This is a genomic window from Nonomuraea bangladeshensis (assembly GCF_039529455.1).
Classification (GTDB): Bacteria; Actinomycetota; Actinomycetes; order Streptosporangiales; family Streptosporangiaceae; genus Nonomuraea; species Nonomuraea bangladeshensis.
In genome coordinates this window covers 382,451-440,121 of record NZ_BAAAMV010000006.1, presented here as the reverse complement: position 1 = coordinate 440,121, position 57,671 = coordinate 382,451, and the positions used below count along the sequence as shown (strand labels likewise).

The following is a 57,671-nucleotide window of genomic DNA, read 5'->3' as shown; positions in this document are numbered from 1 at the left end:
CGGCCCGCGAACGGCCGGCGACCCGCTCCAGGTGCTCCGGCTCGGTACGGAAGGCCCGTACGGTGGACGCCCCCGCGATCGTGTCGAGCAGTTGCTGCTGCTGCTCGCCGGTCGCCACCCGCTGGGCCGCGTAGAGCGGCACCGCGTTGCGCACGTACCAGCGGGCGGTGTGCGCCTGCACCGGCACGGCGAGCAGCGCCGCCACCAGGAACCGCCAGTCGAGCAGCGCGAGGGCGGCCAGCGTCAGGACGATCGACAGCAGCGACTGGGCCAGCGCGGGCAGCGCCGAGCGCACGGCCTCGGCGACCCGCGCCACGTCGCCCGTGACGCGGGCGGTGAGGTCGCCGGAGCCGGCCCGTTCCACGCGGTCGAGCGGCAGGGCGAGGGCCCGCTCGACGAAACGTTCGCGCAGGTCGGCGAGGGCGGTCTCGCCCAGCCTGGCCACCAGCGTCAGGCCCCAGGCGGTCAGCGCCCCCTGGACCAGGCCGACCAGCACCAGCAGCGCGGCGGGCACGGCCAGCGCCGCCGCCCGCTCGCGGCCGGCCACCAGGTCCACGATGTGGCCGAGCAGCGGCTGGATGAGCAGGCCCACGGAGGTGGCCACGATCAGCAGGCCGAACCCGGCCACGGCGGTCCGCCGGTGCGGGCGCACGATCCGCAGGACGGCCGCCCGGGTACGGGCCGGCGTCGCGGTCGGCAGCAGCTCCCTGGTCATGCGAGCGGTCATGCGAGCACCGCCGCCCGGTAGCCGGGGTTGCGGCGCAGCAGGTCGGCGTGGGGCGCCTCGTCGGCGACGCGGCCCTCGTGCAGCAGCAGCACCCGGTCGGCCACCGCGAGCAGGGCGGGGCTGGTGGTCACCAGCACGGTCGTGCGGTCGCGGCGCAGGCGGCTGATGCCGTCGGCGATCCTGGTCTCGGTGACGGCGTCCACGGCGGTGGTGGGGTCGTGCAGGACGAGCACCGGGCGGGCCGCGGCGAGCGCCCGCGCCAGCGCAACCCGCTGGCGCTGGCCGCCGGAGAGCGAGCCGCCGCGTTCGCTGACCGGGGTGCCGGGCGGGATGTCCCCCGCGCCCGCGGCCTCCAGGGCCTCGGCGACGGCGGCCTCCGGGGCCTGGCCGACGTTGGTGGCGACGGTGCCCTCGAAGAGGACCGCGTCGTGCTCGGCCACCAGCACCGACTCCCGCAGCCGTCCGGGGTCGAGGTCGCGCAGCGGCACGCCGTCGAGCTCCACCGTCCCGGCCTCGGGGTCGGCCTGCCGCGCCAGGCAGCGCACCAGGGACGTGGCCGCCGCGGGATCGGTGGCGGCCACCCCCACCAGCTCGCCGGTTGCGATGTCCAGGTCGAGGTCCCGCAGCGGCCCGTAGCTGACCGAGCGCAGCCGGAGCGCGCCCGCCACGTCCTCGGGCGGCTCGCGGTCGCCGGCGGGCACGGCGGGCGGCGCGGACAGCAGCGCGGCGACCCGCGCGGCCGACGCCCTGGCCTGCGCGAAGTCGGCGTTCACCCAGGCGAAGAGCTGCAGCGGACCCTGGAGGAAGAGTGCCAGCCCGACCGCGGAGACGAGCTGCCCGAGCGTGATGTCGCCGGCGGTGGCGAAGTAGCCGCCGGCCAGCGCGATCAGCGCGATGAAGGCCCCGGTGAGCGCGAGCACCACGCCGTTCTGCAGGGCCTCGGCGCGGGAGGCGCGCAGCGTGGCGGCGAGGGATTCGCGGCTGGTCCGCCGGTAGCGTTCGATCCCGGCCCGTTCGGCGCCGATCCCCTTGAGCACCCGCAGCCCGGTCACCAGGTCGGCGGCCATGCCCGAGGCGCGCGCGGCGTGCTCCTGCTCGACGGCGCTGCGGCGTTCCAGGGGCTTGCCGAGCAGGTGCCCGAGCCACAGCAGCGCCGGCGTGCCGGCCAGCACGATCAGCCCGAGCTGGACCGAGGTGTTGAGCAGCAGCACCCCGGCCACGACCAGGCCGGTGAGCCCGGCGACGCCGGCCAGCACCGCCATCAGGACCGCGCCGACCCGCCGTACGTCCTCGGTGGCGATGCCGGTCAGCGCGCCGGGCAGGCGGTCCTCGGCGCCGCCGCCGGGGTGCAGCACCCGGGCGACGACGGCGATGCGCAGCTCGTGCGCGGCCTCCTCGGCGGCGCGCTCGCCGACGAGGGCGCCGAAGCGGTAGCTGAACGACAGGCCGACGTAGACGGCGGCGAGCACCGCCAGCCACAGGAGCAGCCGTCCCCAGTCGCCGCCCGCGACGGCCTGGTCGATGGCGACCCCGATGAGGACGGGCACCAGGGCCTCGCCCGCCTGGTGACCGGCGCCGAGCAGCGAGCCCCCGGCCAGCCTGCGCCATTGGCTCGCGACCGTGCGCAGCAGTACGTCCCGCCCGGTGTGCAAGCGGCGCTCCCCGAAGATCGACAGTAAGGCGAGCCTAACCTAACATGTCCGACTCGTGGCCTGAAGAGGGGAGATGTCGGCTCTGGCCGGGAAGCGACACGGAATCCACCTTCGCCGCGTCTTGACGGTCGCACTTCATCCGTGATGTGTTGTGCGTGGCCGTGAGCTTAGGTAAGGCAAACCTAACTTGGAGGGTGTGTGGACGTGCATGTGGAGGAGGAGGTCGGCGCCCCGCCGATCCCCTCGCTGACCGGCGGATGGCGGGTGGCCCCGATCGAGCCCGGCGCCGACGGCGTCGCCGTGGTCCACGACTGGATGAACCGGCCGCACGTGGCCGGCCCCTGGGACCAGGCCTGGCCGTACGAGCGATGGGCCGACGAGATCGCCCGCCAGGCGGCGGGGCGGCACTCCCGGCCGTGCCTGGCCTACCGGGACCGCGAACCGGTCGCCTACCTGGAGCTGTACCGGGTGCTGCGGGACCGGCTGGCGCCGCTGTACCCGTACCGGCCGCACGACCTCGGCGTGCACGTCGCGATCGGCGACGAGCGCGACCTCGGCCACGGCGTCGGCCGCCGGCTGCTGCGCGCGGTCGCCGAGGGCCTGCTGGCGGCCGACGAGCGCTGCACCCGCGTCGTCGCCGAGCCGAACGTCCGCAACGAGCCCTCCGTCCGGGCCTTCACCGCGGCCGGGTTCGTCCGCGTGGGAGAGGTGACGATGCCGCACAAGACGGCGGCGCTGATGGTGTACCCGCGTGCTCAGGAGGACCTTCCTCAGTGGTGACCCCGGCCTACGACCTCGTCGGAATCGGCTTCGGCCCCTCCAACCTCGCCCTGGCCGTCGCGCTCGCCGAGTCGCGCACGCCCGCGCCGTCCGCCGTCTTCCTGGAGCGGCAGCCGTCGTTCGGCTGGCACCGCGGCATGCTGATCGACGGCGCGACCATGCAGGTGTCCTTCCTCAAGGACCTGGTCACGATGCGGAACCCGGCGAGCCCTCACAGCTTCGTCAGCTACCTGCACGCCAAGGGCCGGCTGGCCGACTTCATCAACCAGAAGACGATGTACCCGACCCGCCTGGAGTTCCACGACTACCTCGAATGGGTCGCGGCCCGCTTCGAGCACCAGGTCGTCTACGGGGCCGAGGCCGTCACCATCCGGCCCGTCACGGACGGCGGCACGGTCACCCACCTCGACATCGTGGCCCAGCATGGCGAGCTGACCACCTACCGGGCGCGCAACGTCGTGCTCGCCGCCGGCCTCCAGCCCGTGCTGCCGCCCGGCGTCGTCGCCGGCGAGCGGGTGTGGCACAGCCAGGAGCTGATGCACCGGCTGGCGGAGCTGCCGGACGACCGGCCGCGCAGGTTCGTGGTCGTCGGGGCCGGCCAGAGCGCCGCCGAGGTGACCGAGCACCTGCACAGCCGCTTCCCCTCCGCCCAGATCTGCGCGGTCTTCTCCCGGTACGGCTACAGCCCCGCCGACGACAGCCCCTTCGCCAACAGCGTCTTCGACCCCGCCGCCGTGGACCACTTCTACGACGCGCCGCACGAGGTCAAGCGCATGATCCTGGACTACCACGCCAACACCAACTACTCCGTCGTGGACCTCGACCTGCTGAAGGAGCTGTTCGGGCGGACGTACCGGGAGAAGGTCGCCGGCGTCGAGCGGCTGCGGATCATGAACCTGTCGCGCGCCGTCGGCCTGGAGACCCGCCCCGGCGAGGTGAGCGTGCACGTCAGGTCGCTGGTCAGCGGCGAGGTCGAGGCGCTGCGCGCCGACGTGGTCGTCTACGCCACCGGCTACCGGCCCGTGGACCCGCTCGACCTGCTCGGCGCCGCCGGGCCCTACTGCCTGCGCGACGACGACGGCGCGCTGCTGGTCGGCCGCGACCACCGGGTACGCACCACGCCCGAGCTGACCTGCGGCATCTACCTCCAGGGCGCGACCGAGCACACCCACGGGCTGACCGCCACGCTGCTGTCCACGACGGCCGTACGGGCCGGCGAGATCGCCGACTCGCTCGCCTCGCCGGTCCTGGAGCCCGCTCGATGACCCGCCCGCTCACTCTGGCCGGGCTCATCGACGAGCAGGCCGCCGCCACCCCCGGGCGGCCCGCGCTGCGCTTCCGCGACCGCATGCTCACCTACGCCGAACTGGACGCGGCCGCCTCCGCGCTGGCCGCCCGGCTCCGGGAGCGGGGCGCGGGACCCGAGCGCGTGGTCGCGGTCGCGCTGCCGCGTTCGGCCGAGCTGGTCGTGGCGCTGGTCGCGGTGCTGAAGACCGGGGCCGCGTACCTGCCGGTGGACCCCGAGCAGCCGACCGGGCGGACCGCGTCCATGCTGGCCGACGCCGCGCCCGTGGTCACGCTGCGCGAGGTGGAGCTCGAACCGGGCGGGCGGCGCGAGCCGGCCACGCCCGTCGATCCGCGCAACCCCGCGTACGTGATCTACACCTCCGGCTCCACCGGCCGGCCCAAGGGGGTCGTGATCGCCCACGAGGCCATCGTCAACCGGCTGCGCTGGATGCAGGCCGAGTACGGACTCACCGCCGAGGACCGGGTGCTCCAGAAGACGCCGGCCGGGTTCGACGTGTCGGTGTGGGAGTTCTTCTGGCCGCTGATCGCCGGGGCCACGCTCGTGGTGGCCGAGCCGGGCGGGCACCGCGACGCGGCGTACCTGGCCGGGCTGATCCGGCGGGAACGGGTCACGACCGTGCACTTCGTGCCGTCGATGCTGCGCGCGTTCCTGGCCGACCCGGACGCGGCGCGCTGCACCGGGCTGCGGCGGGTGATCTGCAGCGGCGAGGAGCTGCCCGCCGGGCTGGCCGCCGAGTTCCACGCGGCGCTGCCGGGGTGCGGGCTGCACAACCTGTACGGACCGACCGAGGCGGCCGTGGACGTCACGTACTGGGCGTGCCGGCCGGGGGAGGACGGGCCGGTGCCGATCGGCCGCCCGGTCTGGAACACCGCCGTCCACGTGCTGGACCGCGACCTGCGGCCGGCGGCGGCCGGTGAGCTCTATCTCGCCGGCGTGCAACTGGCCCGCGGCTACCTGGGGCGGCCGGGGCTGACCGCCGGGAGGTTCGTGCCCGATCCGTACGGGCCGCCCGGCAGCCGGATGTACCGGACCGGCGACCTCGCCCGCCGCCGCCCTGACGGGGTCGTCGAGTACGCGGGCCGCGCCGACGACCAGATCAAGATCCGCGGCTTCCGGGTCGAGCCCGGCGAGGTCGAGGCCGTCCTGAACGCCCATCCCGACGTGCGGCAGGCCGTGGTGACCGCCCATGAGGTGCGTCCGGGCGTCACCCTGCTGACCGGGCACGTGGTGCCGGCCGAGGGGGCGGCCGTGGACCCGGACGCGCTGCGCGCCCACGCCGCCGCCCGTCTGCCCGGCCCCATGGTGCCCGCCGTCTTCGTCCCCCTGGCGTCGGTCCCACTGACGGCCAACGGCAAGCTCGACCGCCGCGCCCTCCCGTCTCCGGCGGGGGACGTGGTGGCGAGAGCGGGCGCAGAGAGGGAAAGCTCCGCAGGAGAGGGCGCCGGGGAAGAGGGGGCCGCGAGGCAACGCGCCGCTGGGGAGAGCGGCGCGGGAGCGGGCGCTGCGGGGGAGAGCGCCGAGGGGCTGCTGGCCGCGCTTGTCGCGGAGGTGTTGCGGTTGCCCGATGTGCGGCCCACGGATGACTTCTTCGCGCTCGGCGGCGACAGCATTCTCGCGCTGCACCTCGTCGGCCGGGCCCGTCGCGCCGGGCTGGCCATCACCGCCCGCCAGGTGCTCGAACTCGGCACCGCCCGCGCCCTGGCCGCCGCCGTGCCGGAGGGCGCGGCCGAGCCTCCGGAGGCGGCGCTCGGCGACGTGCCCGCCACCCCGATCATGAACTGGCTGCGCGAACGCGGCGACGGCGCGACCGCCGAGCACTTCGCCCAGTCGATCACCCTGCGCCTGCCCCGCGACGTGGACCGTGACCGCCTGATCCGGGCCCTGCGCGACCTGCTGGACCACCACGACCTGCTCCGCGCCCGCCTCACCGGCACCGGCCTGCACGTGCCGCCGCCCGGCGCCGCGCCCGCTGATGGCCTGCTGCGCGAGGTCACGGACGACGCCCTCCTGCCGCAGGCGCTCGCGGCGGCCCGCGCCGCCCTGGCACCGCGCGACGGCGTGATGCTGCGCGCCGTACGGCACCGCGCCCCCGAAGAAGACCGGCTGCACCTGGTCGCGCACCACCTCGTCGTGGACGGCGTCTCCTGGCGGATCCTGGCCGAGGACCTGGCGCAGGCGTACGCCGCCACGACGCCCCTCACCCGCTCCACCTCCTTCAGGACGTGGGCCCGCGCCCTGCCCGCCCTGGACCGCCGCGCCGAGCTGCCGTACTGGACGGACACCCTCACCGCCGAGGAGCCCTGGCGGCTCGACCCGGCGCGGGACACCGCCGCGACCGCCGCCCGGCTCAGCGTGAGCGCCCCGCTGGACGTCACGCTCGACCGGGCGCTCGCCGCGCTCGCGCTGGCCGTCGCCGGGCACCGTCAAAGCCACGGCCTGCCGGGCGGCCGCGAGGTCCTGTTCGACGTCGAGGCGCACGGCCGCGAGGACCTGGTGCCCGGCGCGGACCTGTCGCGCACCGTGGGCTGGTTCACCGCCATCTGGCCGGTCCGCCTGGACCCCGGACCGGCAGGCGGGGCCGACGCGCTCGCCCGGGTCTCCGCCCGGCTGCGCGAGGTGCCCGGCAAGGGCGTCGGTTACGGCCTGCTCCGCCACCTCGACCAGGACGCCGGCCCGCGCCTGGCCCGCCTGACCAGACCGGCGGTCTGCGTCAACTTCCTGGGCCGCTTCCCCGAGGAGCCGGGCGACTGGGGGATGGTCCTGGAGCCGGAGAGCTTCCTGGACCTGGCCGACCCCGGCCTGCCGCTCGCGCACGTCCTGACCGTGGACGCGTTCGTGGCCGAGGGCCCGGACGGCGCGCGGCTGGAGTCCACCTGGACGTGGGCGTCCCGCGTGCTGGCCGAGCCCGCCGTCCGTGAGCTGTCCGGGCGGTGGCTCGACGAGCTGCGCGCCACCGCGCCGGCCGGCGCCTTCCTGGTCGCGCTCGACCAGGCCGAGCTTGACGAGTTCGAGGAGACACTGGCGTGACCGGCCCCGAGGCCAAGAAGATCAAGGACGTCTGGCCGCTCACCCCTCTCCAGGAGGGCCTGTTCTTCCACGCCCTGCACGGCGAGGACGACCCGTACACCGTCCACACCACCGTAGAACTGCGCGGCCCGCTCGACGCGGCGGCCCTGCGGGGCGCGGCCGAGCGCCTGCTGGCCCGCCACGACCCGCTGCGCGCGGCCTTCCGCAGCCGGCGGAACGGCCGGCCGGTGCAGGTCGTCGCGGCCCGCGCCGCGCTCCGCTGGCAGGAGGCGGACCTGACCGGCGGCGGCTCGGCGGCCGAGGTCGTGGAGCGGGACCGGCGGACGCCGTTCGACCTGCAGTCGCCGCCGCTGCTGCGGTTCACGCTGGTCAAGCAGGCCCCGGACCGGCACCTGCTGCTCGTCGCCAACCACCACCTGGTGCTGGACGGCTGGTCGCTGAACCTGGCGCTGCGCGAGCTGTTCGAGCTGTACGCGGGGGCCGAGCCGCCGCCCGCGCCGCCGTACCAGGACTACCTGGCCTGGCTGGGCGGACGGGACGTCGCGGCGGCGCGTGACGCCTGGCGGGAGCACCTGGCGGGGCTCGGGGAGCCCACCCTGGTGGCCCCCGGGGTGGGCGACATCGGCGCGGCCCGCGAGGTCGTGACCGAGCTGAGCGCCGATCTGACCGGGCGGCTCGCCGCGCTGGCCCGCGGATCCGGCGTCACCATGAGCATGGTCGTGCAGACCGCGTGGGCGCTCGTGCTGGGCGTGCTCACCGGCCGGGACGACGTGGTGTTCGGCACCACGGTCTCCGGCCGGCCGCCCGAGCTGCCCGCCGCCGACCGCATGATCGGCCTGTTCATCAACACCCTGCCGGTACGGGTCCGGCTGCGCGCACAGGAGCCGGTCACCGCCTGCCTCGCCCGGCTCCGCGACGCCCACGCCCGGCTCGCCGACCACCAGCATCTCGGGCTGGCCGAGATCCAGACGCTTGCGGGGAGAGGCGAGCTGTTCGACACGCTGGTGCTGTTCGAGAACCATCCGGCGGGCCCCGTCGGCCCGCTGGTCGAAAGCGTCGAGGAGCGCGACGCCACCCACTACCCGATCACGCTCTGCGCCCGCCCGGGCGAGCGGCTGCGGCTGGAGCTGGCGTACCGGGAAGGCCGGGTGAGCGCCGCCGAGGCCCGGCGAACGCTGGACCGGACGGTCCGCGCGCTGGAACGGCTGGCCGCCGCACCCGAGCGCCCGATCGGCCTGATCGACCTGCTGGACGAGACCGAACGCGCCCAGGTGCTCGGCGCGCAGACGGGCACGGCCGGCCCGTACCCCGCCCGTACCCCGGCCGACGCCTTCGCCGAGCGCTGCGCGGCCACGCCGGACGCGACCGCCGTGGTGGACGCCGCAGGGAACGCCCTCACCTACGCCGAGCTGGCCGCGCGGGCCGACCGGCTGGCCGGGGCGCTCTGCGTGGGCCCCGAGGACGTCGTCGCCCTGGCGTTGCCGCGTGGCCTCGACCTGGTCGCGGCCATCCTGGCGGTCTGGCGGTCCGGCGCGGCGTACCTGCCGGTCGATCCCGGCTATCCGGCGGACCGGATCGCGCTCATGCTCGGCGACGCGCGGGCCGCCGTCGTGGTCACCGACTCCGCGACCGCGCCCGGCCTGCCCCTCGCTGGGGACGCCAGGATCGTCCTGGCCGACGACCCGGCACCGGGAACCGCTCGCCGCGAAGCCGCCCGGCCGGAAAATCCCGCGTACGTGATCTACACCTCCGGCTCCACCGGCCGCCCCAAGGGCGTCGTGGTGCCGCACGGAGCCGTCGCCAACCTGCTGGCCGCGCACGAGGCCGACACCGTCGCGGCGGCGGTCGCCGCCACCGGCAGGCGGCGGCTGCGGGTCGCGCACAGCGCGTCGTTCTCGTTCGACGCCTCGGTGGACCCGCTGCTGTGGATGCTCGCCGGGCACGAGCTGCACGTGCTGGACGACGCCACGTACCAGGATCCCGAGCTGCTCGCCGGCTACCTGGCCGAGCACCGGATCGACTACGTGGACGTGACGCCGTCGTACCTGGCCTCGCTCGTCACCGCGCTGGAGGACGGCCCGCACCGGCCCGCCGTGGTCGCGGTCGGCGGCGAGGCGGTGCCCGGCCCGCTCTGGCGGCGGCTCGGCGCGCTGCCGGGGGTGATCGCCAGGGACCTGTACGGCCCGACCGAGTGCACGGTGGACGCCTACGTGCGCAGGCAGGACGGCACCGCGGGCCCCGTGCCCGGCGTCCGCGCGCTGGTGCTCGACCCGATGCTGCGCCCGGCGCCGCCCGGCGTGACCGGCGAGCTGTACCTGGCGGGGGCCGGGCTGGCCCGCGGCTACCTGGGGCGGCCCGGGCTGACCGCCGAACGCTTCGTGCCCTGCCCGTACGGGCCGCCAGGCGCGCGCATGTACCGCACCGGCGACCTCGCGCGGTGGCGGGAGGGCCGGCTGGAGTTCGCCGGGCGGGCCGACGACCAGGTGAAGATCCGCGGGTTCCGGATCGAGCCCGGCGAGGTGGAGGCCGCGCTGGCCGGCTGCCCCGGCGTCGAGGAGGCCGCCGTCGCGGTGCGCGCGGACGGCGCGGGCGGGCCGCGGCTCGTCGCCTACGTACGCGGCCGGGCGAGCGAGGACGAGGTGCGCGCGTACCTGCGGGGCGTGCTGCCCCGGCCGCTGGTGCCCTCGGCGGTCGTCCGGCTCGCCGAGCTGCCGCTGCTGCCCAACGGCAAGGTGGACCGGCGCGCCCTCCCCGATCCCGCCGGGACGCGGGCGGCGGGACGTGCGCCGCGCGGCCCGCTGGAGGAGCGGCTGTGCGCGCTGTTCGCCGAGGTGCTGGGCGTGGACCGGGTCGGCGCCGACGACGACTTCTTCGAGCTGGGCGGCCACTCGCTGCTCGCCGCCCGGCTGGTGAGCCGGCTCCGGAGCGAGCTCGGCGCGGCGGCCGGCGTCCGCACGCTGTTCGACGCGCCGACCGTCGCCGAGCTGAGCGGCCGGCTCGGCGTGGCCGCCGCGCGCCCGCCGCTGGTAGCGCGCCCGCGCCCGGAACGGGTGCCGGCCTCGCACGCCCAGCGCGGCCTGTGGCTCCAGCACCGGCTGGAGGGCGGCTCGGCCACCTACAACATGCCCTTCGCGCTGCGGCTGGACGGCCCGCCCGACGTGCCGATCGACGTCGCCGCGCTGGAGCTCGCGCTGGCGGACGTGGTGGAGCGGCACGAGGTGCTGCGGACGGTGTTCGGGGAGGAGGACGGCGAGCCGTACCAGATCGTGCTGGAGCGGGCGGACGTCCGCGTCGAGACCGGGCCCGCCGACCTCGGGCACGTCTTCGACCTGGCCGCCGAGCCGCCGCTGCGGGCGTGGCTGGACGGCGACCGGCTGACCGTGCTGCTGCACCACATCGCCGGGGACGAGCTGTCGCTGCGCCCGCTGGTCGCCGACCTGACCGCCGCCTACCGGGCCCGCGCCGAGGGCCGCGCGCCGGACTGGGCGCCGCTGCCCGTCCAGTACGCCGACTACGCCCTGTGGCAGCGCGAGCTGCTGGGCGATCGGGACGATTCGGCGGGGCGGCCGGCGAAGGAGCTGGCGTACTGGCGGGGCGCGCTCGACGGCCTGCCGCCCGAGCTGCCGCTGCCCGTGGACCGGCCCTTTCCCGACGAGCCCGGCAGACGCGGCGCGACGATCGCCTTCGACCTGCCGCTCGACGCGATCGACGAGCTGGCGGGGCGGCACGGGTGCACGCCGTTCATGGTGCTGCACGCGGCGGTGGCGGCGCTGCTGACCCGGCTCGGCGCCGGCACCGACATCGTGCTCGGCACGCCGGTCGCGGGGCGGGCGGACGAGGCGCTGAACGACCTGGTGGGGCTCTTCGTCAACACCGTCGTGCTGCGGGTGGACACCGGCGGCGAGGTCACGTTCGCCGGGCTGCTCGATCGGGTGCGGTCCGTCGACCTGGCCGCGTTCGACCACGCGGAGACGCCCTTCGACCTGCTGGTGGAGGAGCTGCGGCCGGTGCGCGTGCCCGGCAGGCATCCGCTGTTCCAGGTGATGATCGCGTACGAGCGCGACCCGGGGCTGCCGGTCGAGGAGGTCGGCGGGCCTGGCGTGTCCAAGTTCGACCTGACGTTCGTGCTCGGGCCGGGCGGGGGGCAGGTGGAGTACCGCACGGACCTGTTCGACGCCGCCACCGCCGAAGGGCTCGGGGCGCGGCTGGCGGAGATCGTCCGGCAGGCGGCGCTCCGGCCCGAGCGGCCGGTCGCCGAGCTTTCCGTCGCCCCCATGCGGGCGCCCGCCGTGCGCGGCCTGCCCGGCACGCCCGGCGCGGCTGAGCCGCGTACGGAGGCCGAGCGCGTGCTGTGCCGGCTGTTCGGCGAGGTGCTCGGGGTCCGCGAGGTGGGCGCGGGCGACGACTTCTTCCTGCTGGGCGGGCACTCGCTGCTCGCCGGGCGGCTGGCCGCGCGGATCAGGGCCGTCACGGGTGCGGAGGCGGCGCTCGCCGACGTCTTCGCCGCCCCGACCCCGGCCGGCCTGGCTGCTCGCCTCGCCCTCCCGACCGCCCGCTCCGCCGCCTTCTCGGACGGGCGCGCCCGGCCCTCGCCGGCAGGCGGGACGCCGCCGTTGGTGGTGCGGGAGCGGCCCGAGCGGGTGCCGTTGGCGGCGGCGCAGCGGCGGTTGTGGTTCCTGGACCGGCTGCACGGACCGTCCGACGCCTACACCGTGCCGCTCGTCCTGCGCCTGTGCGAGCCGCTGGACCCGGCGGTGCTCCGCCGGGCGGTCGGCGACCTGATGGAGCGGCACGAGGCGCTGCGGACCGTGTTCGGGGAGGAGGACGGCGAGCCGTACCAGATCGTGCTGGACCGGGTGGACCCGCCCGTCACGGACGGGCCCGCCGACCTCGGGCACGTCTTCGACCTGACGGCCGAGCCGCCGCTGCGGGTGTGGCTGGACGGCGACCGGCTCACGGTGCTGCTCCACCACCTCGCCGCCGACGAGTGGTCGGTCGGCCCGCTCTGGGACGACCTCGCCACCGCCTACCGGGCCCGCGCCGAGGGCCGTGCGCCGGACTGGACGCCGCTGCCCGTCCAGTACGCCGACTACGCCCTGTGGCAGCGTGACCTGCTCGCCGGCGGCCTCGCCGACCGGCAGCTCGCCCACTGGACCGGCGCGCTCGCCGACCTGCCCGGACGCCTGGAGCTGCCCGCGTGGACCGGCGGGGACGTCACCGCCACCGCCTCGCGCCCCGCCGCGCCCCTGCGGGAGCTGGCCCGTCGTACCGGGACGACCATGTTCATGGCGGCCCACGCGGTCGTGGCGGCCCTGCTGACCAGGCTCGGCGCGGGCACCGACGTCCCGGTGGGCGCGGCCGTCGCGGGCCGCACGGACGAGGCGCTGACCGGCCTCATCGGCTTCTTCGTCAACACCGTCGTGCTGCGGGTGGACACCGGCGGCGATCCCACGTTCGCCGAGCTGCTGGCGCGGGTGCGGGCCGCCGACCTGGCCGCGTTCGAGCACGCCGACGTCCCCTTCGACCAGGTCGTGGAGGCGGTCAACCCCGAACGCGGCGACGGCGACCCGCTGTTCCAGGTGGCCGTGGCCTACCACCCGGCCACCGGGTCGCTCCCCGGATTCGCCGCCGAGGAGGAGCCCGCGCCGCCCGGACCGGCCAAGTTCGACCTCTCCGTCACCTTCACCGAACGACCGGGCGCGACCGACCTGGACGTGCTGGTCGAGCACCGGGGCGGGGCGGCCGGACGGTACGCCGCGCACCTGCTCCGCCTGCTCGACGCGGTGACCGCGGATCCGGGGAGACGGCTGAGCGAATACCCGCTCCTCGCCCCCGCCGAGCTGGAGACCGTGCTCACCACCTGGAACGACACCGGCTCCGCCGAGCCGTTCCTGACCCTGCCCGAGCTGTTCGAGGCCCAGGTCAGGGCGACGCCGGACGCGGTCGCGGTCCGGTGCGAGTCGGAGTCGCTGACGTACGCGGAGCTGGACGCGCGGGCGGACCGCCTGGCCGCCTCGCTCGCCGCCGCCGGCGCGGGCCCCGAACGCCTCGTGGCCGTGGCGCTGCCGCGCGACCCGCGGATGGTGGTCGGCGTGCTGGCGGTGGCCAAGGCCGGGGCCGCGTACCTGCCGATCGACCCGGCGCAGCCCGCCGGGCGGATCGCCGCGATGCTGGACGACGCGCGGCCCGTCCTGCTGCTCGCCACCCGCGAGACCGCTGGGCGGGTGCCCATGACGCCCCTGCTCATGGACGACCCGCCCGCCCCCGCCGGGCCGCCGGTCCGGCCGCTGCCCCGCCACCCCGTCTACGTGATCTACACCTCCGGCTCGACCGGCCGCCCCAAGGGGGTGGTGCTGGAGCACGCCGGGGTGCGGGCGCTGGTGGACACCGCCGTGCGCCGGTTCGGTGTCGGCCCGGGCAGCCGGGTCCTGCAGTTCGCCTCGATCTCCTTCGACGTGGCGTTCTGGGAGCTGACCATGGCGCTGTGCACCGGCGCGACGCTCGTCGTCGTGCCCGCCGAGCGGCGCATCGCCGGCCCCGAGCTGACCGAGTACGCCACCCGCCACGCCGTCACCCACCTGGCGCTGCCGCCCGCGCTGCTGTCGGCCCTGCCCGCCGAGTGCACGCTGCCGGAGGGATCGACGCTGCTGGTCGGCACCGAGACGGTGACGCCCGAGCTGGTACGCCGCTGGGCCGGCCGGCACCGCGTCATCGACGCCTACGGGCCGACCGAGGCCATGGTGAACTCCACCCTCTGGCCCGCCGACGGTGACCTCGACGCCCTCACGACCGTGCCCATCGGCCACCCTGACGTGGGCAAACGCGTCTACGTCCTGGACCGCGCGCTTCGTCCCGCGCCGCCCGGCGTCATCGGCGAGCTGTACGTGGCGGGCGCGGGCCTCGCCCGCGGCTACCTCGACCGGCCCGCCCTGACGAGTGAGCGCTTCGTGCCCGACCCGTACGGGCCGCCCGGCACCCGCATGTACCGCACCGGCGACCTGGCCCGGTGGCGCGACGACGGCGCGGTGGAGTTCGCCGGCCGCGCCGACGGCCAGATCAAGATCCGGGGCTTCCGCATCGAGCCGGGCGAGGTGGAGTCGGTGCTGGCCGGCTGCCCCGGCGTCCGCGAGGTCGCGGTTGTCGCCCGCGAGGACCGGCCGGGTGAGCGCCGGCTCGTGGCGTACGTGACCGGGGCCGAGACCGACCCCGCCACCCTGCGGGCGCACGTCGCCGCGCGGCTGCCCGACTACATGGTGCCCGCCGCGTTCGTGGCGCTCGACGCGCTGCCGCTCATGGTGAACGGCAAGGTGGACAGGAAGGCGCTGCCCGCTCCCGGCGCCCCCGCCGCCGGGCGGTCGCGGGGGCCGCGCACCCCGGCGGAACGGGCGCTGTGCGCGATCTTCGCCGACGTGCTGGGCGTCGAGGGTGTCGGCGTGGACGACAACTTCTTCCACCTGGGCGGGCACTCGCTGCTCGCGGTCAAGGTGCTGGCGCGGGTGCGGAGCGGGCTGGGCGCGGACCTGCCGCTGCGCGCCCTGTTCGACACGCCCACGGTCGCGGGCCTCGCGGGCGCGCTCGCCGCCTCGCCGCCGGCCCGCGCCGACGGCCTCGTGGCGGCCGTGCGGCCGGAGCGGGTCCCGTTGTCGTCGGCGCAGCTCAGGCTCTGGTTCCTGGGGGCGCTTGAAGGCCCGTCGGCGACCTACAACGTGCCCCTGGCCGTGCGGCTGCCCGGCCCGGTGGAGCCGTCCGTGCTCCGGGCGGCGCTCGGCGACGTGGTACGCCGGCACGAGGTCCTGCGCACGGTCTACCGCGAGCAGGACGGCGTCCCGTACCAGGTGGTCCTCGATCCGGCGGACCCCGAGGTCGCGGACGGGCCGCCGGACCTCGGGCACGTCTTCGACCTGGCCGCCGAGCCGCCGCTGCGGGTGTGGCTGGACGGTGACCGGCTCACGCTGCTGCTGCACCACATCGCCTGCGACGAGTGGTCCGTGACTCCGCTGCTCGCGGACCTGGACACCGCGCTGCGGGCGCGGGCCGCCGGACGTGCGCCGGACCTCGCGCCGCTGCCCGTGCAGGTGGCCGACCACGCCCTCTGGGAGCGCGACCGGCTCGACGCGACCCTGCCCGAGCACCTGGCGTATTGGACGAAGGTCCTCGCCGCGCTGCCGGAACGGCTCGCGCTGCCGCCGGCCGGGCCCGGCGGGGCGGTCGTCCGCCAGGCGTCCGCCGGGGTGCGGGACGCGCTCGCCGCGCTCGCCGCCCGCGCGGGCACGAGCCTGTTCATGGTGCTGCACGCCGCCGTGGCGGCGCTGCTGACCAGGCTCGGCGCGGGCACCGACATTCCTCTGGGCACGCCGGTCGCCGGGCGGCCGGACGACGCGCCGGCCGATCTGGTGGGCTGCTTCGTCAACACCCTCGTGCTGCGGGTGGACACCGGCGGCGACCCCGCCTTCGCCGAGCTGCTGGAGCGGGTGCGCGAGGTGGACCTGGCCGCGTTCGAGCACGCCGGGGCGCCGTTCGAGCGGGTGGTGGAGGCGGTCAACCCCGGCCGTTCGGGCGCGGGGAACCCGCTGTTCCAGGTCATGGTGACGTACCAGCGGAGCGGGCCGGCCGCGCTGGAGGTGCTGCCGGAGCCCGGGCCGCCGGCTCCCAAGTTCGACCTCGCCTTCGCGTTCACCGAGACGAGCGGGGCGGCCGGGCTGGAGGTCGCCGTCGAGCACCGGCTCGCGCCTGACGTGGCCGAGCGCGTCACCGACGCTCTCCTGCGCCTGCTGGAGCAGGTCGCCGCGGCCCCCGCCGCGCCGATCGGCGCCCTCGATCTGCCGGCGGTGGGTCTCGGCGGCCGGGACCCCCGTCCTGCCGCCATCCGTCGCGAGGTCGCGCGGCGGGAGCTTGAAGGGCCGGTCGAGCGCCGGCTGGCGGCGATCTTCGAGGAGGTACTGGACGTGGCCGGGGTCGGGGCCGGCGACGACTTCTTCCACCTCGGCGGCCACTCGCTGCTCGCGGTCCGGCTGATCAGCAGGATCAGGGCCGAGCTGGGCGCGGCGGTCACGGTCAGGGACGTGTTCGACGCCCCCACCGTCGCCGGGCTGGCGGCCAGGCTCGCCCGCGTCCCCGGCCCTGTCCCCGCGATCCGGCCCCGAGCGCGCGGCGAACGGGTGCCGCTGTCGTCGGCGCAGCGCCGGCTCTGGTTCCTCCACACGCTCGACGGACCGTCGGCCGCCTACAACGTGCCGCTCGCCGTACGGCTGCGCGGCCCGCTGTCCGCCGACGCCCTCCGCGAGGCCGTCGGGGACGTCGTGGCCAGGCACGAAGCGCTCCGCACGGTCATCGCCGAGGACGAGCTGGGGCCGTACCAGGTCGTCCTCGACCCGGCGCCGGTGCAGGTCATGGACGGGCCGGGGGATCCCGGCCACCGGTTCCGCCTCGACGGCGAGCCGCCGATCAAGGTCTGGCTGCACGCCACGGCCCCCGGCGAGCACCTGCTGCTCGTCCTGCTGCACCACATCGCGGCGGACGAGTGGTCGGTCGGCCCGCTGTGGGACGACCTGACCGCCGCCTACCGGGCGCGGGCGGCCGGGCGGGCGCCGGACTGGGCGCCGCTGCCCGTCCAGTACGCCGACCACACCCTCTGGGAACGCGAGAACCACGACCCGGGCCGGCTCGCGTACTGGCGTCGGGTCCTCGCCGGGCTCCCCGAACACCCGACGCTCCCGCACGACCTGCCCCGTCCGGCCGCCGCGACCGGCGACGGCGACGTGGTGGAGTTCCGCCTGCCGCCCGGCACGAGGGAGGGCCTGGCCCGGCTCGCGGCGGACGGCGGCGCGACCATGTTCATGGTGGTGCACGCCGCCGTGGCGGCGCTGCTGACCGGGCTCGGCGCGGGCACCGACGTCACGGTGGGCACGCCCGTCGCGAACCGGCCGGACGACGCGCTGGCCGCCCTCGTGGGCTTCTTCGTCAACACGGTCGCGCTGCGGGTGGACACCGGCGGCGACCCCGCCTTCGCCGAGCTGCTGGCCCGGGTCCGCGACGCCGACCTGGCCGCGTTCGAGCACGCCGACGTGCCGTTCGACCAGGTGGTCCAGGCGGTCGCGCCGGCCCGGTCGCCGGCCTGGCACCCGCTGTTCCAGGTGGCGGTGGCCTACCATCCCGCCGGCCGGCCGCTCGGGCCGCTGGGGGAGGCGGCGGCCGAGATCGAGGAGGTGGCCACGGGCACGGCCAAGTTCGACCTCGCGGTGTCGCTGGCGGAGGAGGGTGAGGGGGCGGTCGAGTACCGTACGGACCTGTTCACCAGGGGCACGGCGGAGCGGATCGCGGCCGGGCTGGCGGAGCTGCTGGCCACGGTGGCCCGCGCCCCCGGCATCCGCCTGAGCGAGCTGGACGTGCCGCCCGTGACCCGCGCGGACTGGACGCCGGTGCCCGCCACGGCGGTGACGGCCGGGCCGGCGGTGGACGTGCGGCGGATGGCGGAGCTGTTCGCGGACGTGCTCGGCGTTCCCCTGCCGGGCCCGGACGAGGGCTTCTTCGAGCTGGGCGGCCACTCGCTGCTGGCGGGCCGGCTGATGACCGCCGTCGCCGCCGAGTTCGGGGTGCGGCTGCCGGTCAGGACGCTGTTCGAGGCGCCCACGCCCGCCGCGCTCGCCGCCCGGGTACGCGCCCCGCACCGCCCCGGACACGCCCTCGACGTGCTGCTGCCCATCAGGACGGGCGGCGAGGGGCCGCCGTTGTTCTGCGTGCACCCGCTGTTCGGGCTCGCCTGGTGCTTCACGGGCCTGGCGGGGGCGCTGGACGTGCCGGTGTACGGGCTCCAGGCGCGCGGTCTGGCCGGTCCTGAGCCGTTGCCGCGCACCCTGGACGAGATGGCCGCCGACTACCTGGCCGCCGTCAGGGCGGTGGCGCCGGCGGGGCCGTACCGGCTGCTCGGCTGGTCCTTCGGCGGCGTCGTCGCGCACGCGATGGCCGCCCGCCTGCGCCGCGAGGGCGAGGAGGTGGCCCTGCTGGCGCTGCTCGACTCCTACCCGCTGCTGCCCGGCGAACGGCCGGAGACCGGCGACGACGAGCAGGACGCCCTGCGCTTCCTGCTCCGCCTGGCCGGGCACGACGCCCGCGGGCCGCTCGACCGGCGGCGCGTGGTGCGGTACCTGCGGGCCGGGGGAGGGGCGCTGGCCGAGATCGAGGAGACCACGATCGGCGCGATGATCGACGTCGCGGTCAACGCCGAGCGGCTCATCACCGGCGACCCGCACCCGTTCTACGACGGGGACCTGCTGTTCGTCACCGCGGGCGCGGACAAGGCCGGCTCGGGGCTCGAACCCGGCCGCTGGCGTCCGTACGTGGGCGGCGCCGTCGAGGAGCACGTCATCGACTGCGAGCACTACCAACTGGCCGATCCTGGGCCGCTCGCCCAGGTGGCCCGCATGCTGAAGGAGCGACTGCGATGACCAACCCGTTCGAGGACCCCGAGACCGACTACCTCGTGGTGGTCAACGACGAGGCCCAGCACGCGCTGTGGCCCGCGTGGATCCCGCTGCCCGAGGGCTGGCGGGACGTGTACGGTCCCGGCGCCCGCGACCTGTGCCTCCAGTACGTCGAGACCCACTGGACGGACATGCGCCCGGCCGGGCTCGCCCGCGCCATGGACGCCTGATCAGGCCATCGCCCCGGCGCGGGCCGCGGCCAGGGCCGCCGCCGCGGCCCGGTCGGCGGCGGCCTCGTCGAGGGGTTCGCCGGTGTTGAGCAGCGCGTAGTACAGGGGCGCGGAGACGGCGGCGATCACCCGGCGCGCGTCGGTGCCGGGCGGCAGCTCGCCCCGCTCGACGGCGTCGGTGACGCAGCCGGCCCACTCCTCGACGCGTACGGCGTAGAAGCGGTGCAGCGCCCGCGCGGCCTGCTCGTCGCAGAGCGCGGCGGCGATCAGCGCCTTGAACAGTCTCCCCTGGCGGGGGTCGGTGAGGGTCCTGACGACCAGGCGGGCGTTGTCGCGCAGGTCCCGCCCGACGTCGCCGTGGCGGGAGCGGGGGAGCGAGTGCTCGGCCATGTCCTGGAGCAGGTCGGCGGCGAGCGCGCCGGGCGATCCCCAGCGGCGGTAGACGGTGGTCTTCCCGACGCCCGCGACGCGGGCGACCTCGCCGAGGTCGAGCCCGTGGAAGCCGCGCTCGGCCAGGACGTCGCCGGCGGCCCGGAGCACGGCCTCGCGCACGCGAGCGGTACGCCCACCAGGCCGGACGGCACCCGGCTGGACATCGTCCGACATGCCGGACTCTCCCTTCCCTCAACCCTTATCGGGACTGGAGTTCCCTTAAGGCGGTAGCTGGTGCTACTGTTCCCTCATCTTAACGGAACTCCAGACCCATTTAGAGGGCTCTCCCATGTCCATCACCCAAGCCGTCCCGGCGCCCGCCCGCCTCCTGACCGGCCGCCACCGGGTCACCCTCGCGGTCCTCCTGGTCGCCCAGTTCATGCTGGCCGTCGACTTCTCGATCCTGAACGTGGCACTCCCCGCCATCGGCGACGACCTGGGCTTCTCCCTGGGCGGCCTCCAGTGGATCGCCACCGCCTTCGCCCTGTGCGCGGCCGGGTTCACCCTCTTCTTCGGCCGCATCGGCGACCTGCTCGGCCGCAAGCGCATCTTCCTCGGCAGCCTCGCGCTCCTCGGCGTGGCCTCCCTCGTGGGCGGGCTCGCCCCGACGCCCGAGCTCCTCATCGCCGCCCGGGTCGCCCAGGGGCTCGCGACCGCCGCCGCCACCCCCTCCGGGCTGGCCCTGCTGACCACGTCCTTCCCCGAAGGCCCGCTGCGGCAGAAGGCGCTCGGGCTCAACGGCGCCCTCATGTCCGCCGGGTTCACGGCGGGGGCGGTGCTCGGCGGCGTGCTCACGGATGTGCTCTCCTGGCGGTGGGCGTTCTTCGTCAACGTGCCCGTCGCGCTCGCCGTGCTCGTCGTCGCGCCCGCCGTCATCGCCGAGTCCCGGCCCGCCGACCGGCCCCGGCTCGACCTGCCCGGCGCGCTCAGCGTCACCCTCGGCCTGCTCGGCGTCGTCTACGGCCTCACCCAGGCGGGCGAGCACGGCTGGACGCACCCGCAGGCGGTGGCGGGGCTGCTCGCCGGCGCGGTCCTGCTCGCCGTCTTCCTCCTCGTCGAACGCCGGGCCGCCCAGCCCCTGGTCCCGCTGAAGGTGCTGGCCAGGCCGACCGTGGCCTGGGGCAACCTGATCGGGCTGCTCGCCTTCGTCACCGAGACGTCCCTGGTGTACCTGCTCACCCTCTACCTGCAGAAGACCCTCGGCTTCTCGGCCCTCGCCGCCGGGCTCTCCTTCGGGGTGCTCGGGCTCGGCACCGTGGCCGGCGGCCTGCTCGCGCCGAAGGCCATCGCCCGCACCTCCACCATCGCCGTACTGGTCGGGGGCGGGCTGCTGCAGGCCGTCAGCACCGCCGCCCTGCTGCTGCTCGGCGACACGGCGGCGGCCCTGGCGCTGCTGCTGCCCGCCACGTTCCTGGGCGGCGTGGGCAACATGCTGGTCATCGTCGGCTTCATGGTCACCGCCACGGCGGGCCTGCCCGACCACCAGCAGGGCCTCGCCACCGGGCTGGCGTCGATGTCACAGCAGGTCGGCATCACCATGGGGACGCCGATCATGTCCGCGATCGTCACCGCGGTGACCGGCGGCGCGGTCTCGGCCGGCGCGATCCGGCACGGCGTCCTCGTCGCCGTCGCGGCCAACGCCGGCCTCGTCCTGCTCGGCGTGCTCGTCGCCGCCGTCCTCCTGCGCGTGCCGGGCATAATGATCGCCATCCCCCGGAGAAGGAGCAGAAGGTGACCATCGAGTGGGCCCCGTTGTCCGCCGCCGACCTGCCGGCGATCGCCGAACTCGCCCGGCGCTGCCTCGACCACGACGGCGGGCTCCCGGCGACCACGTCACCGTCCTTCCTGGAACGCAGGTACGCCGCAGGACCGGGGGTGGGCGCGTACGACGGCGGCCGGCTCGTGGCCTGCGCCGCCGCCCGCCCCGCCGGCCCGGCGACGGCCGTGACCGGCCTGGTCGACCCGGCCCACCGGGGGCGGGGGCTCGGCTCCGGCCTGCTGGACCGGCTGGCCGAGGGCCCCGTACGGCTGGAAGTCGAGTCGCTGACGCCCGAGGCCGACGCGCTCTTCCGCGCCCGCGGCTTCCGGCGGACGTTCGCCGAGGACGTCTTCCGCCGCGACCTGGCCCTGCCGCTGCCGGACGTCCCGCTGCCGGCTGAGCTGGCCGCCGAGGAGTGGTCGCCCGCCACCGAGGAGGTCTTCCACGCGGCCTACTCCGCGTCGTTCGCCGACCGGCCCGGCTTCCCCGGCTGGTCCCGCCAGGAGTGGGTGGACTGGCTGGTGGACGACGACTTCCTGCCCGGCTGCTCCCTGGTCGCCCGTACGGCGGACGGCGCCGCCGCCGGCTTCGTCGCGTGCGCGGAGGGCTTCCTCATCCAGGTCGGCGCGGTGCCCGGATGGCGCCGGCGCGGCCTGGCCCGGGCGCTCGCCGTCGCCGCGCTCGGCCGGATGCGCGCGGCCGGCGCGACGGAGGTCTTCCTGGACGTCAACGAGAACAACCCGGCCTCGGCCGCGCTCTTCCGCGGCCTCGGGTTCGAGGCGGTCGCCCGCCGGGCCCGCTACGAGAACTGACGGCCTCCCGGAGGCCGTCAGCGTCACCTACGGCTGGCTGTCTTCGCGTGGGCCGTCAGCGGCCGGGTGTCGTCCCGGGCACCGTCGGCGTCACGTTCGGCCGGGTGCCGTTCCGGGGGCCGTCAGCGTCACGTGCAGGTGGCGGGCCTCGTACAGGACGCGGCTCGACCCCTTGCGCGCGGCCATGTCGGCCAGCCCGGCGACCTCGCCGCGCGCCCCCGCGAGCGCGGCGGCCCGCGCCGCGACCGCCAGCAGCTCGCCCAGCCCCGCGCGGGGCCGCTCGCCGGACCGGGGCAGCAGGGCGGGCAGAGCCTCGGCCAGCACCGCCCACACCTCGGCGTGCGCCCCCGCCGCCGTCAGGCCGTCGAGCGCGGCGGTGATCCGCTTGAGCACCACGAACTCGACGTCGATCAGCCGCGCGACGGCCCGTCCGAGGTCGGCGGCCGGAAGCTGCCCGCGCGCCGCGAGCGTGAGCGCCGCCTCGGCCGCCGCCGCCCGCTGCGCGTCCCGCCGGTGCCCCAGCCCGCCCGCGATCAGCATCGCGGTGGCGGCCCCCACGGGGCCGTCGCCGTGGGCCAGGGCCGCGAGGGCGGTCATCCTGGCGTCATTGCCGTCGGACACCCAGGGCCGGCAGCGCAGCAGGGCGGCGGCCACGAGCTCGCGGTGCGACGGCAGCACCAGCGGCCCCCACAGAGGGTCGTCCGAAGACGACAGGTAGTCGGGGCCGCGATGGTCGACGCCCCATGACGCGGCGAGCCACGTCGGCAGGCCCTCGGGGGCCACGATCTCCACCCGCACCCGGCGCGACCAGCTCCGCGGGCTGTAGCTGTACTGCGACCGCTCCTCCTCGTACGGCGTCACGCGCACGACCGGATCCGGCCATCCGCCGTCCCGCAGCCAGGCGGCCAGCGTCCGTCCCGCCTCGCCCGGCAGCTTCTCCGCCCGTACGACCAGCTCGGGATCGCAGCGCCGGGGCAGCCGCAGCAGCGCCTGCTCGAAGTCGGCCGGCAGCGGCTCGCGGCCCTCCAGCCGCTCCATCCGCTCCACCAGGACCGCCGCGTCGACGTGTCCGGTGGCCGAGGTCGGCGTGGCGAGCAGCGCGGGCACCGTGCGCCCGTCCTCCAACAGCGCGATCACCTCCGCCAGCCGCCGCCGGACGAGCCGCTGGCCGACCCACTCCGAGGAGTCGTGGTAGCCCTCCGGCACCTGGTTCAGCTGCCGGCTCCGCTTGGGGGCGATGATCGCCAGCGCGCAGCGGAGCACCAGGAAGGGAATCCTGCTGCCTCCGAACACGTACAGGTGGTGCTGGGCGGGCTCCCCGTCCGGCAGGGTCTCCTCCAACCACGGCCGCAGCGCCGCAACCACCGCCGCCCGGTCGCGATGGGTCAGCTCGACGAGCCCGCCCAGGACCCGTTCGCACCGCGCCGGCTCGCTCCGCCAGTTGAGCGCCCGCAGCTCCGCGACCAGCTCGTCCGGCGAGGCGATCGGCGGCGCGAGAGCGGGCGGCGCGGGCGCGCGCAGCACGGCGGCGACCGGTCGCTCCGGCTCGGCCTTGGCGACCTCGCCGTAGCCGGCCGCGACGCGCTCGCGCAGGTCGGCGGGCAGCCGGGCGGCGGCCTCGCGGACCGCGTCCCGGGCCGCCTCGCCGGCGTAGGGGGCCAGCCGGACCGCCAGCCGCACCGCCCGCCCCCGCAGGGCGGGATCGTCCAGGTCGAACACGGCGGCGAGCGCGGGCACCGCCCCGCCGCCGCGGGGGCCGGACGCCCGCGCCGCCCACCGCACCGCCTCCTCGACCAGCTTCTTCTCCGGCCGGTACGCCAGCGCCCCCACGGCCTCGGCGAACAGCTCGTCGTCGAGCAGCCCCGCCCCCTCGGCCCGCCGCAGCTCCTCCACCGCCAGCTCGGTCACCGTCGGACCGGCCGATGGCAGCAGGCGTACGAGATCGAGCACCGGGATCTCCGGCGGCTCCGGCGCGAGCAGCCGCCAGAGCCACACGAACGGCATCATCTCCGCGTCCGGGCCTCCGCCCAGGAACCGGGAGGCGCACCCGTCGACCAGCGTCGCGCGCGGCACCCGGCCCGTACGCGCCAGCGCGGCCAGCTCCGTCATGGCCGTGCTCCGCCCCAGCGGCTCGGCCACGCCCTGCGCCTGGAACAGGCGCGGCAGCAGGGCGTCGAGCAGCGGATCGCGGTCGAGCTCCAGGTCCTCCCCGGGCCGCCGCCTGGCCAGCCGCCAGGCCCACCCGACGACGAAGGCGTCACCGTCGGGCGGCTCCAGGCCGGTGTCGGTGACCAGCGCGGCGACGAGGTCCCAGCCGGGCACGCCCTCCGCGCGCTGCCACCGCCGCCGGCCGGTCGCCGGCCGGAGCCGCGCGGCCAGCCGTACGGCGAGGTCGCGCCGCCACTCCAGGGGGCGGCGGCGCAGCAGGGGGAGGAGGAGGGCGGCGTCCAGCTCGGGGTCGCGCGGCCTGCGCAGCTCCCTGCGGTCGAGCCAGGCCGCGACCTGCTCGGCGCCCGTGAGGCAGGCCGCTCCGGCCAGCCGGAAGCCGGTCGCCAGGCCCTCGATGTCGGCCCGGGCGGGGAACCCGCCGCGCAGCTCCTCGGTCATGTGCCCGGGGAGCTGCACGGCGATCGCCCGCCGGCCGAGGTCGCTCAGGCCGTCCAGGAACGTCGCGAGGTCCCGGTCGTCGCCCGCCTCGATGCGGTCGAGGGCCTCCTGCCAGGGATTCATGCGGCCACCTCGCCGCGCCGCGCTGCCAAAGAAGCGATCATGGGCGCGACGGTAACGACCGCCACCGACAGATCGCGGGAGCCCCGGTCAGGCCAGGGCGGGCTCCGGCGCGGCGGCGGTGCGGCGGCGGAACCCGGTCAGGCCAGGGCGGGCTCCGGCGCGGCGGCGGCGGGGCGGGTGGCGTCGCCGGCGAGGCGGCGGGAGGCGTACTGGGCGATCTGGCCGTGCGCTGCCACGACGACGCCGAAGCCGACGACCAGGACCGCGATGAGCGTCATGCGCGAGTCGGGCGCCAGGATGATGGCCGCGCCGTCGGAGAACCCGGTGCTCGCCACGCCGAACCCGGTCAGGGCCGCGGTCACCCACCGGCCGCCCACCCGCACCACCGCCGGGGCGGTCGCGGTCAGCGCCGCCGGCGCGGCGAGCACGGCGAACACCATCAGGACGCCCAGCGTGCCGCCCAGCGTGAACGTGCTCTCCTCGGCCGCCGCGATCGTGATCAGGCTCATCAGCAGCCGCGCCGCTCCGCCGCCCACGACTCCGGCCACGACGGCGCCCCCCACGGCCGCCGCCAGCAGCCGGACCACGCGCCGGCCCGTCATTCCCGCCATACAACCCCTCCAGTCTTCTGAAGGGGTTGTAGTGGTACGAATCCCCCCAAAGCAATGCCGGAAATGCAATGCAATGAGGCTGTTATTGATGATTCGTCGGGAAAAGCATGACTAAACCTGTCCAATACGGGTGTCAGGCCGCCGTGGACAGCATGCCGTTCGGATCGAGGACGTACTTGCGTGCCGCGCCCTCGTCGAACTCGTGGTACCCGCGCGGCGCCTCCTCCAGCGGGATCGGCGTGGCGTTGACCGCCTTGGCGATCTGCACCCGGTCGTGCAGGATCGCCTGCATGAGCTGCCGGTTGTAGCGCATGACCGGGCACTGGCCGGTGGCGAAGCTGTGCGACTTGGCCCAGCCCAGGCCGAAACGGATGGACAACGACCCCTGCTTGGCCGCCTCGTCGGCCGCGCCGGGGTCGCCCGTCACGTACAGGCCGGGAATGCCGAGCTCGCCGCCCGCCCTGGTGACGTCCATGAGCGTGTTGAGCACGGTGGCGGGGCGCTCCTTCTCCGCCTCGCGGCCGTGGCCGCGCGCCTCGAAGCCGACCGCGTCCACGCCGCAGTCCACCTCCGGCTCGCCGAGTATCTGCTCGATCTGGTCCTTCGGGTCGCCCTTCGACACGTCCACGGTCTCGCAGCCGAAGCTGCGGGCCTGGCCGAGGCGCTGCTCGTTCAGGTCGCCGACGATGACCACGGCGGCCCCGAGCAGGAACGCCGACGCCGCGGCGGCCAGCCCGACCGGGCCCGCGCCGGCGATGTAGACCGTCGAGCCAGGCCCCACCCCGGCGGTCACGCAGCCGTGGAAGCCGGTCGGGAAGATGTCGGCGAGCATGGCCAGGTCGAGGATCTTCTCCATCGCCCGGTCCTTGTCCGGGAACTTCAGCAGGTTCCAGTCCGCGTACGGGACGAGCACGTACTGCGCCTGCCCGCCCACCCAGCCGCCCATGTCGACATAGCCGTACGCCGAGCCGGGCCGGTCGGGGTTGACGTTCTCGCAGATGCCGGTCTTGCGCTCCTTGCAGTTGCGGCAGCGCCCGCAGGCGATGTTGAACGGCACGGACACCAGGTCGCCGTTCTTGATGAACTCCACGTCGGAGCCGGTCTCGACGACCTCGCCGGTGATCTCGTGGCCGAGGACGAGGCCGGGCGGCGCCGTGGTGCGCCCGCGGACCATGTGCTGGTCGCTGCCGCAGATGTTGGTGGCGACCGACTTGATGATCGCGGCGTGCGGCAGTTTGCGGCCTACGTTGGCCGGGTGTACGCCGGGGCCGTCCTGCAGCGTGAATTCCGGATAGTCGATGTCGTGGACCTCGACCTTGCCTGGGCCTTCGTACTTGACTCCTTTGTTGCCAGGCATGAGGATTCTCCCTCCTCGGGGCTTTTGTCCCCCTTTCTGAATATAGCCCCAACGCCTCTCCACCCCCGTCTCCACCATCCGGTGGTGCCGCTCCACCCGCCCCGATCCCTAACGTTCCAGGTCACGAAGGAGAACGACCCGGCACACAGGGAGGCACAACATGGGTGGCAGGAGCTGGATCGCACTGGCGGCGCTCGGGATCGTCGTGGTGGTGGGGTTCATCGCGTACCGGCTGATCCTCGTCGAGCTCATCACCAGCCTGCGCTGATCTGGTGGAATCAGCAGATGCCCGAGATCCGGAGAAGGTGGGCGCTGCCCGACACCATTGCGCCCGGCTGGCTGGTCGTGCAGGTGTTCGGCACGCTCATCGTGGCCGCCACCCTGCTCACCGCGCGCGAGGGGACGCCCCTGGTCTGGGTCCTGTACGGGACCGCGGCCGGCTGCTGGCTGGCGTTCGTGGCGCTCGACCCGCGACGCCCCGCGCGTGCGGCGGCGTTCCTGGCGGCGGCCACGCTGGTGTCCGCGGCGGCGCTCGGCCCGGCCGCCGACAGCTCCGCCGTCATCCTGACCTGCATCTTCCTGGCCAGGTTCGCCGCACTCGCGGCGCCGCCGGTGACCGTGATCATGATGACGACCGGCGTCGCCATCGTGCTGGCGATCCTCGGCCAGGACATGCTCGCCGACGCCTCCGAGCAGGCGGTGCTGCTGCTCGCGGTGGCGCTCATCGGCGTGAACCACCGCCAGCACGTCGTCCAGGCCCGCCAGGCGGAGCTGCTGCTCGAACAGACCCGCCGCACGCTGGCCGTCCAGGCCCGCGCGGCGGCGCTCGACGAGCGCACCAGGATCGCCCGCGAGATCCACGACGTGCTGGCCCACTCGCTCGGCGCGCTCGGCGTCCAGCTCGAGCTCGCGCAGGCCGTGCTGGAGGAGCGCCGCGACGTCCCGGGAGCGATCGACACGATCGCCCGCGCCCGCAGACTGGCCGGCGAAGGGCTGGCCGAGGCCCGCAACGCGGTCGCGGCGCTGCGCCAGGACGTCCCCACGCTGTCCGACGCACTCGGCGGGCTCGCCAGGACCCACGAGGACGACCACCGTTCCCCCGTACGCTTCGAGCGGAGCGGCCCGCCCCGACCTCTGTCGTCGGCCGCGACCGTGTCGCTGCTCGCCACCGCGCGGGAGTCCCTGACGAACGCGGCCAAACACGCGCCCGGCGCCCCCGTCCACCTGGAGCTGGCCTTCACAGCCGACCGGGTGCGCCTCCGCGTCGCCAACGCGCTCACCGGCGGCCCGCCAGGGACGCCGGGGTTCGGCCTCACCGGGATGCGGGAGCGCCTGGCGCTGGCCGGCGGCGCTCTGACCTGCGGCCGGGAGGGGGAGCGGTGGCTGGTGACGGCCGAGGTGCCGGAATGATCACGGTGGCTGTGGTGGACGACCAGCAGCTCATCCGCGAAGGGCTGGCCGCCCTGCTCGGGCTGCTCGGCGACGTGGAGGTGGTGGGCACCGCGGCGGACGGCCAGGCGGCGCTCGACCTGCTCGCGGACCGGCCCGCGGACGTCGTCCTGATGGACCTGCGCATGCCCGTGCTGGACGGCGTCGAGGCCACCCGCAGGATCACCCGGGAGCATCCGGGCACCGCGGTCGTCGTCCTGACCACGTACACCGACGACGAGTCCATCGTCCAGGCGCTCAAGGCGGGCGCGCGCGGCTACCTCACCAAGGACGCCGGCCGCGCCGAGATAGGGGCGGCGCTCCGCTCGGCCGCCACGGGCCAGTCCACGTTCGACGCCAGGGTGTCCGCCCGCCTGGTGGCCGCCCTGGACGAGCCGCCCCCGCGCGCCCGCGCCGCGCTGCCCGACGGGCTGACCGCCCGCGAGGCCGAGGTGCTCGCACTGATCGCCCGTGGCCTGACCAACCAGGAGATCGCCGGGACGCTGTTCATCGGCGAGGCCACGGTGAAGACGCACATCAACAACGCCTTCGCCAAGATCGGCGTACGTAACCGCGTCGAGGCCGCCCGCTACGCCGGCGAGCACGGTCTCTGACGCGCGCTCACGGAGCGAGGGCGAGCTCGGCCAGCTCCCGCCAGTCCCGCCGCCGGCCCTCGCCGGACGCCTCGGCGAACGCCGCCTCCCCGAGCCGGTCCCGCGCGGCCGTGGCGATCCTGGAGGCGTCCGGCCGCGAGTGGTCCTGCGTGCCGCGTACGCCCTCGCTCGCCGCGAGCAGCCACGCGGCCTGCTCGTGGCGTCCCCGGCGCAGCGCGAGATCCGCGATCCCGACCAGCGCACCGGCGATCAGCGGCGGGTACGCCGCCTCCACGGCCGCGTCCAACGCCGTACGGCGGCACGCGCGGGCCTCCTCAAGGTCCTCGGCGAGATAGCCGTACAGGTCCATGACCGAGGCCCGGGTCGAAACGGTGAGCTCCGGATCCGTGGTCTCCACAAGGCGGCGCGCCCGGTCCGGTTCGCCGCGCCAGCGGGCCAGGTGCGCCTTGGCGAGCGTCAGGTCGGCGAGCACGTCCGGCCAGGCGATCCCGCCCGCGCGCCGCTCCGCCTCGGCCATCGCGGCCGCGCTGGACCGTTCGTCGCCCAGCAGCCAGTAGAGCTGCGCCTGCCGCGCCCGCAGGCCGATCACGTCCTCGGCCGCGCCCACCTGCTCCAGGGCCGCGCTCGCCTCCTCGTAGTGCTCGCACGCGCGGCCGAACTCGCCGCGCATGCCGAGCCGGTCGCCCAGATAGCTGTGCGCCAGCGAGATCCCCCACCGGTCGCCCAGCGCGCGGAACTCGGCGAGCGCGGTCTCGATGTCGGCGTCCACGTCGGTCTCGTCGCCGCCGAGGGTGAGCCGCAGCCGGCCGCGCGAGAGCCGGGCCTGCGCGCGTACCCACGGGTCGTCGCCGGCGATCAGCGGCTCGAACGCGGGCAGGAACCCCGCGGGCTCCCGTACCAGCCGCTCCAGCGGCTCGACGAACCCGACCAGGGGGTGGCGCCGGCCGAGCCGGCCGAGCCGGTGCGCCCCCTGGATCCACTCCGCCGCCTGGAACTGGTCGCGGCCGGGCCCCGAGGTCACGAAGATCGCCACGATCGTGTACGCCATCGCCCGCACCTCGTCCGGCACCTCACCGGGCAGGGAGGCCGCCGCGACGCTCAGCTCGATGGCCTCCATCCGCTGCCCGCGCAGGAACCAGTACCAGCCCACGGCCCCGACCAGCCGCATCGCCTCCTCGGCCCAGCCCTCGGCGATCGCGCCGCGCAGGGCCGTACCGATGTTGTCGCGCTCGGCGTCCAGCCGGGCCAGCCACTCCAGCTGCCCGGCCCGGCGCAGGTGCGGGTCGGCGGTCTCGGCCAGCTCGGTGAAGTACGCGAGATGCGCCCGGAGCGTCCGCTCTCCCTCGCCGGCCTCGGCGAGCCGGTGGGCCGCGTACTCCCTGATGGTGCCGAGCATCCGGTAGCGCGGAGTGCCCTCGGCGTCCGCGTCGGCGAGCAGCAGCGACTTCTCCACGAGCGCGCTGAGCAGGTCCAGTGCCGGCTCGCCGTCGGGACCGTCGCCGCACACGGCCTCGGCCGCCTCCAGGCTCGCCCCGCCCGCGAACACCGAGAGCCGCCGCAGCACCCCGCGCTCGGCCTCGCTCAGCAGGTCCCAGCTCCAGTCCACGACCGCGCGCAGCGTCCGGTGCCGGGGCAGCGCCGTACGGCTGCCGCCGGTCAGCAGCCGGAACCGGTCGTCCAGCCGGTGCGCGAGCTGCTCGACGGACATGGTGCGCAGCCGCGCCGCCGCCAGCTCGATCGCCAGCGGTATGCCGTCGAGCGCCCGGCAGATCCTGGCCATCGCCGCCAGGGTGCGCGGGTCACCGCCGAGGTCCTGGCGTACCAGCTCGACGCGGTCCCGCAGCAGCCGCACCGCGGGCGAGGCCCCGGCCCCGGCGGGGTCGTCGGGCAGCGCCAGCGGCTCGACCTGCCACAGCACCTCGCCGGTGATGCCGAGCGGCTCCCTGCTCGTGGCGAGGATCCGCAGCCCGCGGCACTCGCCCAGCAGCCGGTCCGCGAACGCCGCGGCCGCCTCGATCACGTGCTCGCAGTTGTCCAGGACGAGCAGCATCGCCCGCTCCCGCAGCGCGACGACGAGCCGGTCCATCGGCTCCCCGGCCCGCGCCCCGCCGAGCAGCGCCTGGTCACGCAGGCCGATCGCGGTGAGCGCGGCCTGGGCGAGGTCGCCGCCCGCCCGTAACGGGGCCAGCTCGACCAGCCACGCGCCGTCCGGCAGCTCGCCGAGCGCGGCCCTCGCGGTCTCCGCCGCCAGCCTGGTCTTGCCGGAGCCGCCCGGCCCCGTCAGCGTGACCAGCCGGTGCCTGGCGGTCAGCCCGGCGACGGCGGCGAGGTCGTCGTCCTTGCCGACGTAGCTCGTCAGCTCGGCGCGCAGGTTCGTCCGGCGCGTGTCCGCCCGCCCGCCCAGCTCGCCCCGCAGCAGCGCGGTGTGCAGGGCGGAGAGCTCGGCCGACGGATCGGCGCCCAGCTCGTCGGCGAGCCGCTCACGGGTGCGCTGGTAGACGGTCAGCGCCTCGTTCCCGCGCCCCGCCTCGGCGAGCGCCCGCATCAACGCCGCCACGAACCCCTCACGCAACGGGTAGGTGGCGACCAGATCGGTCAGCTCGGACACCAGCTCCGCGCCCCGCCCGAGCTTGAGGTCCGCCTCCACCCGGTCACCGAGCGCGGCCACGCGCAGCTCGTCCAGGCGCGCGACGGCGGCCTCGAACAGCTCGCTGTCCCGTGGCCCGATCTCCGCCATGGCCGCCCCGCGCCACAGCCCGAGAGCCGTACGCAACAGCTCCGCCCGCTCCGCCGGCTCGGCGGCCCGCGCCCGCCCGACCAGGCCCTCGAACCGGCACACATCCACGGCCTCGGCGCTCAGGACCAGCCGGTAACCGCCGGCGTCCGCCTCGACCACACCGTCCGGCAGCACCCTGCGCAGCCGGGACACCAGCGCCTGCAGAGCGTTGACCTCGTCCGCAGGCGGCCGCTCCCCCCAGATCCACTCGACCAGCCTCGACCGAGCGACGATCTTTCCGGGTTCGAGCGCGAGCGCCGCCAGCAACGCCCGCAACCGAACCCCGGGAACCTCCACGAGGCCCCCGTCACCGCCCCTGACCTCGAACGGCCCCAGCAATCCCACGCGCACACGAGCATTCTGCCGAACCTCCGGACCCGCTACGTAGGCGGCTGGTCGGTCGGGTGATGACGGCCATGGTGATCGGATGCTGCAAACAGTCTCGCGACCGCGCCCTGCGGCATTTTGGCCGCACCCGGCAGAACATTTTGAGGGTCCTTCAAATATGCCCCGGCAGTTCTAGGGCTAGGCGCTACTCATAGCCTTCAGTATAATCCGGGCATAAGGCCGTCCAATGGGTCGGAGGGTACCTGTGGTGACAGCCAATGAACATGATCGCTTCTTTGTCCCGGCGGTCTCCGGCCGGTTCGAGCGCCGATTGATCGCTGATCTCGCGGCTGGGCGATGTGCCGCGATCAGGGTGCCCGATTTCTTTTCTCCGGACGAGTGCGCGCTGGTGATGAATGCTCTGCTGAAGGTAGAGTTCGCCGCATACGGCCGGGCCCGAGTATGGCCGGAGGTGATGCGATTCGGCGTGGGGGTCAGCGACCATCGCCACAACGGCACGATATCCGAGGAGTATTGGGCCGCGGTGGATGAGAGCCGCCGTGCATGGGAAGAACTGAGTCTGCCGTTCGACCCGTTCGAGCTGTGCCGGACGAGGCTGGGCGCCGATCTGCCCCAGCCCGTGGAAGTGGCCAGGCACGATGGCCGCGTCATGGGCGCCGGAGTCGCCCGTGAACCCAACCAAGGGTTCCTCGTGCACTTCGACGACGCGCAGCGGGAGTTCTCGGACGGCTTCCTGGACGCCAACGTCATCTGCCAGTTCGCCTTCAACCTGTATCTCAGCGTGCCCGATTCCGGGGGTGAGACGGTGGTATGGCGTCATCGCTGGCACCCGGCCGACGACAAGCACAAACCCGCCGGATCCTACGGGTTCAAGGAGTCCGTGGTCGGCGACGCCGAATCGTTCCAGATGATTCCGCGTATCGGCGAGGCGGTGCTGCTGGAGCCGAGGTACTTTCACGCGGTACGGCCCAGCGGCGGTGGACGTAGGATAGCTCTCGGCTTTTCCGTTTCAATGACGGATACCGGACAGCTTCTCACCTGGGGCTGATCCCGATTCCGATCGGAGCGGGTTCTGTGGAATCGGTTGTCGGCCGTTCGGAATAGGATTAGCGTGCCACCATGAGAATGCTGCGGTACGTGGCTTTCAGCGAACGCGCTGACGGTGGAAATCCTGCGGGGGTGGTGTTCGATGCCGAGGGGATCACCTCCGGCCGGATGCTCGAGATCGCTGCGGAGGTCGGTTACTCGGAGACGGCCTTCATCACTGAGGGAGCAGACAGGACGCTCACTGTCCGTTACTTCAGTCCCAAGGTCGAAGTGCCCTTCTGCGGCCACGCCACGATTGCGACGGCGGTGGCGTTCGCTGATCTGCACGGACCCGGAGACCTTCTGCTGCAGACCCAAGCCGGCCCGATCGAGGTGTCCACGTCGGTGACCTCTGCCGGACTCACGGTCGCGACGCTCGTCAGCGTGCCGCCACGGGTGGAGGACATGGAGGCGGCGCTCCTCGACGAACTCCTCAACGCCCTGCACTGGTCGCACGCCGATCTCGATGCCGCGCTTCCCCCTCGGGTGGCGTACGCGGGCGCTTCCCACCCGATCATTGCAGTTCGCACCCGTGAACGCCTCGCTCACCTCTCGTACGATTTTCCGCTCCTCGCCACCCTGATGGACCGTGCCAAGTGGACGACGATCGACCTGGTGTGGCGCGAGAACGACGAGGTGTTCCACGCCAGAAACCCGTTCCCCCCAGGGGGCGTGACGGAGGATCCCGCGACCGGTGCGGCCGCGGCCGCTTTCGGGGGTTACCTGCGCGCGCTGGGTCTTGTCGCGCTCCCGGCGGCGGTGACCGTCCTTCAAGGGCAGGACATGGGCCGCCCCAGCACCATCACCGTTTCCATTCCTGCGGATCCGGCCGTCGGCATAGCTGTGACAGGGACCGCGGTCCGGTTGTGAACGGCGGGTCTGTGCGCGGTCATGGTGTGCCGCCGGCCGCCGTGACGGACGACTCCTCCGGGGCGATCTGCACGGTCAGTTCGATCTCGACCGGAGCGTCAAGGGGCAGCGCCGCGACCCCGATCGACGTGCGAGCGTGCTGTCCGGCCTCCCCGAAGACCTCGAACAACAGGTCACTGGCACCGTTGACGACGTTGGCCTGTGCGGTGAAGCCAGGCGCTGAGGACACATAGCCCACCACCTTGACCACCCGCGCGATTCGGTCGAGCCCCACGATCGCGTCGGCAGCGGCGAGCGCGGCAAGCGCGCACTGGCGCGACAGCAGGACCGCGGTCTCCACCGTGACCCGGTCGCCCACCCTGCCGGTGACGACCACTTCCCCATCGGCCATGGGAACCTGGCCGGACACGAACAGGAGGTCCCCGGCCGCTACAGCCGGGACATAAGAACCTTTCGCCGGGCTGACGGGCGGAAGCTTCAGGCCGAGTTCTGCGAGTCTTCTCGCAGGAGATGCCCTTCTCATGACAACAACATACGTGTCCGTGTAGTCAGTGTGAAGCATTTTGTTCAATGTCCGAATCTACCTATACTTCCGCAAGTTCGACCACTCCACGCGGCGTTATCGCGATCACGAATAGTCCAGGCATCTTCTCCTGGGTCTGGACTTAACCGTGGGTTTGCGGACTATCGTGATGAACATCGGTTGTCTAGCGATGGCTCGAGATGGAGGCGTGGCATGAACAGGCGTGATCGTATCTGCGTGGTCTTCGTCCATGGCCTCTTCTCAAGCCCAAGGACCTGGAAGCGCTTCGAGTGGACAATTCGGACAGATCCTGATCTCTCTGGCATGACAACGGTGCTGCGCTTCCAATACTCGTCACCGTTCTTCCTTGCCAGTTTTTCGCGTCGGATCCCGACATTCAGCGACATTGCCGACAATCTGGGATCGTGGCTTCGTCTCAACATCCCGGAAGGTCAAAAGGTGTTCCTGGTGACGCACAGCCAGGGAGGAATAGTCGTCCAGACGTTCCTTTCCAGGGTGCTGCGGGGCGAGGGCCAATATGATCTCTCAAAGATCATCCATTTGCTGATGTACGCATGCCCAAACGGGGGTTCGAGAATCGCGTTGGGGCTGAGAAGGCGGTTGCTTCGCAGTCATCCGCAGGAGTGGTTGCACCGCCGCATGCAGCCGGATGTCCCGGCCATCGAGAGCCTTGAGGACAACTGCCCCTTCTCCATCACCGCTTGCGGCGGAGCGACCGACGCCGTGTCACCTAACGCCGACGCCACCTACCCCTTCCGCAACCGGGAGACCGTGCCCGGTGATCACAAGTCGATCATCCGTCCGAATGGCCCTGACGACGAGTCCTATCTCCTTTTCAAACGGCTGCTGCGCGAGGCATGGTCATCGGCGGGCGGACGCGATGTCCCACTGGCGGCGCCGGTCGCCGTTCCCGCCGACGTCCCATCCCTTGAAGGCGCCAGGCAGAGGTCGATCGAGCCTCCGTGGTCGCAACGAGGGCCGAGCCATCTTGAGGGGCGCGCAGAGGAGGTCGAGGCCATATTGGCCGGGAACGCGAAAGTCTGCGTCCTCGCTGGGCTGGGCGGCGTGGGAAAGACCAGGGTGGCGCTCGAAGTGGCCTACCGCATGCGTCTTCAACGCGATGTGTGGTGGATCAACACGACGGAGTTGCATACCGTGGTGCAGCAACTGGGGCTGCGCCTGGGTGTCCCGAAGAGTGCTCTGATCGAGGCGACGAGTACGCGGAACGTTCCAGACGTGATCTGGAACGCGCTGGAGACCTACGAGCGCCCATGGCTTCTCGTCTTCGACAACGCCGACAACGCCGACGCTCTCGCCGCCGGTACCGGACAGGTCGCCAACGGCAGAGGCTGGCTGCGCGAGCCGGCCACCGAGAACGGCCGGGTGATCGTCACCAGCCACGATCGGAACGAGACCACGTGGGGACATTGGTGCCAGGTCCGTCCGATCAACCCGTTGTCCGAGGATGACGGCATCGCAATGCTGACCAAGATCGTCGGGCGATCGGCGGCGGGCACGCGGGAAGACGCGCGGTTGCTCTCCAAAGCGCTGGGCGGATTACCGCTCGCGCTGTGGTGCGCTGCACGGTACATCAAGAACAGCTACGACCACCCCACTGGCACCGGACGGACGTTCACTGCCTACCGGAGAGATCTGGAGTCCCGTCTGACCGCGGTGCCCGGCAGTGGCCCGTTGGATCAGCAACTGGGCCTGGACCTCGTGCACGAGGTTTTCAAGATTTCGATGGAGGCGCTCGCAAAGGCCGGGATGCCGCAGGCGGGGCCGTTCCTGAAAGTGCTGGCGTGCATGAACGCGAGCGCGATTCCCTATCCGGTCGGCATCGCGACCCGGCTGGCTCACGCGGATCTCTTCGACGGCCATCCCACACCGGAGATCGACAAGATAGTCCAGCGATTGAAGGATGTCGGCCTTGTCTCCCTGGACGCGATCGGTGGTCAGCGAAGCGGGCTGGGCAAGTACGTGACGCAGACGGTGTCCATGCATCCGGCCGTCCATCTCGTCCTGCGCGACGACCATGACGTGACGACCCGGCAGCACGCCTACTACGGCTTCGCGCTGCGGATGCTGGAGGAGGCGCTGGGGGAGTCCGATCCGGACCAGAGCGAGGACCGCGCACTCTGGCGGCTGGTGGCGCCGCATGTCGTGCAGATCACCAACACCGTCGTCGGTAAGCTCCCAGGTGATCAGGACCTCATCCGCAAGGCATTGAGACTTGCCCGCCGCACCAGCAGGTATTTCATCGCCGCCGGACTTCTGTCGCCGGCGAACGAATTCCTTCCGAGGCTCATAGATCACTGCTCCTCGTACGGTTTCTCCCCGGACGACAGGGAGATCATGGAGTTGCGGCACGAGCACGGGCGCATGCTGATCGAGATCGGTCAGCCCGAGGTCGCGGAGACGCGACTACGTGAACTGATCGCGGACCGTGTACGCGTGCTCGGCGAGAACGATCGAGACACCTGGGCCAGTCGGCACAAGCTCGCGAAAGCGATTCTGGTCCAGAACGACCGTTGGCAGGAAGCGGAAGAACTCCTGTGGGGAATTCTTGAGGCCGAAGACGCTCTCGATCCGCACCACACGGACAGCATGGTCGTGAAGCACAGCCTCGCCCGTGCCATCCTGGCCCAGGACGGAAGCCGCGCCGCGCTGGCCGAGAAAATGTGCCAGGAAATTCTGCGGCAGTGGGATCCTGAGGGGATCTCGCCCCTCAACGAGGTCCTTTTTGTCCGGGGCACGCTCGTGCGGGCGTTGCACGCCCAAGGACGCATCGACGATGCGAAGAGGGAGGCGGAGGCCACCCTGGCGCGCAACGAGGAACGTCTCGACGAGGTCCATGCCATGGCGCTGACCTTCGCCTACATCGCCGTTCTTCTTGAGTTGCACAAGTTCGACATGGCTTATGAGCAGGCGAAGTCGCTGCTCGCCCGCCGTGCCCGCGTACTGGGGGACCGCCACGCGGACACGTTGCGGACGCGGAAGCTTCGCGACGACATCCGCAGGCTTCTGCACGGCGACGAATGAAATGTGTCTCTCGCGAGACCGCCATGGACCTGGCGTTGTTGGGCTGACGATGGAGGAGGCGGCAGGCTATTTTGAGTGAGCAAGGAATCTCGGGAGGGCCACCACTTTCGAAAGGAGACAATAGTGGCGAAACCTGAGCATGGGCCGCAGGGCTCGGCGATCGACGAGGGACCGGTGGCCGAGGAGCTGACCTTGGTCGAAGTGGCCCGGCAGCTTGCCCGCCAGGCATTGGAATCGGAGCATCAAGCCGCTGAACTACGGGTCAGAGCGGCCGAAATTTTCTGAACTCGGCTGGGCAGAAATTGACTAGGTGAAAACGAGGTCCGAAGCTGTACGGGCGATCGAACTCGCCCCTCATCCGTCCAGCGCCACCACTTCAGCGCCGTTCATTCGCCGAACCCGATACGCGCCAGTCTGACCAATGCGTCGCAGGCAGCTGATCATCGAGATCGCATGGCCGATGCCGGCCGCGACCGGCGGGAGAGTCGCGTCGCGGCCCGCCGACCGCACCCGGCGGCGGTCGGCATCCGTGTTCCAGGCACGGGCGCATCGCGGTGGTCCGTGGTTGTCCGCCCTGTTGAGCGGGGATACTCTCGCCGTGTTTGAGACGATGTGCGTCTGCAAATGGCGGGAGCAGGTGGATGACGTACCAGGATCTTGATCCGCGCACGCCGGTGCTCGTGGGCGTGGGGCAGGCGTCGGAGCGGATCGGGGAGCCCGGTTACGGTCGTCTGTCGGCCGTCGAGCTTGCCGCCGCGGCGGCGCGCGAGGCGCTCGTCGACACCGGGGCGGACCCCGGCGAGGTGGCCGCCGCCGTGGACACGGTCGCGGGTGTGCGGCAGTTCGAGATCTCGACGCCCGGCATTCCGTCGCCCCTGGGCAGGTCCACCAACTATCCGCGTTCGGTCGCCGCACGGGTGGGGGCCGCTCCTCGGCGGGCGATCCTCGAAGTTGTCGGGGGGCAGGGGCCGCAGCATCTGGTGAACGAGATGGCGGCTGCCGTCGCGGACGGCGAGGCGCAGGTGGTGCTGGTCTTCGGGTCCGAGGCGATCTCGACCGCGCAGCATCTGGCGAAGGCCGAGGACAAGCCGGACTTCAGCGAGAGCGTCGAAGGGGACCTGGAGGATCGTGGCTACGGGCTCAAGGGGCTGGTCTCGCGGCAGCAGGCGGCTCACGGGCTGACGGACGCGCTCAGCCAGTACGCCCTCTTCGACAACGCCCGCCGTGCCCGACTCGGCCAGACGCGGGAGGAGTACGCGGCCGGCATGGGCGCGCTGTTCGCGCCGTTCACGAAGGTCGCGGCGGCCAACCCGCACGCCGCCGCCCCCGTAGAGCGCACCGCCGAAGAGCTGGTCACGCCCAGCGAGAAGAACCGCTACATCGCCGAGCCCTACACCCGCTACACAGTGGCCCGCGAGAAGGTCAACCAGGGCGCGGCCGTGCTGCTGATGTCCGTGGGCGAGGCCCGGCGGCTGGGGGTGCCACCCGAGCGGTGGGTGTTCCTGCACGGCCACGCCGACCTGCGCGAGCGCGGCCTGCTGGAGCGCGCCGACCTGAGCGGCAGTCCCGCTGCCGTGCTGGCCGTACGGCACGCGCTGGAGCAGGCCGGGATCGGGGCGGACGAGCTGGCCGTGATCGATCTCTACTCCTGTTTCCCGATCGCCGTGTCCGCCGTCTGCGACGGCCTCGGCCTGCCCGCCGACGGTTCGCGCGAGCTGACCGTGACCGGCGGGCTGCCGTTCTTCGGGGGCGCGGGCAACAACTACTCGATGCACGCCATCGCCGAGACCGTGCAGCGGCTGCGCGCGCAGCCGGGCGCGTACGGGCTGGTCGGCGCGAACGGCGGCTCGCTCAGCAAGTACTCGGCCGGCGTCTACTCCACCACGCCCGCCGAATGGCGGCCGGACCGCAGCGCCGCCCTCCAGGCCGAGCTCGACTCCCGGCCCGGCGTCGAGCAGGCGTTCCAGGCCGACGGCTGGGCCACGATCGAGACCTACACGGTCAAGCACGGCAGGGGTGGGAAGCGCACCGGGATCGTCGTGGGCCGGTTGGAGGCCGACGGCCGCCGGTTCATCGCCACGAGCGACGACGAGCGCACGCTCGGCCTGCTCACCACCGGCGAGCCGATCGGGCGGCGGGTCCACGTCCGCTCGTTCGGGTTCGGCAACCGGGTGGCGGTGGACGACGCCCTCATGGACGAGCTGTTTCCGCCCAGGGCCGCCGTGCTGCGCGACGACTACGAGCACGTGCTGGTACGCCGCGACGGCCACGTCCTGGAAGTCACGATCAACCGCCCGGACAGCCGCAACAGCCTCCACCCGCCCGCGAACGACGAGCTGGACGCGGTCTTCGACGCCTACTTCGCCGACCCCGGCCTGTGGGTGGCGATCATCACGGGCGCGGGCGGCAAGGCGTTCTCGGCGGGCAACGACCTGCTCTACTCAGCCTCCGGCAAACCGATGTGGGTGCCGAAGAACGGCTTCGCCGGCCTCACGAGCCGCCGGAACATGACCAAGCCCGTCATCGCGGCGGTCAACGGCTTCGCCATGGGCGGCGGGTTCGAGATCGCCCTCGCCTGCCATCTGGTCGTGGCGGACGAGACGGCCCGCTTCGCGCTGAGCGAAGTCAAGGTGGGTCTGGTCGCGGCGGCGGGCGGCCTCGTACGCCTGCCCAGGGCGCTGCCCGGCAAGCTGGCCACCGAGATGATCCTCACCGGCCGCCGGCTGACCGCCGCCGAGGCGCTGGAGCACGGTCTGGTCAACCGGGTGACCGAGCCGGGGCAGGCCCTGGCCGGCGCGCGGGAGCTGGCCAGGGAGCTCCTGGAGAGCTCGCCGACGTCCGTACGGCGTCCCTGCAGATCATGGCCGAGACGCAGGGCATCCCGGACGTCGTGGACGCGGTCACCCACCCGTCGCCCGCGCTGGACGACCTCATGGTCAGCGAGGACGTCACGGAGGGCCTGACCGCGTTCGCCGAGAAACGCCCGCCGCGCTGGCGCAACCGCTGAAATTGATGGAACCGCCGGCCCTGCTCGTGCCAATCACCTCTGTCAGCACGATGACATGAGAGGCACGAGATGCGACATGAGAGCTGGACGGACGCGCCCGCGCGGCCACTCTCCGACCGGTTCGCCGAGCTGTTCACCCAGCACGGACCGGGGCTCAAGCGGTACGTCATCCGGCGGCTCGGCGTCGAACCCGCCGACGACGTCGTGGCCGAGACGTTCGCGCAGGCGTTCCAGCACCTGGAGTCGTACGACGTGGCGCGCGGCGACGAGCGCTCCTGGCTGTACGGCATCGCCACCAACCTGATCGGCCAGCACCGCCGCAGGGAGATCGCGCTCTACCGGGCGCTCTGCCGTACGGGGGCGGACCCGGTGGTGGAGCCGTTCACCGACGAGGTGGAGCGGCGGGTGGTGGCGGGCGCGGCGCGGCAGCGGCTGGCCAAGGCGCTGGCCGGGTTGTCGCGCGCGCACCGGGACACGTTGCTGCTGGTCATGTGGGCGGAGCTGACGTACGAGGAGGCGGCGGGGGCGCTCGGGATCCCGGTCGGGACGGTGCGCTCGCGGATCAACCGGGCCCGGTTCGCGCTGCGCCGGGCGCTGCGCGGGCTGGACCCGGCGGCCGAGGACGAAGGAGCGGGCTGGTGACGAAGATCCACGACGAGTTCGACCTGGTGAAGCGGATGCGCGCGGAGGTGCCCGCGCGACAGGACCTGAGCGGCGTGGAACGCCGCCTCGCCGAGCTCCGTACTCGCCGCCGGCCGGTGAAGTCGCGCCGCCTGCCCCGGCTCCGGTGGGGGCTCGCGCTGGCCACCGCGTGCGTCGTCGGCGTGGGCGGCTGGCAGCTCACGCGGGGCGGCGCCGAGCAGGGCGTCCGGCCCCCCGTGGCGCACCGCCCGACCGCGACCGCGACCGTGCTGGAGCGGGCCGCGCTCGCCGCCGCGTCCAGCACGGCCGCCGAGCCCAGCCCGGACCAGTGGTACTACCGGCAGCAGTCGCAGCACATGCCCGGCGGCGACCTGCCGACCTACGAGAGCTGGGACAAGCTGGACGGCACCCGGACGGCCATCCGCACGGAGGGCGGAAAGCTGAAGGTCGCCGCCGCCGAGCGGGGCCCCACACACCCGGGCAAGACCATGGCGGAGCTGCGGCGGCTGCCCACCGACCCCGACGCGCTGCTCCGGCACTTCCGCTCGCTGCCACGCGAGCTGACGCCGCTGTCGATCTGCGCCCCCGCGTGCCCGGCGGGAACCGAGCAGGACGTGAAGGCGTTCGGCGCGATCGGCTGGTACATGAGCTACGGCCCGCTGGTGCCACCGGACACGGCGGCCGCGATGTACCGGGCGCTGGCCAGGATCCCGAACGTCAGGATCGAGCAGAACGCGACCGACGGCGACGGCCGCACCGGCATCGGCGTCGTGCTCGACCTCGGGGAGGCCGGCAAGGGCTCCTACATCCTCGACCCCGAGGACTACCACTACCTGGGGGTCGTGGTGGGGCAGGGCGAGGACGCCGCGGCGATGTCCGTCCTCTTCTCCGGCATCGTGGACGAGCCCGGCCAGCTCCCCTGACCGCAGCCCCGCCCGGGGAGTGACCACCCGGGCGGGGCGTTCCGCGGGCGCTAGCTGTCACACTCCTGGTAGACGCGTTTGCCGGTGCTGGCGTCCGTGCAGACCTTGCAGGTGCGGTTCGGGCTGTTCGTGGTCGGCTTCTTGGTGGTCACGCATTCGAGGTCCATCGGCTTGCGGGACTGGCTGCCCTGCTTCTGGGACTCGCCGCGCCGCCGCTCGCAGTACTGCCTCTTGTATCCGCTGCCTTTCTTGGCGCGGCAGTAATAACATCTCCTGTCGCCCTCCTGGAGCCATTTGCATTTCGGCGCCAGCGAGCTGGAGGAATCGATGGACGAGGTTGTGGCGCCGGCGTTCGCGGCCTGCGCCTGCGAAGGCATCGAAGGGACGAGGGCGGCCGCCACAAGGGCGCTGACAGCGCAGGCTTCCTTGAGCATGGTTCCTCCCGCGGTTCGCGTTCTCCGCTGACCCCTCCATCGTGAACCCCTCTCTCCGAGCGGCGTCAAGACGGGCGCCGGACATTATTGTTCCGGCGCCGCGCGCATATTCTCCGGCCAAACATGCGCAGCACATCTCCTTTATCGGCCGCGATTGTTTTCATGGCCGCCCTTTACGTTCTCCTGCTCCGCAGGGCGGCGGAAGACGGGCCATCGGACGGGTTTCGAGGGACTTTGGTCCCTGCCGGCGACCCGGGGGAGGGCGGGATCTTGAGGTTCATGACGAACGCACCAGCCTCTCCTCACGCGCGCGTACCCGCGCTGATGCTCGGCATGGCGACCCTCGGCTTCGCGGTGAACTTCTGGGCGTGGGCGCTGCTCAGCCCGCTGGGGCCGCGTTGCAAGGAGCTGCTCGGGCTGTCGGCCGGGCAGCAGGCGCTGCTGGTCGCCGTACCCGTGATCGTCGGCTCGCTCGGCCGCATCCCGGTCGGCGCGCTGACCGACCGCTTCGGCGGGCGGGCGATGTTCCCGATCGTCTCCGCCGCCACCATCGTGCCCGTGCTGTTCATCGGCGTCGCCGGGCAGACCTCGCTGGCCGCGCTGCTGGTCGGCGGGTTCTTCCTCGGCGTCGGCGGGACCGTCTTCGCCGTCGGCGTGCCGTTCGTCAACGCGTGGTTCCCGCCGCACCGCCGCGGTTTCGCGGTGGGCGTCTTCGGCGCGGGGATGGGCGGCACCGCGATCAGCGCGCTGACCACCGTGCCCCTGGTGCGCGCCGGCGGCGCGGCCACGCCGTTCCTGATCACCGCCGGGGTTCTCGCCGCCTACGCGATCGCCGCCTGGCTGGTGCTGCGGGACGCGCCCGGCCGCAGCGTCGCGACCCAGCCCCTGATGACGCGCATGGCGGCCACGCTGAAGCTGCCGATCACGTGGCAGGCGTGCGTGCTGTACGCGGTCGCGTTCGGCGGCTACGTCGCCTTCTCCGTCTACCTGCCCGCCTACCTCCAGACCGGCTACGGCCTCGAACAGGCCGACGCCGCCAACCGTATGGCCGGGTTCGTGGTGCTGGCGGTCCTGGCCCGGCCGCTCGGCGGCTGGCTGTCCGACCGGGTCGGTCCCGTGCCCGTGCTGACCGGGGTGTTCGTCGTCATCGCCGTCTCGGCCGGGGTGCAGGCGCTGACGCCGGGGCTGATGCCGGTCGGCACGGTCGCCTTCCTGACCATGGCCGCCGCGCTCGGCGCGGGCAGCGGCGCCACCTTCGCCCTCGTCGCCCAGGTCGCGCCGGCCGACAAGGTCGGCACGGTGACCGGACTGGTCGGCGCGGCGGGCGGGCTCGGCGGGTTCGTCCCGCCGCTGCTGATGGGCTTCGTCTACGGGCGGCTCGGCTCGTACGGGCTCGGCCTGGGCCTGCTGGCCGTCACGGCCGCGCTCACCCTGGCACTGACGGTGACCGTGATCCGTTCGGTGGCCGTCCGCCGCACGGCCGGCGCCCGATAGGAGGTCGGTGACGTGGGTCCGGTCGACATCCGGGTGGAGCGCGGCGGACCGCCGCGTCCCCGTGCCTCGTGGCACCTGCGCGCGAACGCGGTCGTCGTCGGCTGGCTCGCCCTCACCGTCGTGGCGGCCCTGGCGGGCGGCGTGCTGCCGGCGCCGCGCTGGCTGCTGGTCCACGTCTTCCTGCTGGGCGCGATCAGCACGGCCATCCTCATCTGGAGCGAGCACTTCACCGTCGCGCTGCTGCGCGTCCGCACCCCGCCGCACCGCGGCAGCCTCGCCAGGCTCGGCCTGCTCAACGGGGCCACGGTCGCGGTGCTGGCCGGGGTGTCGGTGGGGCCGTGGCAGGTCGCCGCCGCCGGCGCGGCGGTGGTGGCGGGGGTGGTGCTGTGGCACGCCGCCGTGCTGGTCAGGCTGGTACGTCAGGCGCTGCCCGGCCGGTTCGGCCACGTCATCGGCTGGTACGTCGCCGCCGCAGGAGCGCTCGCCACCGGCGGCGTCCTCGGCGGGCTGCTGGCCGCCGATGTCGGGCACGGGGCCGCGCACGAGCGGACGCAGGCCGCGCACGCCGTGGTGAACCTGTTCGGCTGGGTCGGGCTGACCGTGCTCGGCACGCTGTTCACGCTCTGGCCCACGGTGCTGCGCACCCGGATGGCGGACGGGACGCGCCGGGCCTCGCGCCTGGGGCTGCGGCTGGCCGCTCCCGGGCTGGCGGTCGCGACCGGCGGGCTGCTGGCGGGCTCGCGGTGGGCGGCCCTGGCCGGGCTGGTGGCGTACGCGATGGGAGCGCTGGCGGCGCTCGTGCCGCCGGCCGACGCGCTGCGGCGCAGGCGGCCGCACAGCGGGGCCGCCTGGATGCTGGGCGCGGCGATCGGCTGGTTCGAGGTGGCGCTGGCCGCGAACGCGGTGGTCGTCGCCACCCGCCCGGCGGCCGGGGTGGCGGCGGCGCTGGAGCCGCTGCTGCCGCTGGTGCTCGTCGGGTTCGTCGCCCAGGTGCTGTTCGGCTCGCTGCTGCACCTGCTGCCCGCGGTGCTGGGCGGCGGGCCGGCCCGGTTCAAGGAGAACGCGGCGCTGCTGGAGCGCGGCTGGGCCGTGCGGCTGGCGGCGCTCAACGTGGGGGTGCCGCTGCTGGTCCTGCCGGTGCCGTCCCCGGTGGTGCTGCTGGGCTGGGCGCTCGTCCTGGGCTCGGCCGTGGCGTTCGTCGCGCTGGCGGTCACCGCCCTGGTCCGCGCCCGCCCGGCGCAGGAGACGGCGGATGCGGCGATGGCGAGCCCTGCGGGTGGCGGTCACCAGCGGCGGTCAATGCCGGCCGTGGCCGGGGTCGTCGCCGGCTGCCTGCTGACGGCGGCCGCGGTGGTCGTCGCCACGACGGGCGGGCCGGGCCCGGCGACGGCGACCGTGACGGGCTCCCGTACGGTCGAGGTGACGCTGTCCGGGATGAGCGTCCGCCCGGCGGTGATCGAGGCGCCCCTGGGGACGGTCCTGACGCTGCGGATCACCAACGCCGACGCCCAGCGCCACGACCTGCGCATGGAGACCGGTGAACGCACTCCGGCGCTCGCCCCCGGCCAGAGCGCCACGCTGAAGCTGGCGGCCCTCGGCGCGGCCGTGGACGGCTGGTGCACGGTGGCCGGGCATCGGGCGGCGGGCATGACGATGCGGATCGTCCCCACAGGAACTTCCGCCCACGCCGCCGGGCACGCCGGCGCGCACCCGTCCGGCCCCGCCCGCCTCGACCTCGCCGCCCCCATGTCGCCGGGCTGGAAGCCGTACGACGCCAGCCTGCGGCCCGCGCCCGGCGGCACCGAGCACCACGTCGAGATCCGCGCCGACGACAGGGCCGTCCAGGAGGTCGCGCCGGGGGTGCGGCAGCGCGTGTGGACGTTCAACGGGACCATGCCGGGCCCGGTGCTGCGCGGCAAGGTCGGTGACGTGTTCGTCGTGACGTTCGTCAACGGCGGCACGATGGGCCACGGCATCGACTTCCACGCCGGGGCGACCGCCCCGGACGGCCCGATGCGGACGATCCAGCCGGGGGAGCGGCTGACGTACCGCTTCCGCGCCGAGTTCGCCGGAGCCTGGCTGTACCATTGCTCGACCATGCCCATGACGCAGCACATCGCCAACGGCATGTACGGCGCGGTCGTCATCGACCCGCCCGGCCTGCCGCCGGTGGACCGCGAATACCTCCTGGTGCAGGGCGAGCTCCACCTGGGCGAGCCCGGCAGCGAGGCCCAGGTCGCCAAGCTGCGGGCGGGCGAGCCGGACGGCTGGATGTTCAACGGCGCCGCCGCCGGCTACGACCACGCCCCGCTGCGCGCCGAGGCGGGCGAGCGCGTACGCCTGTGGGCTGTGGCCGCCGGGCCCAGCTCGGGCACGTCGCTGCACGTGGTCGGAGCGCCGTTCGACACCGTCTACAAGGAGGGCGCGTACGCGCTGCGATCCGGCGACCCCGGCGGGGCACAGACGCTCGACCTCGCCCCCGCCCAGGGCGGCTTCGCCGAGCTGGTCTTTCCCGAGCCGGGCCGTTATCCGGTGGTGGACCACACGATGCGCCGGGCCGAGGCGGGCGCGCACGGGCTGTTCGAGGTGAGCGCGTCATGACGTGGTGGTCGGTGGTGCGGTTCCTGCACGTGCTGGGCGCGGCGCTGTGGGTCGGCGGCCAGCTGTCGGTGTCGCTGGTGCTGCTGCCGCCGGCCCGGCGGCTGCTGGACGAGCAGCGGCGGGGCCAGGTGCTGAGCGCCGTGGGCCGCCGCTTCGGGCTGCTCACCGCCGCGGTGTTCCTGCCGGTGCAGCTCGCCACCGGGGTGGCCATCGCCTGGCACAAGGGCGTGACGTGGGCCTCGCTCGCCGAGCCCGGTTACGGCCGGATCCTGGCGGCCAAGCTGGTGCTGTTCTGCGCCGTCATGGCGGCCGCCGGGGCGCACGGGTGGCTGACCGGCGCGGGCCGGCCGCGGCTCGCCCGGGTGATGGCGGTGACGTCGCTGGTGGGTTCGCTGGGCGTCGTGCTGCTGGCCACCGCCCTGCCCGCGACATAAGGACCTGAGGGCCGATCGGCCCGACAGGCGGGACTTTGGTCCCTGCCCGACATGGTGCCTGTGCCGGAAGTCTTTCCTCGTGAGCCCTGTATCCCCTGTGGCGAGGAAGGTTCCATGACCGACATCGATGCGGTTCCCGGGATGGGGCCGTTGCTGGCCGCCCGTACGTTCTTCACCAGGTCGGAGGTGTCGGCCGACGGCCGCACCCTGCACCAGGTCGACCCGAGCGGCTGGGACCGCTTCTACCGGGACCGATGGGCGCATGACAAGGTGGTGCGCTCGACGCACGGCGTGAACTGCACGGGTTCGTGCTCGTGGCAGGTGTTCGTCAAGGACGGCCTCATCACGTGGGAGCACCAGGCGACCGACTATCCGTCGGTGGGGCCGGATTCCCCCGAGTACGAGCCGCGCGGCTGCCCCCGTGGCGCGTCGTTCTCCTGGTACACCTATTCGCCGTCGCGGGTGCGGTACCCGTACGTGCGCGGGGTGCTGCTGGAGGCGTGGCGGGAGGCCAGGTCCAGGCTGGGGGACCCGGTGCTGGCGTGGGCGGAGCTGACCGGCGACCCGGAGCGGTCGCGGGCGTACAAACGGGCCCGCGGCAAGGGCGGATTCGTCCGCGCGGAGTGGGACGAGGTCCTAGAGCTGATGGCGGCCGCGCACGTGCACACGGTCAAGGAGTACGGCCCCGACCGCGTGGTGGGGTTCTCGCCCATCCCGGCGATGTCGATGGCGTCGTTCGCGGCCGGGACGCGGTTCCTGTCGATGATCGGCGGCACACTGCTGTCGTTCTACGACTGGTACGCCGACCTGCCGATCGCCTCCCCGCAGGTGTGGGGCGACCAGACGGACGTGCCCGAGGCGGCCGACTGGTGGAACTCCCGCTACCTGATCATGTGGGGCTCCAACATCCCGGTCACCCGCACCCCGGACGCTCATTTCATGACCGAGGCCCGCTACCAGGGCACCAAGGTGGTGGCGGTCAGCCCCGACTACGCCGACAACGTCAAGTTCGCCGACGACTGGCTCGCGCCGCATCCGGGCACGGACGGCGCGCTCGCGATGGCGATGGGGCACGTGGTGCTGACGGAGTTCTTCCGCGAGCGGCAGGTGCCCTACTTCACCGACTACGTACGCAAATACACCGACCTGCCGTTCCTGGTGACGCTGGAGCCGCGCGGCGACGCCTACGTGCCGCGCCGCTTCCTGACCGCCGCCGACCTGCTCGACGACGGGGGCGACGAAGGCGAGAACCCTGCGTTCAAGACCGTCTTCCTGGACGAGGAGACGGGCGAGCCGCGCGTCCCGAACGGCTCGCTCGGCTTCCGCTGGGGCGAGGAGGGCGCGGGCCGCTGGAACCTCGACCTGGCCGGCGCCACCCCCGCCCTGACCCTGCTCGGCCGCGCCGGCCGCGCCGTCGAGGTCGACCTGCCGCGCTTCGACGAGGGCGCCACCGAGGGTGGCTCGGTCATGCGCCGCGGCGTGCCCGCGACCGAGGTGGGCGGCAAGCTCGTCACGACGGTGTTCGACCTGCTCATGGCCCAGTACGGCGTGCCGCGCGGCGACCTGCCCGGCCAGTGGCCGCAGGGCTACGAGGACGCGGCGCAGCCGTACACGCCGGCCTGGGCGGAGGAGATCACCTCGGTCCCCGCCGCGACGATCGCCAGGATCGGCCGGGAGTTCGCCCGCAACGCCGAGGTCACCGAGGGCCGGTCGATGATCGCGATGGGCGCGGGCACCAACCACTGGTTCCACTCCGACCAGATCTACCGCGCCTTCCTGACGCTGGTACTGCTGACCGGCTGCCAGGGCGTCAACGGCGGCGGCTGGGGCCACTACGTCGGCCAGGAGAAGGTCCGCCCGATCACCGGCTTCCAGCACCTGGCCTTCGCCTTCGACTGGCAGCGGCCGACCCGGCACATGGCGGGGACGGCGTTCTGGTACCTCGCCACCGACCAGTGGCGCTACGAGCAGATCCAGGCCGACGAGCTGTCCAGCCCGCTCGGGGACGGCCTGTTCGCGGGACGCTCGTTCGCCGACTGCAACGCCCAGGCGGCCCGGCTGGGCTGGCTGCCGTCGCACCCGACGTTCAACAGGAACCCGCTCACGCTCGCCGACGAGGCCGCCGCCAAGGGCGTCGGCGTGGCCGAGCACGTGGTGGACGAGCTCAGGTCGGGCCGGCTGCGGTTCGCCGCCGAGGACCCGGGCGACCCGGCGAACTTCCCACGGGTGCTCACGGTCTGGCGGGCCAACCTGCTGGGCTCGTCCGGCAAGGGCAACGAGTACTTCCTGCGGCACCTGCTCGGCGCCGACGCCGAGACCCGCAACCGGGAAGGCGTCCACCCCACGGAGGTGCGCTGGCGGGAGGAGGCCACCGAGGGCAAGCTCGACCTGCTGACCACGATCGACTTCCGCATGACGTCCACGGCGCTGTTCGCCGACGTCGTGCTGCCGGCCGCCACCTGGTACGAGAAGCACGACCTGTCCTCGACCGACATGCACCCGTTCGTCCACGCGTTCAACCCGGCCATCGCCCCGCCGTGGCAGACCCGCGCCGACTACGACGTCTTCCTCTGCCTCGCCGACGCCTTCTCCGAGCTGGCCGCCCGCCACCTCGGGAGGCGGACCGACGTCCTCGCCGTCCCGCTCGCCCACGACACGCCGGACGAGCTGGCGCAGCCCGGCGGCCGCGTACGCGACTGGAAGCACGGCGAGTGCGAGCCCATCCCCGGGAAGACCATGCCGAAGATCGTCACGATCGAGCGCGACTACGCCGCCGTCGGCGCGCGGATGCGCGGCATCGGGCCGCTCTTCGCCGAGCTGGGCCTGACCACCAAGGGCGTCACCTACCGGGTCGGGCCCGAGCTGGACGACCTGCGCGCCAGGAACGGCACCACCCCCGAGGGCCGCGTCTCCCTGGCCACGGCCGACCGCATGTGCGAGGCCATCCTCGCGCTGTCCGGCACCACCAACGGCCGCCTGTCCACGCAGGGCTTCGAGACGCTGGAGCGGCGCACCGGCACCCGGCTCGCCGACCTGGCCGCCGAGCACGAGGGCAAGCGGATCACGTTCGCCGACACCCGGTCCAGGCCGCAGCCCGTCATCACCTCGCCCGAATGGTCCGGGTCGGAGACCGGCGGACGCCGCTACTCCGCCTTCGTCATCAACGTCGAACGCGACAAACCCTGGCACACGCTGACCGGCCGCCAGCAGTTCTTCCTCGACCACGACTGGATGATCGAGCTGGGGGAGCAGCTGCCCGCCTACCGGCCGCCGCTCAACATGCGCCGCCACTACGGCGAGCAGGGCGACGGCCAGGACGGGGCCGAGGTCACCGTGCGCTACCTGACGCCGCACTCGAAGTGGTCCATCCACTCGGAGTACCAGGACAACGCCTACATGCTGGCGCTGTCGCGCGGCGGGCCGACGATCTGGATGAGCGTCGAGGACGCCGCCAGGATCGGCGTGGCCGACAACGACTGGATCGAGGCGTACAACCGCAACGGCGTGGTCGTGGCACGGGCCGTCGTCTCGCACCGCATGCCCGCCGGGACCGTGTACATGTACCACGCCAAGGACCGCAACGTGAACGTCCCCCTGACCGAGAGGTCGGGCCGGCGCGGCGGCGTGCACAACTCCCTCACCCGGCTGCTGCTCAAGCCCAGCCACCTCATCGGCGGGTACGCGCAGTTCACCTACGCCTTCAACTACTACGGGCCCACCGGCAACCAGCGTGACGAGATCACGGTGATCCGCCGCCGGGGCCAGGAGGTGACGTACTGATGCGCGTCATGGCACAGGTCGCGATGGTCATGAACCTGGACAAGTGCATCGGCTGCCACACCTGCTCGGTCACCTGCAAGCAGACCTGGACCAATCGGGACGGCGTCGAGTACGTCTGGTTCAACAACGTCGAGACCAAGCCCGGCGTCGGCTACCCCAAGCGCTACGAGGACCAGGAACGCTGGCACGGCGGCTGGCAGCTCGACGGGCGCGGCCGGCTCAAGCTGCGCGCGGGCGGCCGGGTCAAGCGCCTGCTCAACCTGTTCTCCAACCCCGACCTGCCCGCCCTGGACGACTACTACGAGCCGGCCACCTACGACTACGACACCCTCATCAACGCCCCCGCCGGCCCGCACACCCCGGTCATCCGCCCGAAGTCCGCCATCACCGGCCGGGACATGGCCATCACCTGGGGCGCGAACTGGGAGGACGACCTCGGCGGCGCCCCCGAGCACGCCACGGCCGACCCCAACCTCGCGGCCATGGCGGAGAAGGTGGCGATGGAGTTCGACAAGACCTTCATGTTCCACCTGCCGCGCATCTGCGAGCACTGTCTCAACCCGGCCTGCGTCGCCGCCTGCCCGTCCGGCGCCATGTACAAGCGCGAGGAGGACGGCATCGTCCTCGTGGACCAGGAGCGGTGTCGTGGCTGGCGCATGTGCGTCTCGTCCTGCCCGTACAAGAAGGTGTACGTCAACCACAGGACCGGCAAGGCCGAGAAGTGCACCTTCTGCTTCCCCCGCATCGAGGCCGGCCAGCCGACCGTGTGCGCCGAGACCTGCGTCGGCCGGCTGCGCTACCTCGGCCTCATCCTGTACGACGCCGACGCCGTGCTCGACGCCGCCCGCGTCGCCGACCCCCGCGACCTGCTGGAGGCGCAGCGCCGGGTCTTCCTCGACCCCGAGGATCCCGCCGTGGCCGCCGCCGCCCGCGCCGGTGGCATCAGCGAGGACTGGATCGAGGCCGCGCGGCGCTCGCCGATCTACCGGCTGGCCATGCGGTACCGGGTCGCGCTGCCGCTGCACCCGGAGTACCGGACGCTGCCGATGGTCTGGTACATCCCGCCGCTCTCGCCCGTGCTCGACGCCGTCACCGGTGTGGGCGCGGACGCCGACGACCCCGACAACGTCTTCCACGCGATCACCGACCTGCGCATCCCGCTGGAGTACCTGGCGAGCCTGTTCTCGGCGGGCGACACCGAGGTGGTGGCCGGGGTGCTGATGAAGCTGTCGGCGATGCGGGCGTACATGCGGGCCCGCACCATCGACGGCACCGTCGCCACGGACCTGCTGGAGTCGGCCGGGATGACGGCCGCCGACATGGAGGACATGTACCGGCTGCTCGCCATCGCCAAGTACGACGAGCGCTACGTCGTGCCGGCCGCCCACCGCGAGGACGCCGCCGCCCTGTCCGCGCAGGCCGGCGGGTGCAGCCTCGACGGCGACGGCGGGCCCGGCATGAGCGACTTCCACCCGGCCGGCGTCACCGGCCGGCGCGGCGACGGCCGCCTGGGCCTGAAGCTCTTCGTCGGCAAGGGAGGCCCGGCATGAACCACGTCCCCCGGCAGCGCGCGTCCCTGCTCCGGCTGGTCTCCCTCCTGCTCCAGTACCCCGACCCCGCCCTGCTCGCCGCCCGCGACGAGCTGGCCGAGGCGGTACGCGCCCTGCCGGAATCGAGGGCCCGCACGTCGCTGACCGCCTTCGTGGCCTGGTTCGGCGACCAGCCGCCGATGGAACTGGCCCGCCACTACGTCCAGACCTTCGACCTGCGCCGCAGGTCGAGTCTCTACCTCACCTACTACCTGCACGGCGACACCCGCCGCCGCGGCATGGCCCTGCTCACGCTCAAGCAGCGTTACCGGGTCGCCGGGCTCACCCCGCCGGAGGGGGAGCTGCCCGACTTCCTGCCGGTCGTCTGCGAGTTCGCCGCCCTGGCCGGCCCGGCCACCGGCGAGGCCCCGCTCCGGCAGCACCGCAAGGGCCTGGAGCTCATCCGTACCGCGCTGCACGAGGGCGGCTCGCCGTACGCGCTCGTCCTCGACGCGCTCTGCGGCGAGCTGCCGGAGCTGTCCGCGGCCGAGCAGTCCGCCGTGGCCGACCTCGCCCTGGTGGGGCCGCCCGCCGAGGAGGTCGGGCTGGCGCCGTACGGCCCGCCGCTCACCGAACTGGAGGTCAGACCGTGAACGTCGCGCTCTGGGTCGTCGTCCCCTACGTCGCGCTGACGGTGTTCGTCGTCGGGCACGTCTGGCGCTGGCGGGTCGACCAGTTCGGCTGGACGACGCGCACCACGCAGGTGCTGGAGAGCCGGCTGCTGCGGCTCGGCTCGCCGCTGTTCCACCTCGGCGCGTTCGCCGCGATCGGCGGGCACGTGCTCGGCCTGCTCGTCCCCAAGTCGTGGACCGCGGCCGTCGGGATCGACGAGCACCTCTACCACCTCGTGTCGGTGGTCGCCGGCACCGTGGCCGGGCTCATGGTGGTCGCGGGCCTGGCGCTGCTGCTGGCCCGCCGCTTCACCAGCCCGCGGGTGCGCCGGACGACCACCCGCGCCGACAAGGTGCTGTTCGCCGTCCTCGCCGTGGTGATCCTGCTCGGCATGAGCGCGACCATCGGCGCGAACCTGCTCGGCGGCGGCTACGACTACCGCGCCACGATCGCCGTCTGGTTCCGCGGCGTCCTCACCCTCCGCCCCGACCCCTCCCTGATGGCCGGCGTGCCGCCGGTCTTCCAGCTGCACGCCCTGTCGGCCTGGCTGCTCGCCGCGATCTGGCCGTTCACCAGGCTCGTCCACGTCTGGTCGGCGCCGATCGCGTACCTGTGGCGGCCGTACGTCGTCTACCGCCGGCGCGTGCCGCTGAGCTGACGGCTCCAGCCGTGCTCCAGGAGGTCGAAGGCCCGGACGATGGCCTCGCGGGGATTCTCGTGGGTGTAGGCCGCCCGGGGGGCTTCGAGGGCGAAGTGGGCCAGGGCGCCGCAAACTGGGTCGTCCGTGGCGAGGCCGCTCTCCTCCGCGATGACCCGGGCGAGCGCGGCGGCGTGGCGTAGCCACATGTTCTGGGCGTAGTCCCGCAGCGCGGGCGTCCTGGCCACCAGGTCGGCGAAGGCGGCGAAACGGGCGTCGCCGCCTTCCCCGGCGGCCACCCGGGTGGTCAGGGCGTGCTCGCGCAACGCGGCCGGGATGGACTGGCCCTCGGGCCGCTCGCGTACGGCGGCGAGCAGCCGCGCCTCCTGGCCGGAGTCCTCGTCGAAGACGAGGGCTTCCTTCACCGGGAAGTGCTTGAACAGCGTGGTGGTGGACACGTCGGCGGCGTCCGCGATCTCGCGGATGCCGACCTCGTCGTATCCGCGCTCCAGGAACAGGTGCAGCGCGGCGTCGGCGATGGCCTGCCGGGTGGCGGCCTTCTTGCGCTCGCGGCGCCCCATCGTCGGGTGAGACATGCCCGCACCCTACCAACTCGGTTGAACGACTTCAAAAGTGGATCGGTTGCACTTATTGAGTTGATGTGTTTTTCTTTGGAGCGGCCGCGGCACCGCCACCTTCGGAACGAACGGAGCACCACCATGAACACCACTCGGGCACCCCGCATCGCCATCATCGGAGCCGGCCCCGGCGGCCTGACCTGCGCCCGCATCCTCCAGCGGCACGGCATCGCCGCCACCGTCCACGACCGCGACGCCGGCCCCGCCGCCCGCGACCAGGGCGGCACCCTCGACCTGCACGCCGACAACGGCCAGATCGCCCTGCGCGAAGCCGGCCTCCTCGACGAGTTCTTCCGGCTGTCCCGGCCGGAGGGCCAGGAGATGCGCCAGTTGGACCCGGCCGGCACGATGCTCTTCCACCACGTCCCCGACCGGGACGAACGGTTCAAACCGGAGATCGACCGCGGCCTGCTGCGCGACCTGCTGCTCGACTCGCTGCAGCCCGGCACCGTGCGCTGGGGCCACACCCTGCGGGCCGTCACCGGCCCCGCCGAAGGACCCCGGCAATTGCACTTCACCGACGGCACCACCGTCGAAGCCGACCTCGTCATCGGCGCCGACGGCGCCTGGTCCACGGTCCGCCGCGCCGTCTCCCCGGCCACCCCCCGCTACACCGGGGTGAGCTTCCTGGAAGCCTGGTTTCACGACGTCGAGACCCGGCACCCCGACGTCGCCGAACTCGTCGGCCAGGGCGGAGCCGCCGCGGCCGACGGCGAACGCGGCCTGTTCGCCCAGCGCAACGGCGGCGACCACATCCGCGTCTACATCATCCAGCGCGTCCCGGCCGACTGGATCACCGCCGGCGGCCTCACCCCCGAGGCCACCGACGGCATCCGCGCCCTCCTCCTGGAGCGCTACCGCGACTGGTCGCCCCGCCTGCGCAGGCTGATCGCCGACAACGACGGCGCGTACGTCGACCGCCCCATCTTCGCCCTGCCCGTCCCGCACGTCTGGGAGCACAACCCGACGGTGACCCTGCTCGGCGACGCCGCCCACCTCATGCCCCCGCTCGGCGTCGGCGTCAACCTCGCCCTGCTGGACGCCTGCGAACTGGCCCTCGCCCTCGCCCGCCACGACACCGTCGACGAGGCGATCCACGCCTACGAGCAGACCATGCTGCCCCGCTCCACGGAAACGGCCCGGCTCCTCGACGGCGCCGCCGAAGGGCTGCTGTCCACCGAGCTGCCCGACTTCGCCACCGCCGCACTGGGCTAGGTTGCTCGGGTGGGCGTCTACGAGGATCTGCCGGCGGAACTGGTGACCGAGCGGCTGCGGCTGCGGCGGTGGGTGCCGTCGGACGCCGAGGACTACCGCGGGTTGTGGCTTGAGCGGGATCCACGAGTACCGCCGACACGGCGGATCGACGCCGAGGGCCGCCCGACGGTCGAGGACATTCGCGGCTGGCTCTCCGACAATCCCCTGCTGGCGGATCCGGGGCTCGGGTTGCTGCCTGTCGACCTGCGAGCCACCGGTGAGTTCATCGGCTATTGCGGCTTGACCGCCGGCCAGGGGTCCTTCGACGAACCTGAGATCGCGTACGAGCTGGCACAACGAGCTCACGGCCATGGTTACGCGACGGAAGCCGCCCGCGCGGTCATGGAAGCCGCGACTCGAACAGGACGCCGACGACTCTGGGCGACCGTGCGGGAATGGAACGCACCCTCGTTCCGCGTCCTCGAGAAGCTCGGATTCCGCCGAAGCGGCCGCATCACCGAGGACGCCGAACATGGCGACACGATCTGGATGACGCGCGTACTCGACCCGAGGTAGAGGCGTGAGCACCTCCGTCCCCTGTACGCCAAAATGCACCTTTCGTGAAAATGGGGCATGTGGTGCATCGAGGATAAATACTGGCGAATCTCTGTCTTGTAACGCTTTTGTAGATTGATGAGGGGATTGGCGGATTCCGTGGTGACGCGTGTGGGTATTCCGTGCAAGCCGCACAGGTATGGCGGCAAACGGAATGGATTATCGCAATCCCATACATATACGGAAACAGAATGCCACAAAGCAAAATGCGACTCCGTCGTGGTCGCCTGGGCGGGGCGCTGTTCGCCGCAGCGTCCCTGGCTCTCGCTTTCCCGCTGTTCAGCGGGAACATGTCTGCCTACGCGGTGGACTCACCAGGGACGGGCAACGCCGCTTCGACCCGCCCTGCAGATCCCCGGCCCGACTCCGTCACGCAGTCCCAGTCACTCCCTGGCGGGTGTCTTTCCCAGGGGTGCCACTCGTGCTGCACCCGCAGTCGTTGCATGAAGTGCCCCGGCGGGCCGGCAGGGCCTACCGGCCCTCGTGGGGCGACGGGGCCGACGGGGCCGAGAGGGCCTGCCGGCCTCCCAGGGGCGACCGGGCCGACGGGGCCGGGCGGACCTGCCGGAGCGCCAGGGCCGTCCCAGTCCCTGGACAGCGCGCAGTCCAACAACAAGTACTTCACGCTGTACGTCTCGACCAGCGGCAGCCTCCTGGTGCGGGACTCCAGCAAGAACCCGCCCTGGCAGAACCTGACGTCGCTCGTTCCGACGGGTCAGAGGGTCGTGGCCGCCACGATCGTGGACCAGGGGACTCCGCCGAGCAACGACGTGCACATCTCCATCCTCACCGCCACGGGGAACATCTACCAGACGGCCTGCGTGGTCACGGGCACCTATACCTGGCCCGGCAACTGCACCGCCTTCGCCAACAACACGCCGCCGAACAACTGAACCGGCGCGCGAACAGGCAAACGGATGCCGCGCTCGGCACTCGCGAGCGCGGCATCCGCGTGGAGGTCTTCGCGCGTCGCGGCGAGCGGGACTGCCCAGAGAACCGATCTGTCGTTAAGGATCACCGTGGCCTCAACCACCGCCGTCACCCCGGCGCGCTCCCTCGTCCCCGATGACAGGGGACGGTTCACCCGCCTGCGGCTGTGGCCGGCCGCGCTCCTGCTCGGCTGGCTGGCCCATGTCGTGCTCCGCGTCCTGCTCGGCATCCAGCACGCCGTCCCGCTGCTGATTCCCGACGAGTCCGGATACCTCCTGGCAGCGCGGCTCCTGTCCGGGGGAGCCGGCAGCGACATGTCGGGGCGGACCTTCTACCAGGGTGGATATCCGCTGCTCATCGCGCCCGCGTACTGGTTCAGCGACGACCCCCAGATCGTCTACCGCCTGGCGATCGGCATCAACGCGCTCGTCGGGGCAGGGCTCCTGCTGCTCGCCTACGTCGCGTTCCGCCGCATGGACCTGCCGCGCGGCAAGGCGTACCTCCTCGCCCACGCGACCGCGCTCCTTCCCTCGGCGGTGTACTACTCGCAGTTCGTGCTCACGGACGCCGTTCTGCCGGTGCTCGTC

Annotated in this window: 37 protein-coding genes (2 of these 37 running past the window's edge); 27 read left to right on the top strand and 10 right to left on the bottom strand. The window is 73.4% G+C overall.

Annotated elements, in window-relative coordinates; genetic code table 11:
• Both ABD292_RS21505 and ABD292_RS21500 read right to left on the bottom strand, forming a co-directional pair.
• Window positions 1-727, bottom strand: the 5' portion of a protein-coding gene (locus tag ABD292_RS21505) for an ABC transporter ATP-binding protein (RefSeq protein ID WP_344209890.1). 1,007 nt of this gene lie to the left of the window's left edge; the window shows 727 of its 1,734 coding nt (coding positions 1-727); it begins with the start codon at window positions 725-727; the stop codon falls past the left edge of the window.
• Window positions 724-2,379 (bottom strand): ABC transporter ATP-binding protein, encoded by a 1,656-nt coding sequence (locus ABD292_RS21500; RefSeq protein ID WP_344209888.1) that lies wholly within the window; start codon window positions 2,377-2,379, stop codon window positions 724-726. Before ABD292_RS21500 ends, ABD292_RS21505 begins: the two co-directional genes overlap by 4 nt.
• Before the next feature lie 198 nt (window positions 2,380-2,577).
• Between ABD292_RS21500 and ABD292_RS21495 the strand changes: the two genes are divergently transcribed.
• The 5 genes from ABD292_RS21495 to ABD292_RS21475 are packed head-to-tail and all read left to right on the top strand — an operon-like array spanning window position 2,578 to window position 19,145.
• On the top strand, window positions 2,578-3,159 hold the full coding sequence (locus ABD292_RS21495) for a GNAT family N-acetyltransferase (protein WP_344209886.1): 582 nt from the start codon (window positions 2,578-2,580) through the stop codon (window positions 3,157-3,159).
• Complete coding sequence (locus ABD292_RS21490) at window positions 3,153-4,424, top strand: lysine N(6)-hydroxylase/L-ornithine N(5)-oxygenase family protein (RefSeq protein WP_344209883.1); 1,272 nt, start codon at window positions 3,153-3,155, stop codon at window positions 4,422-4,424. The genes ABD292_RS21495 and ABD292_RS21490 overlap by 7 nt, the downstream gene beginning before the upstream one ends.
• The gene (locus ABD292_RS21485) at window positions 4,421-7,495 is read left to right on the top strand and encodes an amino acid adenylation domain-containing protein (RefSeq protein WP_344209880.1); all 3,075 of its coding nucleotides are present in this window, start codon (window positions 4,421-4,423) and stop codon (window positions 7,493-7,495) included. The genes ABD292_RS21490 and ABD292_RS21485 overlap by 4 nt, the downstream gene beginning before the upstream one ends.
• On the top strand, window positions 7,492-18,939 hold the full coding sequence (locus ABD292_RS21480; protein WP_344209878.1) for an amino acid adenylation domain-containing protein: 11,448 nt from the start codon (window positions 7,492-7,494) through the stop codon (window positions 18,937-18,939). The genes ABD292_RS21485 and ABD292_RS21480 overlap by 4 nt, the downstream gene beginning before the upstream one ends.
• Window positions 18,936-19,145 (top strand): MbtH family protein, encoded by a 210-nt coding sequence (locus tag ABD292_RS21475; RefSeq protein WP_329584408.1) that lies wholly within the window; start codon window positions 18,936-18,938, stop codon window positions 19,143-19,145. Before ABD292_RS21480 ends, ABD292_RS21475 begins: the two co-directional genes overlap by 4 nt.
• Here the strand turns inward: ABD292_RS21475 and ABD292_RS21470 are convergent, their stop codons facing one another.
• Window positions 19,146-19,751, bottom strand: coding sequence for a TetR/AcrR family transcriptional regulator (locus ABD292_RS21470; protein ID WP_344209874.1), 606 nt, complete (start codon window positions 19,749-19,751; stop codon window positions 19,146-19,148). It abuts the gene before it with no gap.
• Between the two features lie 115 nt (window positions 19,752-19,866).
• On the opposite strand from ABD292_RS21470, the gene ABD292_RS21465 reads away from it, so the two are divergent.
• Both ABD292_RS21465 and ABD292_RS21460 read left to right on the top strand, forming a co-directional pair.
• Window positions 19,867-21,312 (top strand): MFS transporter, encoded by a 1,446-nt coding sequence (locus ABD292_RS21465; RefSeq protein ID WP_344209872.1) that lies wholly within the window; start codon window positions 19,867-19,869, stop codon window positions 21,310-21,312.
• On the top strand, window positions 21,309-22,148 hold the full coding sequence (locus ABD292_RS21460) for a GNAT family N-acetyltransferase (protein WP_344209870.1): 840 nt from the start codon (window positions 21,309-21,311) through the stop codon (window positions 22,146-22,148). Before ABD292_RS21465 ends, ABD292_RS21460 begins: the two co-directional genes overlap by 4 nt.
• 90 nt (window positions 22,149-22,238) lie before the next feature.
• On the opposite strand, the gene ABD292_RS21455 is transcribed toward ABD292_RS21460, so the two are convergent.
• The 3 genes from ABD292_RS21455 to fdhA form a co-directional block, all read right to left on the bottom strand.
• Window positions 22,239-24,878: a DUF7825 domain-containing protein gene (locus tag ABD292_RS21455; RefSeq protein ID WP_344209868.1), complete on the bottom strand. Its 2,640-nt coding sequence runs from the start codon at window positions 24,876-24,878 to the stop codon at window positions 22,239-22,241.
• 137 nt (window positions 24,879-25,015) lie between these two features.
• A complete protein-coding gene (locus ABD292_RS21450) occupies window positions 25,016-25,489 on the bottom strand; it encodes a hypothetical protein (RefSeq protein WP_344209866.1) in 474 nt (157 codons plus the stop codon).
• A gap of 133 nt (window positions 25,490-25,622) precedes the next feature.
• Window positions 25,623-26,846, bottom strand: coding sequence for a formaldehyde dehydrogenase, glutathione-independent (fdhA, locus tag ABD292_RS21445; RefSeq protein ID WP_344209865.1), 1,224 nt, complete (start codon window positions 26,844-26,846; stop codon window positions 25,623-25,625).
• Window positions 26,847-27,131: 285 nt separating this feature from the next.
• Between fdhA and ABD292_RS21440 the strand changes: the two genes are divergently transcribed.
• Both ABD292_RS21440 and ABD292_RS21435 read left to right on the top strand, forming a co-directional pair.
• Entirely contained in the window at window positions 27,132-28,256 is a 1,125-nt protein-coding gene (locus ABD292_RS21440; protein WP_344209863.1) for a sensor histidine kinase, read from the top strand.
• A complete protein-coding gene (locus tag ABD292_RS21435) occupies window positions 28,253-28,888 on the top strand; it encodes a response regulator (RefSeq protein ID WP_344209861.1) in 636 nt (211 codons plus the stop codon). The genes ABD292_RS21440 and ABD292_RS21435 overlap by 4 nt, the downstream gene beginning before the upstream one ends.
• Window positions 28,889-28,895: 7 nt before the next feature.
• Here the strand turns inward: ABD292_RS21435 and ABD292_RS21430 are convergent, their stop codons facing one another.
• Window positions 28,896-32,015: an AfsR/SARP family transcriptional regulator gene (locus tag ABD292_RS21430; protein ID WP_344209859.1), complete on the bottom strand. Its 3,120-nt coding sequence runs from the start codon at window positions 32,013-32,015 to the stop codon at window positions 28,896-28,898.
• 244 nt (window positions 32,016-32,259) lie between these two features.
• On the opposite strand from ABD292_RS21430, the gene ABD292_RS21425 reads away from it, so the two are divergent.
• Both ABD292_RS21425 and ABD292_RS21420 read left to right on the top strand, forming a co-directional pair.
• A complete protein-coding gene (locus ABD292_RS21425) occupies window positions 32,260-33,060 on the top strand; it encodes a 2OG-Fe(II)-dependent halogenase WelO5 family protein (protein WP_344209857.1) in 801 nt (266 codons plus the stop codon).
• A gap of 71 nt (window positions 33,061-33,131) precedes the next feature.
• Window positions 33,132-33,968 carry a PhzF family phenazine biosynthesis protein gene (locus ABD292_RS21420; protein ID WP_344209855.1) on the top strand — a complete coding sequence of 279 codons (837 nt, stop codon included), beginning with the start codon at window positions 33,132-33,134 and terminating at the stop codon, window positions 33,966-33,968.
• Window positions 33,969-33,987: 19 nt separating this feature from the next.
• On the opposite strand, the gene ABD292_RS21415 is transcribed toward ABD292_RS21420, so the two are convergent.
• Window positions 33,988-34,491 carry a RidA family protein gene (locus tag ABD292_RS21415; protein WP_344209853.1) on the bottom strand — a complete coding sequence of 168 codons (504 nt, stop codon included), beginning with the start codon at window positions 34,489-34,491 and terminating at the stop codon, window positions 33,988-33,990.
• A 213-nt stretch (window positions 34,492-34,704) separates the two neighbouring features.
• Here ABD292_RS21415 and ABD292_RS21410 point away from each other — a divergent pair, with 213 nt between their 5' ends.
• The 5 genes from ABD292_RS21410 to ABD292_RS21390 all read left to right on the top strand — a co-directional run bounded on the left by ABD292_RS21410 (window position 34,705) and on the right by ABD292_RS21390 (window position 42,126).
• Window positions 34,705-37,554 (top strand): alpha/beta hydrolase, encoded by a 2,850-nt coding sequence (locus tag ABD292_RS21410; protein ID WP_344209851.1) that lies wholly within the window; start codon window positions 34,705-34,707, stop codon window positions 37,552-37,554.
• A 123-nt stretch (window positions 37,555-37,677) separates the two neighbouring features.
• Window positions 37,678-37,839 (top strand): hypothetical protein, encoded by a 162-nt coding sequence (locus ABD292_RS21405; protein WP_344209849.1) that lies wholly within the window; start codon window positions 37,678-37,680, stop codon window positions 37,837-37,839.
• A gap of 356 nt (window positions 37,840-38,195) precedes the next feature.
• Complete coding sequence (locus tag ABD292_RS21400) at window positions 38,196-40,517, top strand: acetyl-CoA acetyltransferase (RefSeq protein WP_344209847.1); 2,322 nt, start codon at window positions 38,196-38,198, stop codon at window positions 40,515-40,517.
• Window positions 40,518-40,630: 113 nt separating this feature from the next.
• A complete protein-coding gene (locus ABD292_RS21395) occupies window positions 40,631-41,203 on the top strand; it encodes an RNA polymerase sigma factor (protein WP_344209845.1) in 573 nt (190 codons plus the stop codon).
• Complete coding sequence (locus ABD292_RS21390; RefSeq protein WP_344209843.1) at window positions 41,200-42,126, top strand: CU044_5270 family protein; 927 nt, start codon at window positions 41,200-41,202, stop codon at window positions 42,124-42,126. The genes ABD292_RS21395 and ABD292_RS21390 overlap by 4 nt, the downstream gene beginning before the upstream one ends.
• A gap of 50 nt (window positions 42,127-42,176) precedes the next feature.
• Here ABD292_RS21390 and ABD292_RS21385 read toward each other — a convergent pair whose 3' ends face one another.
• Complete coding sequence (locus ABD292_RS21385) at window positions 42,177-42,560, bottom strand: hypothetical protein (protein WP_344209840.1); 384 nt, start codon at window positions 42,558-42,560, stop codon at window positions 42,177-42,179.
• A 279-nt stretch (window positions 42,561-42,839) separates the two neighbouring features.
• On the opposite strand from ABD292_RS21385, the gene ABD292_RS21380 reads away from it, so the two are divergent.
• The 7 genes from ABD292_RS21380 to narI all read left to right on the top strand — a co-directional run bounded on the left by ABD292_RS21380 (window position 42,840) and on the right by narI (window position 53,728).
• Window positions 42,840-44,054 carry an MFS transporter gene (locus ABD292_RS21380; protein WP_344209838.1) on the top strand — a complete coding sequence of 405 codons (1,215 nt, stop codon included), beginning with the start codon at window positions 42,840-42,842 and terminating at the stop codon, window positions 44,052-44,054.
• A 12-nt stretch (window positions 44,055-44,066) separates the two neighbouring features.
• Window positions 44,067-46,655, top strand: coding sequence for a multicopper oxidase domain-containing protein (locus tag ABD292_RS21375; RefSeq protein WP_344209836.1), 2,589 nt, complete (start codon window positions 44,067-44,069; stop codon window positions 46,653-46,655).
• Window positions 46,652-47,089 carry a hypothetical protein gene (locus ABD292_RS21370; protein ID WP_344209834.1) on the top strand — a complete coding sequence of 146 codons (438 nt, stop codon included), beginning with the start codon at window positions 46,652-46,654 and terminating at the stop codon, window positions 47,087-47,089. The genes ABD292_RS21375 and ABD292_RS21370 overlap by 4 nt, the downstream gene beginning before the upstream one ends.
• A gap of 114 nt (window positions 47,090-47,203) precedes the next feature.
• Window positions 47,204-50,869, top strand: a complete 3,666-nt coding sequence (locus ABD292_RS21365) for a nitrate reductase subunit alpha (protein WP_344209832.1) — start codon at window positions 47,204-47,206, stop codon at window positions 50,867-50,869.
• Complete coding sequence (gene narH / locus ABD292_RS21360) at window positions 50,869-52,419, top strand: nitrate reductase subunit beta (protein ID WP_344209830.1); 1,551 nt, start codon at window positions 50,869-50,871, stop codon at window positions 52,417-52,419. Before ABD292_RS21365 ends, narH begins: the two co-directional genes overlap by 1 nt.
• Window positions 52,416-53,051: a nitrate reductase molybdenum cofactor assembly chaperone gene (gene narJ, locus ABD292_RS21355; protein WP_344209828.1), complete on the top strand. Its 636-nt coding sequence runs from the start codon at window positions 52,416-52,418 to the stop codon at window positions 53,049-53,051. Before narH ends, narJ begins: the two co-directional genes overlap by 4 nt.
• Entirely contained in the window at window positions 53,048-53,728 is a 681-nt protein-coding gene (narI, locus tag ABD292_RS21350; protein WP_344209826.1) for a respiratory nitrate reductase subunit gamma, read from the top strand. The genes narJ and narI overlap by 4 nt, the downstream gene beginning before the upstream one ends.
• Here the strand turns inward: narI and ABD292_RS21345 are convergent.
• Entirely contained in the window at window positions 53,701-54,303 is a 603-nt protein-coding gene (locus ABD292_RS21345) for a TetR/AcrR family transcriptional regulator (protein ID WP_344209824.1), read from the bottom strand. The genes narI and ABD292_RS21345 overlap by 28 nt on opposite strands.
• A 123-nt stretch (window positions 54,304-54,426) precedes the next feature.
• Between ABD292_RS21345 and ABD292_RS21340 the strand changes: the two genes are divergently transcribed.
• From ABD292_RS21340 to ABD292_RS21325, 4 genes are all read left to right on the top strand, one after another.
• Complete coding sequence (locus tag ABD292_RS21340; protein ID WP_344209822.1) at window positions 54,427-55,560, top strand: FAD-dependent oxidoreductase; 1,134 nt, start codon at window positions 54,427-54,429, stop codon at window positions 55,558-55,560.
• A gap of 9 nt (window positions 55,561-55,569) precedes the next feature.
• Window positions 55,570-56,115 (top strand): GNAT family N-acetyltransferase, encoded by a 546-nt coding sequence (locus tag ABD292_RS21335; protein ID WP_344209820.1) that lies wholly within the window; start codon window positions 55,570-55,572, stop codon window positions 56,113-56,115.
• 695 nt (window positions 56,116-56,810) lie between these two features.
• Window positions 56,811-57,047 (top strand): hypothetical protein, encoded by a 237-nt coding sequence (locus tag ABD292_RS21330; protein WP_344209818.1) that lies wholly within the window; start codon window positions 56,811-56,813, stop codon window positions 57,045-57,047.
• 126 nt (window positions 57,048-57,173) lie between these two features.
• Window positions 57,174-57,671, top strand: partial view of a hypothetical protein gene (locus tag ABD292_RS21325; protein WP_344209816.1) — the start only. The gene runs 1,299 nt beyond the window's last position; only the first 498 of its 1,797 coding nucleotides appear in the window; its start codon is at window positions 57,174-57,176; its stop codon lies off the right edge, out of view.

Bases quoted from the DNA above. Each gene is read 5' to 3' on its own strand.
- ABD292_RS21475 (WP_329584408.1), top strand. From the start codon at position 18,936: ATGACCAACCCGTTCGAGGACCCCGAGACCGACTACCTCGTGGTGGTC.
- ABD292_RS21440 (WP_344209863.1), top strand. From the start codon at position 27,132: ATGCCCGAGATCCGGAGAAGGTGGGCGCTGCCCGACACCATTGCGCCC.
- ABD292_RS21410 (WP_344209851.1), top strand. From the start codon at position 34,705: ATGAACAGGCGTGATCGTATCTGCGTGGTCTTCGTCCATGGCCTCTTC.
- ABD292_RS21455 (WP_344209868.1), bottom strand. From the start codon at position 24,878: ATGAATCCCTGGCAGGAGGCCCTCGACCGCATCGAGGCGGGCGACGAC.
- narH (WP_344209830.1), top strand. From the start codon at position 50,869: ATGCGCGTCATGGCACAGGTCGCGATGGTCATGAACCTGGACAAGTGC.
- fdhA (WP_344209865.1), bottom strand. From the start codon at position 26,846: ATGCCTGGCAACAAAGGAGTCAAGTACGAAGGCCCAGGCAAGGTCGAG.
- ABD292_RS21400 (WP_344209847.1), top strand. From the start codon at position 38,196: ATGACGTACCAGGATCTTGATCCGCGCACGCCGGTGCTCGTGGGCGTG.
- ABD292_RS21485 (WP_344209880.1), top strand. From the start codon at position 4,421: ATGACCCGCCCGCTCACTCTGGCCGGGCTCATCGACGAGCAGGCCGCC.
- ABD292_RS21365 (WP_344209832.1), top strand. From the start codon at position 47,204: ATGACCGACATCGATGCGGTTCCCGGGATGGGGCCGTTGCTGGCCGCC.
- ABD292_RS21470 (WP_344209874.1), bottom strand. From the start codon at position 19,751: ATGTCGGACGATGTCCAGCCGGGTGCCGTCCGGCCTGGTGGGCGTACC.
- ABD292_RS21415 (WP_344209853.1), bottom strand. From the start codon at position 34,491: ATGAGAAGGGCATCTCCTGCGAGAAGACTCGCAGAACTCGGCCTGAAG.
- ABD292_RS21465 (WP_344209872.1), top strand. From the start codon at position 19,867: ATGTCCATCACCCAAGCCGTCCCGGCGCCCGCCCGCCTCCTGACCGGC.
- ABD292_RS21345 (WP_344209824.1), bottom strand. From the start codon at position 54,303: ATGTCTCACCCGACGATGGGGCGCCGCGAGCGCAAGAAGGCCGCCACC.
- ABD292_RS21370 (WP_344209834.1), top strand. From the start codon at position 46,652: ATGACGTGGTGGTCGGTGGTGCGGTTCCTGCACGTGCTGGGCGCGGCG.
- ABD292_RS21420 (WP_344209855.1), top strand. From the start codon at position 33,132: ATGAGAATGCTGCGGTACGTGGCTTTCAGCGAACGCGCTGACGGTGGA.
- ABD292_RS21340 (WP_344209822.1), top strand. From the start codon at position 54,427: ATGAACACCACTCGGGCACCCCGCATCGCCATCATCGGAGCCGGCCCC.
- ABD292_RS21435 (WP_344209861.1), top strand. From the start codon at position 28,253: ATGATCACGGTGGCTGTGGTGGACGACCAGCAGCTCATCCGCGAAGGG.
- ABD292_RS21395 (WP_344209845.1), top strand. From the start codon at position 40,631: ATGCGACATGAGAGCTGGACGGACGCGCCCGCGCGGCCACTCTCCGAC.
- ABD292_RS21385 (WP_344209840.1), bottom strand. From the start codon at position 42,560: ATGCTCAAGGAAGCCTGCGCTGTCAGCGCCCTTGTGGCGGCCGCCCTC.
- narJ (WP_344209828.1), top strand. From the start codon at position 52,416: ATGAACCACGTCCCCCGGCAGCGCGCGTCCCTGCTCCGGCTGGTCTCC.
- ABD292_RS21450 (WP_344209866.1), bottom strand. From the start codon at position 25,489: ATGGCGGGAATGACGGGCCGGCGCGTGGTCCGGCTGCTGGCGGCGGCC.
- ABD292_RS21380 (WP_344209838.1), top strand. From the start codon at position 42,840: ATGACGAACGCACCAGCCTCTCCTCACGCGCGCGTACCCGCGCTGATG.